We start from the raw sequence: 40,854 nt of genomic DNA on the forward strand, positions 1-40,854 counted from the left end.
GCAGGCCGCGCTTGCCAGCACCGAGGGGGATTCGTCGCTCGCCGACGAGCTTCTGGAGGCGTTGCTTGCCGGACTTCCGGCGGAGATCGAAGACCTGCGTGCCTGTGTCGCCGAGTCCGATTGGGCCGGACTCTCCGAGCACGCACACCAGATGCGCGGCGCCACCGGCTATTGCGGCGTGCCCGCGTTGGACGAAGCCATCCAGGCACTGGAACGCGCGGCCAGGGTCGGCGATGCAGAGCGGGTCGCCGAATGCGTCATCGGCGTCGAGCTGCAGGCCCACCGACTCGTCGATGCCGTCGCCTCAGGATCGATCGGTGCGAGCCGATAGACCCCTGATCACAAGGCTCGGCGCCTCGTCGCCGTCAGTCCGGATATCGGCCGGATCGGGCACAGGGCTGCAGCGCACGGCCATCCTGGCCGCGCCTTCGTTCAGACTCGGCATGAGCCCCCTGACAACGGATCCGGACCGCAGCCCTTGGCGGGTCATTGCTTGTCCACCGGTTCCAGGGCCTGGAGGGTCTTGGCCAACCCGGCCACTGCCCCGCCGATGTTGCTGAGCTCCGCCGGCAGAATGAGGGTGGTGCCGGACTGAGCGAGCCGGCCGAATTCGTTCACATACTGCTCGGCGATCCGCAGGCTGACCGCGTCCTTCCCTCCCGGTTTCTCGATCGCAGTGGCGATCCGCTCGATGCCGATCGCGGTCGCCTCCGCCAACATCTGGATCTCCCGCGCCTTACCCTCTGCCTCGTTGATCTGTTTCTCCTTCTGGGCCTGCGAGAGATTGATGATCTGGATCTTCTCGCCCTCCGAGATATTGATCTTCTCCTGACGCTCGCCCTCGGATCGGGCCACGACTGCACGGCGCTCACGCTCGGCGCGCATCTGCTGCTCCAAGGCATCGGTGATGGTGCCCGGCATCACGATGTCCGCAATCTCGTACCGCAGGACTTTGACCCCCCAAGGCTGAGCAGCTTCATCCAGTGCCCTCACCACCTCTTCATTGACGCGGCTGCGCTCCTCAAAGGTCTTGTCCAGATCGATCTGCCCGATAATCGAGCGCAGCGTCGTCTGGGCCAGACTCATCGAGGCAAAGCGATAGTCCGCGATTCCGTAGCTGGCAGATTGGGGATCGATGACCTGGAGATAGAGGACGCCGTCGACGCTGACCGAGATATTGTCCTTGGTGATGCACTGCTGTTTCGGCACGTCCAGCGCCTCTTCCTTGAGTGTATGGCGATAGGCAACCCGGTCGACGAACGGGATGAGGATGTGGAAACCCGCGTCCAGGGTGCGCGAATAGCGGCCAAGCCGCTCAACGATGTAGGCGGACCGCTGCGGCACGATCTGCGCCGTCTTCGCGAGGGCGACGACGATCACGGCCAAAGCCGCCAGAGAGATGATGGTGCTGATGCTCAGGTAGAGGTCGTCCATTGTTGCGCTCTCCTTTGGTGTCAGTCTCGGTCCATGGCCGGTGTCCAGTTGCCCCCGGCGCCGCCGGCAGGCGGCCGTCGCAATCTGGTCGGTGACTGGATCACGGGCGTCAGACCCCGGCCGCACGCGGCGGCGGCGTCGCGCTGACCTGCAGTACGAGTCCTTGGCGGCCGGTCAGCCAGACCGGATCGCCCGCGCGGATCGGATCCGTGGATTCGGCGTTCCAGCGGACCCCGTTGAGGGTGACGACACCGATGCCACGGGCGAAGTCGGTCTGCGCCACAGCCCGTGTGCCCACCGGCAGCACTTCGCTGCCGACGCCCCCTGTCTCGGTCCGACCCCGGAACCAGGGTCTGAGGCGGCGGCGTGCGAGCAACAGCAGGGCAACGCCCAAGATACCGAAGAGGAGAATCTGACCGGGAGGATCAAGAGGGATATTGAGAGACAGGAGCAATGCGACCAGGAGGGCCGCGAGACCGAAGAAGACGGCAATCACCCCGGGCAGCGCAAATTCCGACAGGATCAGCAAGACTCCGATCAGTGTCCAGAGCGAAGCGGCGGTGAAGGTCCAGTCGATCATGACGATGGCTCTCGACGGGCTCGATGCTCCGGTCATGGGCATCAACCGGAAGTGTACCATTCGATCGTGCTGAGGGAGATGCAGATTCATGGACATCCTGGCCGGCGTCAGCTCGCCGTGCGAGCGGCACCGATCGCGAAATGACACTCCCGCAGGCCGGGATTTCCGGTTAATCTGAAACGTCGCGCGTCCGGGTGGATCCGGCGTTCTGTTGGCTGTTCTTGACGCGGGCCCGCGCCCCCGCACCACGAGGAAATGACGCATGTTCGAAGCAACGAAGGTTGGACGGTCGGTCAGCAAGGACGACTTCAAAGAGCAACAGGAGCTGCTGCGCACCGAGTTGCTGTCGGCTCAACGCGAGCTGAACGACTCCAACATCCCGGTGATTGTCCTCGTCTCCGGCGTCGAGGCGGCGGGCAAGGGCGAGGTCGTGAATCGACTGAACGAATGGCTGGACACGCGCGGCGTCCAGACGTTCGCCTTCTGGGACGAGTCGGACGAGGAGCGGGCGCGACCCCGCTACTGGCGTTTCTGGCGCTCTATGCCCCCCCGCGGCGAGATCTCGATCCTCTTCGGCGGCTGGTACCAGACGCCCATCGAGCATCGCTTTCAGGGGGCCTGCAGTGACGCGGAGCTTGACGGTGAGCTCAACCGGATCGTGGATTTCGAGCGCATGCTCATCCAGGACGGGGCACTGATCCTTAAGTTCTGGTTCCACATGTCGGAGGCTGAGCAGAAGTCGCGTCTGAAGGAGCTCTCGAGGGACGACAAGAGTCGTTGGAAGATGCTTCCGGACAAGAGCAAGTTCTCGGAGCAGTACGCCGCGTTCGAGCTGGTCGCGGAACGGGTCATCCGGTACACAGATCGCGGCGTCTGCCCCTGGTACCTGGTTGAAGCCGAGGATCGTCGATACCGCGACCTGACGGTGGGAAAGACCCTGCTGCATGCGATCCGCGCGCGTCTGCGTGAAGCGCCACCCGACGAGAGCGGCAGCAGCGGCAGTGGCCCGGAGCTTCCGAGCGGCGCGAAGGCCCAGATCACCCTTCTCGATCAGCTCGACCTGACGCTCGCCCTGCCGCGCGATGTCTACAAGAGCGAGATGAAGCGTCTGCAGGCCGAGATCAACGAGCTGGCTTGGAGCGCCTACAAGAAGAAACGTTCGACCGTCCTGGTGTTCGAAGGGTTGGATGCCGGCGGCAAGGGAGGCGCGATCCGACGCATTACGGCCGCCGTCGACGCACGCCTCTACCGGGCGATCCCGGTTGCGGCCCCGAGCGATGAGGAAAAGGCGCATCATTATCTCTGGCGGTTCTGGCGGCACATCCCGCGCGCCGGCTATATCACGCTCTACGATCGTTCCTGGTATGGCCGCGTCCTGGTCGAGCGGGTCGAAGGCTTCGCCAGCGACGCGGAATGGCGCCGTGCCTATTCGGAGATCAACCGCTTCGAAGAACAACTGGTCGACAGCGGGGTCATCTTGCTCAAGTTCTGGCTGCAGATCAGCGACGAAGAGCAGCTCAGACGGTTCAAGGATCGAGAAAGCGTTCCCTACAAGCGCTATAAGATCACCGACGAGGATTGGCGCAACCGCGAGAAATGGCCGCGATACAAAGAGGCGGTCAATGAGATGGCAGTGCGTACGAGCACCAAGCATGCCGCTTGGACCCTGGTGGAAGGCGACGATAAGCCCTACGCGCGGGTCAAAGTGCTGAAGACCGTCTGCGACACGCTGCGCGAGGCGCTCAAACGGGAGCCGGAACCGACGTCTGGCTATCTTCCTTGCGGTGAGAAGCGACCCGAGGAAACCAAGAAGTCTCTGCCCACTGCGTAGACGGAGTCATGCCGGGTCATCGCCCGGACACCGCTTTCGCTGCGGTGCCCGTTCGGACCGGATTCGGATGGGCTCGCGGCCTGGCCGGCGATTCGGCGACCCCGAACAACCGAAAGTAGTTCTGACGGGTCACCGCGGCCACCTCCTCCGGATCCATCGCACGCAGCTCGGCGATGCAGCGCGCGACATGCGTGACCAGCCTGGGCTCATTGGGTTGGCCACGGTGCGGCACGGGGGCAAGATAGGGTGAATCGGTCTCGATCAAGAGGCGGTCCAGCGGGACCCGACGGGCGACATCTCTCAGATCCGTGGCGTTCTTGAAGGTGATGATGCCGGAGAAGGAGACGTAGAAGCCCAGATCCATTCCTTCCTTGGCCATTCCCCAGCTCTCCGTGAAGCAGTGCAGGACCCCGCCGACGGCCTGTGCACCCTCTTCCCGCAAGATACGGATGGTGTCGACATGGGCATCGCGTGTATGGATGATCAACGGCTTACCACAACTTCGCGCGGCGGCGATGTGGACGCGAAAGCGCTCTCGTTGCCACGCCAGATCGCCAGTGCTTCGGAAGTAATCGAGTCCCGTCTCGCCAATCGCGACATTGCGGGCATCCGCTGCAAGCGATATGAGCTGATCGGCGGTTGGCTCACTGCCGTCCTCGTGGTTTGGGTGGACCCCGACCGAGACGGCAACCTGTGGAAAGGGGTCCACCAGCCGTCGCATCCCAGGGTAATGCTCCAGGTCGATCGAGACGCAGAGCATGTGGCTGACACCCGCGTCCGCGGTCGCCTGCATGAGCCTGGAGAAATCAGCTCCATAGCGGCGGAGATCGACCCGGTCGAGATGGCAATGCGAATCGACGAGCATCCTTTGACCTACATGGTGTGAGTGGATCGGTCGGAGGCCAGGGCACCGACCAGATAGTCCTCGATCTTGCGGCGGGCGACACCTTTGTCCTGCTCGCTGAACTGGACACCGATCCCCACCGCTCGATTCCCCTCCGCGCCTGCCGGGGTCACCCAGACCACCTTTCCCGCCACCGGGATGCGATCGGTCTCGTCCATCAATTGAAGCAACAGGAAGATCTCGTCACCGATCTGGTAGCACTTTGTGGTCGGGATGAAGAGTCCTCCATTCTTGACGAACGGCATGAACGATGCGTAAAGCGTCCCTTTGTCCTTGATCGCGAAACTCAGAATACGCTGCTGTCCCGCCAGCGGCCCGGTGGAAGTGCCAGTTGTCGTCATGACTCATGATCTCCTAGAGGCATGCACCGCGTTGACGCGGCGCCATTCAATCGACAAGGATTCGAGCAGCAGCTGGGGATTTGCGCTGGTCTCGGCCAAGAGCCGGGACCGCAGGACCCGCTGCAAGAGTCGATGCGCGGCGGCAGGGTCAATCCGACCCGCCAACTCGCCCAGGGAATCGCGGTGATCCGGGCTGTCGAGCCGAGCCGGATCATCGGTTACAGCCAGCCGCAGCAGGTCGATGAGCCACGCCGCCAACCACTCCAGGAATCGTCTCGGCCCGATGCCGTTCCAGATTGCGGCCTCAGCGATCGGATCCTGCTCGCCGTGCGCGATCGCGATGAAACCCGCGAGTCGCTCCCGGCGCTGCCGAATCAACGCGTCGTCCAGCTCGATCAGGGCACGCAGGGGCGCGCCGTATGCGAGCTGCAAACGGAGCGCCGCCCTGGCGCCGGGAATCTTCCCGTCCAGCCATTCAAGCGCTTTCCCAGGGTGGGGAGTCGCGATACGAACGTGCTGGCAGCGGCTGCGTATCGTCGCCGGGAGTCGTCCCGGCTGCTCGGTGATCAAACAAATGAACGCAGTGCCTGGAGGCTCCTCGAGGGTCTTGAGTAGAGCGTTCGCGGACGCGGCGTTGAGTCGATCCGCCGGATCGATGAGGGCCACCTTCCAGGCGGCTCGGCTGGGCGTCAGCGCGCCGCGTTCCACCAGCGCCCGGACTGCCGCGATCGGGATCTCGTCGGACTTCGCTTCCGGGTCTGGTCCGACGCGCATCAGGTCCGGATGGCTCTCGCCCCGCAGCAGGCGACAATCCCCGCACTGTCCGCAGGCGATGCCGTTCGCTGCCGGGTCGTGGCAGAGGAGCGAACGCGCGAGCAGCTCCCCGAGGTGGCGCTTGCCGATGCCCGCCGAGCCGCTGATCAACAAGCCATGGGCGAGCCGCCCCGACCACCGGGCCAGTTGCAGGCCGGACCAGACATCCGCCAACCACGGCAATGGCGCATCCATGGCGAGCTCGGTCGCCTTGGTCACGTTCCCGTCTCCCCTTTGACCGATCGCCAATGCGAGTCGATGAAGGCCTCGGCAATCTTGCCCACCTGCTCTTTGACGACAGCGACCGGTGGCGTCGCATCGATCAGCCTATAGCGCTCCGGCCGCGCACGTGCCCGCTCAAGATAGACCGAGCGCGCGGCCGCGAAGAAACGCAGGGTCTCCGACTCGAATCGATCGGCGTCTCCACGTCCCCGCGCCCGGCTGAGACCCAGCTCCGGTGTGAGATCGAGCAAGAGCGTCAAATCGGGTCGCAGGTCCCCCTGGACGAGGGTCTCGAGGATGCCGATGCGATTTGCGTCCAGCCCACGTCCGCCGCCCTGGTAGGCATAGGTGGCATCGGTGAAGCGGTCGCAGACGACCCAGGTCCCGCCATCTAGAGCGGGTCGGATGGTCTTGGCCAGGTGCTCGGAGCGCGCTGCGAACATGAGGAGCAGCTCCGCGGTCGCGTCCATCCCCGCATTGCCGGGATCGAGCAGCAAGGCGCGAATCCGCTCGGCGATCGGCGCGCCACCCGGCTCGCGCGTCGTCACGAACGGGATACCGCGATCACGCAGCAGCGCTGCAAGCCCACTGACATGTGTGGACTTGCCCGCGCCCTCGATCCCTTCCAGTGTGATGAAACGACCGCGCTCAATCATGCCATCCCTCGTCCAAGGCCCGAAGCGTCACATCGAAGACCGCTGCTGCCATCCCTTCGCGTCCTGCAGATGCAGGATCATCGCTGGGCTCACTGCTCGCCGAGGATATACCGGCGGACGGCTCGATTATGCTCGTCGAGGGTAGCGGAAAAGAAATGGCTCCCGTCGCCGCGTGAGACGAAGTACAGGCTATCCCCGTCGCCCGGATGCAGCACGGCGTGGATCGCGGCGCGTCCGGGCAGCGCAATCGGTGTCGGCGGAAGCCCGTCGATGACATAGGTATTGTAAGGCGTCGCCTCGCGGAGATCGGCGCGCCGGATCCTCCCATCGTAACGCTCCCCCATCCCGTAAATCACCGTTGGATCAGTCTGCAGCCGCATCCCCTTTCGAAGCCGGCGCACGAAGACACCGGCGATCTCGGGACGCTCACTGGCCACGCCCGTCTCTTTCTCGACGATCGAGGCTAGAATCAGGGCCTCGTAGGGCGTACGGATCGGCAGATCATCGCTACGCCCGTCCCATTCGTCGGCGACGACCTGCTCCATCCGCTCGAAGGCCCGTTGTAAGACTGTCAAGCGCGTCGTGCCGCGCGGGAAGCGATAGGTGTCCGGAAACAGGCGCCCTTCCGGGTGCTCGCCGGGACGGCCGAGCTTCGCCATGAGCGTCGCGTCGGAGAGACGACCAAGCTCGCCGCTGAATCGATCATGGGCATCGATCGCCTCGACCGCCTGCCTGAATGTCCAGCCCTCGACCAGTGTCACGGGATACTGCACGACCTGCCCCGATGTGATCCGGTCCAGGACATCGGCCGGCGTCATTTCAGACGTCAGCTCGAACTCGCCGGCCTTGATGCGGGCCTGATCACCCCGCTGATAGGCCAGGGCCAGGAAGTAATAAGGGTGACGCAGGAGACCCTCATCGGTCATCTGACCTGCGAGCGCGCGCAACGAGGTTCCTCGAGGGATCTCGATGGTGGCTGTCGCCGCCGGCAATGGGAGGGACCTTTTCTGGAACGCCCGATAGTCGACCCAGAGTCCCCCTCCGGTTGCGACCGTGGCGAGCATCAGGACCAAGAGCACGCGTGCGATCATCTGGGGCGACCTGTTGCGGCTGGCAGCGCGCGGGAAGCGCGAGTCGATGATCGCGCCGTGTCTCCGGTTCGACTCTCGGGGATCAGGCCAACCCTGGTCGCCAACCTCTTGTTCGTTGGCGTCCCGCTCGCGGTCGCGGCTTTGGCTGCGGATGCCTGTCTCATCAGGCGCCCCACCCTGGACGCAGTGCCGCCTGCCGGACCGACGTAAGGAGATCGTAGGGCAGACAATCGAGGTCGAATACCCGGCCGTCCAGGCGGCGTACAGGCCAAACACCGATCCGGGCGTTGGTCAGAAACAGCCCGGTGGCGCGATCCATCTCCAAGGCCCTGACCGGTCGCTCGACGCAGGCCATCCCCAGGCGCGCAGCGTGCTCCAGCACGACCGCCCGCACTGTGCCGGCAATGCCGCTCTGGTTGACAGGCGGGGTCACGAGCTCGGTGCCATCCCAAACGAACAGGTTGGTCATGGTCCCTCCTACGATGGAGCCACCCGGTTCGCGCATCAGTCCTTCGGCGATCCGCGGATCGCTCCACTCAGCCCGCGCCAGGACGGCATCCAGACGGTTGAGATGTTTGATTCCGGCGAGATATGGATTCACTGACGCAGGGGTCTCACAGTACCGAGCGGAGATACCCGAGATCGCCGATACATCGTCGCCCTCGGTCAAGGCGTATGACATGAGGATCCTGCGGGGTTGCGGCGGGGCTGGCGGACGGTAGCCGCGTCCCCCGACCCCGCGGGTGATGATCAGCTTCAGAAGTCCGTCATCAAGACCTGCGATGGACCGGGTGGCCTCATCGCGGAGGGTCGCCGCAGACGGCAGCGGAAGGCCCAGTCGATCGGCGCCACGCCCTAACCGCTCGAGATGTTGCTCCCACAGACAGGGCATGCCATGACGGATGCGGATCGTCTCGAAGAGGCCGTCCCCGTAGCCCAGCCCGCGATCCTCGACCGGGAACGACCGCTGCGGGTGACCATCCACCAGGATCCGAACGGCGTCACCGCTCGCAGACCGCGCGGCTCCTCCCCGGTCGGGCGTCGGAGACGATGACGACCGATGCTCGGCCAACTCGTGCCGCCTCGATCCTACAGCCGTCGAAAAACCAGTGTCCCGTTGGTCCCGCCGAACCCGAACGAGTTGGTGAGCGCGATATCGATATGCATCTCGCGCGCGGTGTTGGGCACATAGTCCAGATCGCAATGCGGATCAGGCGTCTCGTAGTTGATGGTCGGCGGCGCGGTTTGATCCCGGATGGCGAGGATGGAGAAGATCGCCTCAGCACCGCCGGCCGCACCCAGCATATGCCCGGTCATGGACTTGGTCGAGCTGACGGGCACCTTGTAGGCGCGCTCACCAAAGGCGCGCTTGATCGCGAGGGTCTCGGCGATGTCCCCCGCCGGCGTCGACGTGCCGTGCGCGTTGATGTAATCCACCTGCTCCGAGTTGAACCCAGCGTCGGCCAAGGCCAGAAGCATACAGTCACAAGCCCCCTCGCCGTTCTCCGAGGGAGCCGTCATGTGATAGGCATCGGAGTTCATGCCAACCCCGGCCAACTCGGCATAGATCGGCGCGCCTCGGGCCCTAGCGCGCTCATACTCTTCCAGGACGACGACCCCTGCGCCGTCACTGAGCACAAAGCCATCGCGATCGCGGTCGAAGGGCCTGCTCGCGGCCTCGGGCTCGTCATTGCGGGTCGAGAGCGCGCGTGCAGCGGCGAACCCACCGAGACCGACCGGCGAGGTCGCCATCTCGGCTCCACCGGCGATCATGACATCGACATACCCATGTCGGATCATGATCGCGGCCTCGCCGATATTGTGGGTTGCCGTGCTGCAGGCCGAGACGATGGAGTAATTCGGGCCCTTTATCCCAAACTTGATGGAGAGGTTGCCGGCGACCATGTTGATGATGTTGGCGGGCACGAAGAAGGGCGAGATGCGTCTTGGCCCCTTGGATCGGTAGGCTTCATAGTTGTTTTCGATGCCGGTGATTCCGCCGATGCCCGAGCCGATTGCCACCCCCATACGCCGGCGGTTGGAATCGTCGATCTCGAGGCCCGCATCGGCGATTGCCTGACAGCCCGCCGCCATCCCATAGTGGATGAATTTGTCCATCTTCTTGGCCTCTTTCTCGGCGATGTAGTCGCCGATCTCGAAGCCGTAGATGGGGCCGCCAAAGCGGGTGCTGAACGGCTCAATGTCGAAATGGGTGATGGGCTTGATCCCACTCTTTCCGGCGAGGATGTTGTCCCACGCGGACTTGACGTCAAGACCGACCGGCGCGACGAGGCCCAAACCGGTGACCACTACCCTTCTGCCTGCCATTGCCTACCCCTTTCGTTCAGAACCCGACGTTCGACATAGGCCGTCGCGCCGGCATTCCATCACGGCCGACGGCACTCGCGCCTCGGGGCGCCCAGTCCCGGGCACCGACGTCAGGCCTGATGCTGGTTGATGTAATTGATGGCCTGCTGGACCGTCGTGATCTTCTCGGCGTCCTCATCCGGGATCTCGGTCTCGAACTCCTCTTCGAGCGCCATGACCAGTTCGACCGTATCCAGGGAGTCCGCGCCCAGATCGTCGACGAAGGAGGCCTCCGCGGTGACCTCCTCTTCTTTCACGCCAAGCTGCTCAACAACAATCTTGCGAACTCGATCTTCAACGCTGCTCATAGGTCTGATTCCTCCGGATGAGTCTTGGGCGGCCCTGGCAGGACCAGGCGGTATTTTAGTGACAATCGATGGCCGATAAAAGCCGCGACAATCACCACAAAATAAGATCTAAGAAATTGATTTACCGTGTTTTAATCGTCTTCTTTCCGACCAGAGTCACGCCATGTGCATTCCGCCATTGACATGCAGCGTCTCCCCGGTGATGTAGGCACCTTCGGGAGACGCCAAAAAGACAACAGCGCCGGCGATCTCTTCAGGCTGTCCCAGGCGACCGAGTGGAATGGCTCCGATCAGCGCCTCGCGCTGCGCATCGGGCAGGGCGCGCGTCATATCCGTGTCGATGAAGCCTGGCGCAACACAGTTGACTGTGATGGAGCGCGATCCGACCTCCCGGGCCAACGCCTTGGTGAAGCCCATCATCCCGGCCTTGGCCGCCGCATAGTTGGTCTGGCCGGCATTGCCCATGACGCCCACGACCGAGGCAATGTTGATGATGCGGCCCTTGCGCGCCTTCGTCATGGGGCGTAGACAAGCCCGGGAGACCCGGAACAAAGAGCTGAGGTTGGTTTCGATCACCGTCTGCCACTCCTCATCCTTCATCCGCATGAGAAGGTTGTCCCGCGTGATCCCGGCATTGTTAACCAGGATGCTGGGCGCTCCAAGACGCTTGGTGACCTCTTCGAGGGCGGCGTCCACCGATCCCTGATCGGAGACATCGAGGACCAGTCCGATCCCCTCGTGACCCGCATCCGCCAACGCCTGCTCAATGGATTGAGCACCGGCCGGCGTCGTCGCGGTACCCGCGACGGTGGCCCCCTGGTCGGCCAACGCCATCGCAATCGATCGGCCAATACCTCGCGATGCACCCGTTACGAGCGCGATTTCACCTCTGAGCATGGGCTGTTGCCTCCAGTGCCGCCTCCAGCGACCGCGGATCGAAGACCGGCAGCGTCGTGAGACTATCGTCGATGCGTTTGTTCAACCCGGTGAGCACCTTGCCTGGACCACACTCGATCGCGGTGCGGACACCCTCGCCCACCACCGCCTGAATGGTCTCGACCCAACGAACCGGTCTGTAGAGTTGTCGTATCAGCAGCTCGCGCAGGGTGTCGGGATCAGCGGCCCGGACTACGCTCACGTTGTGCAGAACGGGGACCTCGGGAAGCCTGATCTCGATAGCCGCCAGGCGCTCGGCCAAGCGCTCGGCAGCCGGACGCATCAGGGCACAATGCGACGGCACGCTCACCGGCAATGCGATGGCTCGCTTGGCACCGGCTGCCTTTGCCGCGTCCAATGCACGAGCGACTGCCGCAGAGCCCCCCGCAATCACCACCTGGCCGGGTGCGTTGAAATTCGCCGCCTCGAGAACCGCGTCCTCGGCTTGCTCGCGGCAAAGGGCGATCATCTCCTGGTCGCTCAGACCCAGCACGGCCGCCATCGCCCCCTCCCCGGCCGGCACAGCCTCTTGCATGAAGCGGGCGCGCTCGGCGGCCAGAAGCACCCCGTCGGCAAAGTCCATGGACCCAGCGGCAACCAATGCCGAGTACTCGCCCAAGCTGTGGCCGGCCATCACGACCGGCTTCACCCCGCCGACCGCCTGCCAGACGCGCCAGACTGCCACGCCGGCGGCCAGCATGGCGGGCTGGGTGTTCCGGGTGAGGTCGAGATCCGCCTTGGGCCCTTCGCTCGCCAAGCGCCAAAGGTCCACCCCCAAGGCATCCGACGCCTCCTGAAAGGTGGCCCGGACATCCGGGTGGACCTCGGCGAGCGCATGGAGCATCCCGACCGACTGCGAGCCCTGGCCCGGGAAGAAAGCGGCGATCATCTGTGGCATGTCGATCAGTGGCTGCTCAATAACGCATGAGGACGGAGCCCCAGGTGAAGCCGCCCCCGAACGCCTCCATGAGCAGCAGCTCGCCGCGGCGGATGCGTCCATCGCGGACTGCCTGGTCGAGCGCGAGGGGAATCGAGGCAGCCGAGGTATTGCCATGATCCGCAACCGTCACCACCACACGCTCCATCGGAAGGTCTAGCTTACGGGCAGTGGCCTGAATGATGCGGATGTTGGCCTGATGCGGGATCAACCAATCGATGTCCGATTTGGCCAGTCCGTTGGCCTCCAGGGTCTCGTCGACAATCCTGCCGAGGGTGGTCACTGCGACCCGAAAGACCTCGTTGCCCTTCATCTCCATGAAGCACGCCTCGGGATGCCCGTTGCCGATCCCGCCGGGAATCTGGAGCAGGTCCTTATAGGCACCATCCGCGTGCAGATGACTCGAGATGATACCCGGCTGATCAGCGGCCCCGAGGACCACCGCACCCGCTCCATCGCCGAACAGGACGCAGGTGCCCCGGTCTTTCCAATTGAGGACGCGCGAGAGGGTCTCGGCGCCGACCACCAGCGCTCGCTTGGCCGACCCGGTCCGGATGAACTTATCCGCGACACCGATGGCGTAGACGAAACCGGTGCAGACTGCTTGAAGGTCGAAGGCAGCGCAGCCGCGCACGCCAAGCCGCTGCTGAAGGAGACAGGCAGTGCTCGGAAAAAACTGATCGGGCGTCGTGGTGGCAACCAGGATCAGGTCGAGATCGGAAGGTTGGACATCCGCAGCCTGCAACGCCTTGCGGGCTGCCGCCTCGGCCAGATCGCAGCAGGTTTCATCATCCGAGACCAGATGGCGTTTCTCGATGCCTGTCCGCTCCTGGATCCAGGCTGCCGTCGTGTCGACGATCGCCTCCAGATCGGCATTCGTCACCGTCCGGGACGGTAGATGACTCCCGGTCCCAAGGATTCGCGAGTAGCTCATCAGGCGGTCGCCTTATATTGTTCGCCGCCAAGATGCCGGCCGACCTGATCGCCGATCCGCTTGGGGATGTTCGCTTGAATCTCTTTCCGGGCAATGCGGATCGCATTCTCGAAAGCGATCTCGTCAGCACCGCCGTGGCTCTTGATCACGATGCCGCGCAGTCCCAGGAGACTCGCGCCGTTGTAGCGGCGGGGATCGATGGTGCGGCGAAATTCATTCAGTACGGGCATCGCGGCGAGGCCGGCAAGGCGGCTGAGCCAGCTCCGCCTGAACTGGCTGCTCAGTGAATGGCGGATGAACTTGGCGACGCCTTCACTGCATTTGAGCGCGACATTGCCCACGAAGCCATCCGCGACGACGACGTCGATGTCGTCGAGAAAAATCCCGTCACCTTCGACATAGCCGACATAGTTGAGGTCGCCGCCTGCGAGCAGGTCGTGTGCCTGTTTCACCTGCTCGTTCCCCTTGATCTCCTCCTGCCCGATATTCAGCAGGGCGACGCGCGGCGCAGGCATCCCTTCCACAGCGGTCACCAGCTCACTGCCCATGACCGCGAACTGAAACAGATGCTCTGCCGTGCAATCCACATTCGCGCCAAGATCGAGCATGTGTGTACGGCCATGGAGCGAGGGCACGGCCGTGATGATCGCAGGACGATCGACGCTCGGGAGCATCTTGAGGACGAACCGCGCCGTCGCCATCAGGGCACCTGTGTTGCCTGCGCTCACGCAGGCATCCGCCGCGCCGCTGCGGACAAGATCGATCGCCACGCGCATCGAGGAGTCCTTCTTCCCTCGCAGCGCTTTGGAAGGTGATTCGTCCATCCCGACCTCTTGTGTCGCCGGGTGGATCCTCAGCCGGTCGTGACCGGCGGCTTTCCCGAGATGCGCCGCGATCCGAGCCTCGTTGCCAACCAGTATCAGATCGACCTGCTCCTCTCGCGCGAGGTACCGCAGTGCCGCTGCTACCACGACGCCCGGCCCATGGTCACCGCCCATGGCATCGAGTGCGATGGTCGAGACACGTCCCATCGTGAGCCCCGTCGGAAGGCGAAAGTGCGCTGGTTGCGGGATTGCGAAGCGACCCCGTGCGGTCACTCAGTGCGATCCAGGACCTTGCGACCCCGGTAAAAGCCGTCGGGGGTGATGTGATGGCGGCGATGAGTCTCCCCGCTTGTGGGATCGACCGACAAGGTGGGCTTGGTGAGCGCGTCATGGGAACGGCGCATGCCACGCTTCGACGGGGTCTTTCGGTTCTGCTGTACGGCCATCTTGCTCTCCGGATCGGGCACGTCCCCGCCTGGGCAGGGCCGCGATTGGTTTACCAAAACAAGCGACGAAGGTCGGTCAAATCCTGATCGGCCAGGGGCCGTCACGAACGGCCCATTCTGCTCAGGCCCCAGAGGAACTCCGCAATGTGCCCAGGATGGCAAACGGCCGGTATCCCTCACTCGACTCGGCGGATTTGCCCTCCACGATCGACGCTTCGCATGGGCAGACCTCATTAGTGTGACAGCATCCCGCCGAATGACGCGGGATCTGCGGTATCGCTAACAGCAGCTCGTCTTCGACCAGCTCCAGGGGACGGACCCGGTCATCGGCAATCAGCCAGGGATCTAGATGATCGGGCAGATCGCGCGCGTCTTCATCCCGCCTGACGAGGGCCAGCGCGATCGCGGCATCGACCGGGATCTCAAGCTCGCCCAGGCAGCGCTGGCAGCACACTCGCAGCCCCGTCTGGACGCAGCCCGAGACGATCGACCGACCTCGTCTATCCCGGTCGAACCGCAACCGGTAGTGCGCGCCGGCCGGCGAGTCGTCCGCTGGGTCAGTCTCGATCGAAGGCGCCTCGCCAAGGCCCAAAACCGCAGCAGCCAGGCGCGGCATCTCACTCAGTGTAACCCGGCCTTCGAGCAGAAGCCCGCGACGACACGCCCGCCAAGGGTCGATTTGGTCAGTAGGGGATCCCGACATAAGCGCGAAAAAATAACGTAACCTGTGCTATCGCGTCAACCCGAGGCCGCGGGCCGCCCCCTCAGGGCCTGACCAGCGCGAGCAAGACACCTGCCGCAACCGCGGAGCCGATGACACCGGCGACATTCGGTCCCATTGCATGCATCAGCAGGAAATTGTGATGATTCTCGGCCAATCCGACCTTGTTGACGACCCGCGCCGACATGGGTACCGCCGAAACCCCCGCCGCACCGATCAGCGGATTGACCTTCCCGCCAGTCATTCGGTGCATCAGCTTCCCCATCAAGACGCCGGCAGCGGTCCCGATGCCGAACGCAACGGCCCCGAGCACCAAGATGCCAAGCGTCTGCGGCGTCAGGAAAAGCTCGCCCGAGAGCTTGGATCCGATCGCCAGGCCAAGCAAAATGGTCACGACATTGATGATCTCGTTTTGAGCGGCCCGACTGAGGCGATCGACCACACCGCTCTCACGCAGCAGGTTTCCGAAGGTCAGCATCCCGATGAGTGGGGCCGCGGACGGCAGCAGCAGAGCGCACAGGATGAGCACGGCAAAGGGAAAGAAGAGCCGCTCCAGGCGCGAGACGGGTCGCAGCTGCTCCATCACAACCTGGCGCTCGGCCTTGTTCGTCAGGATCCGCATGATCGGTGGCTGGATGATGGGGACCAGCGCCATGTACGAATAGGCGGCCACTGCTATCGCGCCGAGCAGATCCGGCGCCAAGCGCGACGCCAGAAAGATCGCGGTCGGGCCGTCCGCCCCGCCGATGATGGCGACGGCGGCGGCATCCGACAGACTGAAGTCGAAGCCTGGGACGAGATTGAGCGCGAGCGCACCGATCAGGGTCGCGAAGATCCCAAACTGCGCCGCCGCTCCCAAGAGGAGTGTCGAGGGTCTGGCAATCAAGGCACCGAAGTCGGTCAAGGCCCCGACCCCAAGGAAGATGAGAAGCGGAAAGATGCCTGTCTCGACCCCGACATGATAGATCATGCCGATCATTCCGTCTGGTCCGCCCATACCGGCGACCGGGATGTTGGACAAGATCGCACCGAAACCGATGGGAAGGAGCAGCAGGGGTTCGAAGCGCTTTGCGATCGCCAGGTAGATCAGCCCCGCGCCGACCGCCAGCATGACTCCTTCCCGCCAGGTCAGATTGGCGACGCCCGTCGACTGCCAGAGCGTGAGCAAGGCCTCCATGGTCAAGCCAACGTCAGCAGCGTCTGGCCGACTTGGAGGGTATCACCTTCCCGGACCGAGAGCGCCAGCACGGTTCCGGCGGCCGGCGAGCGGACCTCGGTTTCCATCTTCATCGCCTCAAGCACGAGGATCACCTCGCCGGAGGCAATCACCTGGCCCGGCGTGACATGGATCCGGACCACCGTCCCGGCAAGCGGGGCAGGCACCGGGCGGCCCTCAGCGGGCACAGACGGGGCGGTCGGCGCGGGCGTGACCTCCGCGATGGCGCCCTCGGGCGAGACCGTGACCTGATAGCTGCGCCCGTCGACAGCGACACGATAGCGCTCTTCGGCAGGGCCGGCCTGCGGCGGTGTCGGTCGGGCGCGCGGCGCCGCCTCGGCGACGTTCGGCTGGCTCGGCTCTTCCCAAGGTCGCGGCTCGAAGGCGCCCGGGTTTCCGCGGTTCTCGAGGAACTTGAGACCGACCTGGGGAAACAGGGCGTAGGTCAGCACATCATCGACAAGCGCGTCGCCCAATTCCAGAGAACGTTCCTCGGCCAGCCGACGTAGCTCCGCAGTGAGCGAGTCCAATTCCGGGCTCAGCATGTCCGCGGGTCTGCAGGTGATCGGCGCCTCGCCCGCCTTCAACACCCGCAGTTGAAGCCCGGCGCTCACCGGCGCCGGTGTCGCGCCATACTCGCCTTTGAGTACACCGGCCGTCTCATTGGTGATGCTCTTGTAGCGCTCGCCCATAAGCACATTCAGGACCGCTTGGCTTCCGACAATCTGGGAGGTCGGTGTCACCAATGGAATGAATCCAAGCTCCTCGCGCACCCTCGGGATCTCGTCGAGCACCTCGTCGAGGCGATCCGTTGCCCCCTGCTCGCGCAGCTGGTTCTCCATGTTGGTCAACATGCCGCCGGGCACCTGGGCGACGAGGATGCGCGAGTCGACACCTTTGAGTGCTCCTTCGAACTTGGCGTATTTCTTCCGAACCTCGCGGAAGTAGCCCGCGATCTCTTCCAACAGGGGCAGATCCAGACCGGTCGAACGATCCGTGTCATCCAGGATGGCCACCACCGACTCGGTCGGCGAATGACCGTAGGTCATGCTCATCGAGGAGATAGCGGTGTCGACCATGTCGATCCCTGCCTCAACGGCCTTGAGGATGCTGCTCGTGCTCATGCCGGTCGTGGCATGGCTCTGCATGGCAATCGGAATGCGGCAGGCCTCCTTCAGACGGCCTACCAATGCCTCGGCCACGTAAGGCTTGAGAAGACCGGCCATGTCCTTGATGCAGATCGAGTGGCAGCCCATGTCTTCGAGTCGCCGACCCATGTCGATCCAATAGCCGAGGTCATGGACGGGGCTGACCGTGTAGGACATGGCGCCTTGGGCGTGCTTGCCGGTCGCCAGCGCGGCCTTGACCGCGGTTTCGAGGTTGCGCACGTCGTTCATCGCATCGAAGATACGGAAGACATCGACCCCATTGGTGGCAGCGCGCTCGACGAAGGATTCGACCAGATCATCGGCATAGTGCCGATACCCAAGCAGATTTTGACCCCGCAGCAGCATCTGCTGCGGGGTCTTGGGCATCGCCGCCTTGATCCGGCGCAGCCGTTCCCAGGGATCTTCCCCTAGATAGCGAATGCAGGCATCGAACGTAGCGCCCCCCCAACTCTCGACTGACCAGTAGCCGACCTCATCCAGCCTGGCGGCGATCGGGAGCATGTCCTCGATGCGCAGTCGCGTCGCGAGCAGCGACTGGTGAGCGTCGCGCAAGACGACCTCGGTGATCGCAAGTCGATTGGTGTGATTCATGCCGGTGTCGGATCTCAGGTTTGAATTGATGTTCACTCGACACTCGCCAGGGGATCGGCGACTGTCCCCGCCTGTTCACCGAGCATCGGGGCCTCCAGGGTCGGTCGCATGATCAGAGGCAAGACGAGTTAAGAAGGGGCGTGGGACCGCCTCGAAAGACCGGCCCCTTAACGACGATGCCGTTTGCGATGTTCATGAACGCCTGCTGCAATCGCCGCAATCAGCCGCTCGTCGCCCAGAGAGGGGGCGAGATCCGTTGAAGCGGCTGGGTACGCCGGCTGTGCATCCTGAGGAGCCCATCGCGTCAGGGCTTTGGACATCAAGGTCAGCAGGCCAACCAGGATCAGCAAGAAGGCGAACACGATGGCAAGACCGATTCCAGTCAGCCAGAGACCCTCGACCAAGAGATCAACCAAGGCAGTGTTCATGGCGTCATCGCGGCGTCACGAGTCGGTCGAGAGCCCGAGGCTTCTCTGGGTGATCGCACAGCGCCTATCAATCGCGTCATGCCGCGCGCGCCAGCTCCGGAATCACGCGCAGGCATCGATGGAAGGACCCAGAGCCTGGACACCCCGACACCGGCCTCAGACATCGAAGGGGTGGCGACGGATCAATGTCTCGATTCGATCTGGGCCCGTTGAAACGAGGTCGATCGGTCGTTCGCTCAACCGCTCGATGGTATCCAGGTAGGCACGGGCGCTTACCGGCAACGCATCCAGCGAGGTTACACCCACGGTCGATTCCGACCAACCCGGCAGCTCCAGATAGACAGGTTGGCAGCGGGCCAATGCATCCGCCCCGACGGGAGGCGTCGAACGCTCCTCGCCATCGACGAGGTAGCCGGTGCAGATCTTGATGGAGTCCAGGCCGTCAAGCACATCAAGCTTGGTGATGCAGATGCCGGTGACACTGTTGACGGCGAGCGATCGCTTCAGCGAGACCATGTCAAGCCAGCCGCAGCGACGCTTTCGCCCAGTCGTAGCGCCGAATTCATTGCCGCGGCGACCGAGATGGTCTCCGGAGGCGTCGAAGAGCTCGGTTGGAAAGGGCCCGGCACCGACCCGGGTCGTGTAGGCCTTGACGATCCCCAGCACGTAATCGAAATCGCGCGGCCCCACCCCGCTGCCGCTCGCCGCGCCACCCGCCGTCGTGGTGGACGAGGTGACATAGGGATAGGTGCCATGATCGATGTCGAGCAGCGAGCCCTGAGCGCCTTCGAACAGCATATCCCTGCCCTCGGCGCGGCAGGCATGCAGATAGCCGGGCACGTCCATGACCAGCGGGCGCAAGGCTTCGGCATAACCGAGATACTCATCGAGTACGGCCGCATACTCGATCCGGTCGACCTTGTAATACTGCTCCAGCATAAAGTTGTGGTAATCCATGACCTCACGCAACCGTTCCCCGAACTGCTCGGTATCGAGCAGCTCACCGAGGCGGATGCCTCGACGCGACGTCTTGTCCTCGTACGCCGGGCCGATGCCGCGCCCCGTCGTCCCGATCGCCTTGGCCCCGCGTGCGAGCTCGCGGGCGTGATCGAGCGCAACGTGGTACGGCAGAATCACCGGGCAAGCGGCACTGATGCCGAGACGCTCCCGCGCCGGCACCCCGGAATCTTCAAGCATCTGCAGCTCCTGGAGGAGCGCGGGCGGCGAGAGGACCACGCCATTGCCGATCAGGCAGCGCACCCCCTCGCGCAAGACCCCTGAGGGGACCAGGTGCAGGACGGTCTTCGCGCCGTCGATGACCAGGGTGTGCCCGGCATTGTGCCCCCCTTGAAAGCGCACCACGACCGACGCCCGGTCGGTCAAGAGGTCGACCACCTTGCCTTTGCCTTCATCACCCCATTGGGTGCCAATCACGACGACGTTGTTGCCCATCTGTAGCTTTTTACTCCGCGAGAATATCGTCTAGCTCCCAGCGCCCATTGCGCTCGACCAGCACTTGCCGGCAGCCGAGCTCGATCGGCGCTTGATCGAGCCCCGGAAGTGCGTGGATGACGCGACGTCCGGACGCACGCAAGCGATCGACCGCCTCCTGCAATGTCGGCTCGGAGGACCAGGGCGCGTAAATCGCCCCGGGCGTTTGCTCATTTGCCCCGGTCCTCGGGCCATGGCGCAACAGCTCCTTCAGGTCGGTACTGAAGCCGACGGCCGGTCGCGCTCGGCCGAACACGCGGCCGATGTCGTCGTAGCGCCCACCGCGTGCGATCTCGAGACCCCAGCCTGGAACAAAGGCGGCGAACACGGCCCCGGTCTTATACCGGTAGCCTCGTAGCTCCGCCAGATCGTAATGAATGCAGACCTCGGGGAGCCAGCGACCCAGCTCGTCGGCCAGGCGCCCCAGGTACTCGACGGCCTCGTGAACCGGACGATCGGCGTCCCGCAGCAGGATCGCGGCGCGCGCGAGTGCATCACTGCCGTTGAGCTCGGACAGCGCCGTCAACATCCGAGCGTGTGCGCCCGCGACACCCTGGTCCGCGATGAGTGCCTCGATCTCGGACACGGCCTTCCGCTGCAGTGCGTCGAAGAGGGCGTGCTCCTGCATCGGCGACAGGCCGGCCTGGCGGGCCAGACCACGATAGATGCCGACATGCCCCAGGTCCAGGTAGACCTCCCGGATTCCCGCCGCATGGAGCGTCAGCATGATCAGCCGAAGGATCTCGGCATCGCTCTCGATCCCCGAGTGACCGTAGATCTCAGCGCCGATCTGCAATGGGCTGCGGGTCCCTGCAAAACCATCGCTGCGAGTATGCAGTACGGTCCCGAGGTAACAAAGACGGGTGGGCGTGTCGCGCCTGAGGTGGTGAGCATCGATCCGGGCAACCTGAGGGGTCATATCGGCGCGCACGCCGAGCAGGCGCCCGCTGAGCTGGTCCGTCAGTTTGAACGTCTGCAGGTCGAGGTCTTGACCGGTGCCGGTCAGGAGCGACTCCAAGTAGTCGATGAAGGGTGGGATGACCAGCTCATAACCCCAGCTCGCGTAGAGATCCAGCAACTCGCGGCGCAGTGTCTCCATAACCCGCGCCTGCGGAGGCAGAATCTCCTCGATCCCAGCCGGTAATAGCCAGCGTTCCTCGTTCATTCGTTCAGCAGCCCCAGTTCCACAGTCCCGGCTCAGACGCGCAGGCTGAACAACCTCAATTGACGAGATAGAGCAGGCCGACGCCCAGGAACATACTGAAGAGGCCGGCCACGCGAAGCGACCTCTTGTCCTCGCCGGCGACCAACAACAGGGCGCGCCGAAATCCTTCCGGACTCAAGAAAGGCCAGATGCCTTCGATGACCAGTACAAGTGCGATCGCAACCAAGACGTCATGCACGAACGAGCGCCCCCGAGACCTCGAGCTTCACCTGGATCGCGCCTGCAGGGGGCGCCGGCCAAGGGGTCGCATCTTTTCAAAGCTGGATGTGTTTGTCCAACGGTTGTGGCTTGGCCGACGCCTGCTCCGGCCGGTTCGGGCCGACAGAGGCTAGATGGCACGACGGTCAACGACGTGGTGCAGGTGGGCCTGGATCGGGACAGCTGAACCGATCACGACATCCCCCCCTCAACCAGAGCAGTCGGACATGCGAGGATGCCGAATCAGGCGACCGCGACGTGGCGCTACTGCCCGGCGGGGTCCCCGAAGAAACGGAAGAACTCGGAGTCGGGCTGGAGCACCATGACGTCATGGTCCTGCCCCAGCGCCGAGCGATACGAGCTCAGGCTTCGGAAAAAGGCGTAAAACTCACGGTCCTGATCGAAGGCACTCGCATAGATCTGCGAGGCCTTGGCATCACCCTCACCGCGAGTTTGTTCCGACTCGCGATAGGCCTCGGCCACGATCACCGTGCGCTGGCGATCCGCATCGGCCCGGATGCGTTCGGCGGCCTCGCCGCCCTGGGCCCGCAGGTCCCTGGCCACCCGCTCACGCTCGGCCCGCATCCGTTGGTAGACAGACTCGCTCACCTCAGGTGGAAGGTCGATCTTTTTGACCCGAACGTCCACGACCTCGATTCCGAGGTCACCAGCGTTCTCGTTGACCTCTTTGGTCAGCAACGCCATGAGCGCAAGCCGATCGTCGGAGACGACCTCTTGAATGGTCCGTTTGCCGAACTCGTCACGCAGGCTCGTGTTGACCCGCTCCGACAGGAGCCGCGAGGTCCGCGCGACATTGCCGCTGGTCGACCGGAAAAACTGTGCCGCGTTGGAGATGCGCCACTTGGTGAATGAATCGACGATGACGTCTTTCTTCTCGATGGTCAAGAAGCGCTCGGGCTGTGAATCGAGCGTCTGTATCCGCCGATCGAAAACCTTGATGTTGTTCAGGACCGGTACCTTGAAATGCAATCCGGGCCGGTAGTCGTCCCCGACAATCTGGCCGAGCCGCAGCTTGATCGCCACCTCGTACTCCTGCACGACGAAGGTGAAGGCGTAGAGCAACACGGCGAGGGCTGCAAGAGCGGCCGGCAGAAAGTTCTTGTACTTGCCCATTCAGCGTACCCTCCGCTCGCGGTCGACCGATCGTTGCGGGCGGTCGCTGGCCTCTGCCGCAACCGCCGGCGCCACGGGCTCGGGTCGCGACGGCGCAGTCTCGGTCTGGCGTTGCTTCATCAGCTGGTCAATCGGCAGGTAGAGGAGGCTGTTCCCTTCCTCCCCGGCTTCGAGGATCACCTTGCTGCTTCGGCCCAAGACCTGCTCCATCGTCTCCAGGTACAGGCGCTGACGCGTGACCTCGGGGGCCTGCAGATACTCGGTGAGGATGGCCGTGAACCGGGCAGTCTCACCCTCGGACCGGGCGACCACCTGATCCCGGTAGGCCCGTGCGTCGGCCACGATCCGGGCCGCCTCTCCACGTGCCTGAGGCAGCACCTCGTTCGCGTAAGCTTCCGCCTGGTTTTCCAGCCGCTCCTTGTCCTCACGGGCCTTGATGGCGTCATCGAAGGCGGCCTTGACCTGCTCCGGCGGCTTCGCGGGCTGCATGTTGACAGCGGTCACGAGGAGTCCCGTCCGGTACTGGTCCATCAGGGCCTGAATGCGTTCGCGGATCGTGACCGCCGTTGCGCCCCGACCCTCCGTCATGACGAAGTCGAGCTTGCTCCCGCCGACCGTGACACGCACCACCGTGACAGTCGCGTCCCGCAGCGTCTTGTCCGGATCCGCGACCTGGAAGAGGAAGTCAGCCGCGTCCTGAATCCGCGACTGCACGGTCAGCTCGACATCCACGATGTTTTCATCTTGCGTCAGCATCGACGCCGAGTGGCTGAAGGTCGAGATCTCGTCGACATTCACCTTGACCACCGCCTCAACGGGCCAGGGGACATGCCAGTGCGGGCCTGGGTCGGTCGTATCGACATACTTGCCGAACCGGGTCACGACGCCCCGTTCGGCTGGCTCGACGATATAGATTCCGGTCGCAAGCCAGACGACGAGGAGGATGCCGACCATGACGCCGATGGCACGAGAGCTGAAGCCACCGGTCGGCATATTGAATCCGCCGCCTCCCGAGCCGCCCCCCCCCGCCGGTCTGTTGCCCCCGAACAAGCCGCCCAGCTTCTCTTGGAGCTTCCGCACGACTTCGTCAAGATCGGGTGGACCCTGATCGCCGCCCCCTTTGCCGCTCCAGGGGTCTTTGTTGCCCCCACCTGGCTCGTTCCAGGCCATAGCTTCTCCGTCTGTCGAGTTCGACTGTTGAGTGATCGGTATCAACGCAGGCCCGCCAGCGCGGGAGCGGTACGGGAGCGCCAATCTGGAGCACGTCGCTCCCCTTGCAAAGACGTCAGAGTGCCGACGAAGCGTGTCGATATCAAGCACTGAGGCGATCGCGCCCGTTCCGCCCGAGGCTGATTCTATGTGACCAGCGCGGCGCTGGGCAAACAGCAGCGCGTGATGCCCGCGCATGGCACCCGCGCCGCACCGCCGGCGGAGCTCCCGGGGAAGCCGCTGATGATTGGGCTTCCCCGGTCAAAATCAGCATGCGCTCCAAGCGGAAGACCGCCTTCCCCAGCTCAAGCAGATGCCGCGCTGCGGCGGTGTGAGAGCTGGCCGCCCTGGGACGCCAGCCGCTCCCAGTCCGGGCGCCTGATCAGAAACTCCATTGACCAGCCGCCCGTCGGTGTGGGTTCGTCTGACAGGACCTCGGCATGCCGAAAGAGCCACGCACGCAACCGCCCGTCAGTCGGGGCGAGATCCACCGAACGCCGCAGCCGCTCTCCTCCCACCAATTCAGCGATCGCCTGCAAAAGGAGTCCGGCGCCCTCGCCCGTATGCGCTGAAAGCCAGACGCGTCTGGGCACACCGCACCGGTCACGCTCAATCCGCGGTTGCTCACCGGGCAGCAGGTCGAGCTTGTTGTAGACCTCGAGTCGCGGGATCGTGTCGCTTCCGATCTCGGACAGCACCAGCTCCACATCCGTGCAGAGGCGGACCCGGTGCGCAGCCGACGCCTCGATCACGTGGAGAAGCAGCGATGCATTCCGGGTTTCCTCAAGGGTCGAGCGGAATGCAGCCACGAGCTCGTGAGGAAGCCGGCTGACAAAGCCAACGGTATCAGCCAGCAAGACCCGACCGCCGTCCGGCAAGGCCAGCCGGCGCAAGGTCGGATCCAACGTCGCGAACAATTGGTCGGCTTGGAGCACCCCCGCCTCGGTCAACAGATTGAACAGCGTCGACTTCCCGGCATTGGTGTAACCGACCAGAGAGACCACCGGCAGCTCGGCCTTCGCCCGCGCCTTACGTCCCTGCGCCCGCTGGATCTGGATACGATCCAGGCGGCGATTCAGCAGGGTCATGCGCCTGCCAAGGAGTCGCCGGTCGGTCTCGAGCTGGGTCTCACCCGGTCCGCGCAAGCCGATCCCGCCTTTCTGGCGTTCCAAGTGCGTCCATCCCCGCACCAGGCGGGTCGACATATGTGTCAGCTGGGCAAGCTCGACCTGGAGCTTGCCCTCGAACGAACGCGCTCGCTGCGCAAAGATGTCGAGGATCAGACCGGAGCGATCCACCACCCGGCACCGCAGCAGGCGTTCCAGATTGCGCTCTTGGGCGGGCGAGAGCGCATGATTGAAGATCACCAACTCGGCTTGGGTGGCCGTGACCAGCTCGATCAGCTCGTCACACTTGCCGGTACCGATGAACAGCCGCGGGTCGGGGGCTGCGCGTGTGCCTCCCATCACACCGGCGATTTCAGCGCCGGCCGCCGCGCCAAGGCGCCGAAACTCCTCGTGCTCGTCCGACTCAACGGACGAGCCGATGCCGAGGTGCACCAAGACGGCACGCTCTCCTGCACTTGGCCGCTCAAACATGGTCACGCCGAACGCGCCTTCAGGTCGTCTGGCGTCGCTGAGGTCTGATCAGGCGTTTCCGGGCTCCGGCGGGGTGACTTCAGCCTGAGGCAACTTGACATTCCGCGCCGGGACGACTGTCGATATCGCATGTTTGTAGATCATCTGACTGACGTTGTTCTTCAACAACACGACGAACTGGTCGAACGACTCTATTTGGCCCTGCAACTTGATCCCGTTGACGAGGAAGATCGACACAGGAACCCGTTCCTTCCTCAGGGCGTTCAAGAAAGGGTCTTGGAGGCTTTGGCCCTTGGACATCGGTTGACTCCTTGTTGATTTTAGTCGTTGCGCCTGAATGCCCGGCAAAAACGCGAGGGCTTTGATCGCTGCCAATCAAGCCGGGTCCGAAGCCGACGGGACTGCAGCCGGGACAGGCATACCCGTCGAAAAGATTTCCCCGCATAGTGTCGTCGAAACGAAGCGCTCACACCATCTCGGCCTTTGACGTGAGCGATCGACAGGTCCAGGACTCGGACCAGCGACCAGATCGCCGCAATCACTGAACCCGCCCCTTCTTCCTTCGGCAAATAGCACGCCATCGCCGTCCACCCAAAGCCACGTCATCGCCTGACAGCGCCCCGCATCGCCGCAAGACCATCTTACGACATCGCGCGATCGACCGAAGTTTCGACGCAACGCGCCGACAACGACCGCGAAGGAGACACTGACTGATTGCCCATCCTGGCCAACAATCAGCACACAGTCGAAAACGCGGCTTCCGACTTCCGGTATTTCCCGTCGCTCAGGCGACCGAAAATGGCGGAGCTTCGCGCTCCTAAGTGGGGCACATCATCCTGGTGATCCGGTCAACCGCATCGCCCACGGCATGCGGCTCGTCGGCAAGCCAGTGACCGTCCGACTCGGCTCGCAGCCACGTGAGTTGGCGCCTCGCAAGCTGCCTGGACGCAGCGATCCCGGTATAGCGCATCTCGTCCCAGCTCGCGTCGCCGGTAATGTACCGCAGCACCTGCCTGTACCCGACCGAGCGCATGGAGGGCAGATCCGCCGTCAGGTCGCCCCGAGCCCAGAGTTGCGCGACCTCATCGACCAAGCCGCGAGCGAGCATGGAGCGGAAACGCTGCTCGATCCGTTCATGCAGCAGACCTCGCTCCGAGGGCGCACGAACCAGTTTGAGCAAGCGATATGGGAGGTCAGCCGTGTCACCGGCCTCACGGATCAGCTCGCTCATCGGCCGACCGGTGATGGCATGCACCTCGAGAGCGCGTTGGATCCGGTGCGGGTCGTTCGGGTGGATGCGGCGCGCGGAGGTCGGGTCGAGCCTCGCCAAATGTTCATGCATCGCCGGCCAACCGATTGCGCTCGCCTCATCCACGATGGCTCCGCGCAATGTCGGATCGGCGCTCGGCAAGCGGGCCAGACCCTGTTGCAGCGCGCGCAAGTAAAGCATGGTGCCGCCGACCAGCAGCGGAATACGGCCACGTCCGGCGATCTCAGACATGGCCGCCAAGGCATCCGCGCGAAAACGCGCGGTCGAGTAGACCTGATTCGGCTGCAGGATGTCGATCAGCCGATGTGGCGCCTGAGCGAGGACATCCGGTGTCGGCTTGGACGTGCCGATATCCATGCCAATATACACCATCGCCGAATCCACGCTGACAATCTCGCACGGGAGATGCCGGACCAGCTCGACGGCGAGGTCGGTCTTCCCGGATCCGGTCGGCCCCGTCAAGATGACGGCAAGGGGACGCTCCTCGAGATTCCCAGGCGATGCGTCGACTTCAGAGCGGCGGGATAGGTAGGGCAAGACGAGGGCCGGCGTGATCAGCGAAATGCCCGAGAGGACGTTGAGATCACTTTAGCGCCCTCGCGCGAACCAGCGATCGAGCTCGTCGTAACCCACGCGGATCCAGGTCGGACGACCGTGATTGCACTGGTCGATCCGCTCCGCGCGCTCCATTTCACGGAGCAGTCCGTTCATCTCGTCCAGGGTCAAACGGCGATTCGCCCGGACCGCGCCATGGCAGGCCATGGTGGCGAGCACCGCGTTGATCGCCTCGTCGAGCCGGCTGCTGCGGCCAGATGCGGCCAGGTCCGAAAGCAGGTCACGCACCAGCCCCTCTTGATCCGCATGCCTGAGCAGGGCCGGCACCTCGCGGACGGCCAGGGTACCGGCATCGATCCGGTCGATCACCAGGCCCAGCGACGCCAGGGCCTCTGTGTGCGACTGAATCAAGTCCGCCTCGCGGTCCGTGACCGCGACGGTCACCGGGATGAGCAGAGGCTGTCGGGTGACCGCGCCGGAGCGCCAGCCCGCTTTCAGCCGCTCATAACCGAGACGCTCATGGGCCGCATGGATGTCGACGATGATCAATCCATCGCGCGCCTGCGCCAGCAGATAGGCGCCGTTGATCTGCCCCAGTGCAAAGCCGAGCGGCAACGCCGGATCGCCTCGCGCCGCCTCGTCTTCCTCCGGATTGCGCGTGCCGGACGGCGCCGGCGGTCGTTGGAAGGCAAGGTCAGCCCGGAAGCGATCGGCATAGCCATTTCGCCCCTCGGCAACACCCAGCGGCAGATGCCGGGCGCGAACCGCTGCGCCCCCGGGACCGCGGGTGTCCTCGCCGATGCCGGGCTGGCCGACCCAGGCTGCCGCGGGGGATCCGTCGGGCGTCGGCGGTGCGCCCAGGGCACCTGACGACAGGCGTCGGTGGAGTGACCGGAAGACGAAATCATGGATCTGGCGTCCCTCGCGGAAGCGCACCTCGTGCTTGGAGGGATGAACGTTGCAGTCGACCATCCGGGCGGGAAGCTCCAAGAAGAGCAGATAGGCGGGATGTCGAGCATGATGCAGCAGGTCACTGAATGCCTGGCGCACCGCATGGCCTACCAGCTTGTCCCGCACCATCCGGCCGTTGACATAGAAGAGCTGCTGATCGGGCTGACTACGCGAAAAGGCCGGGCGGACCACCCAGCCCCACAGGCGGAAATCCACCGTCTCTTCCTCGAGCAGGAGCGACTGCTCTGAGAAGGAGGCGCCGAGCAAGCTCTCAAGACGCGCGCGCCGCCCCGATTCGTCGGTTGCCGCAGGCAGGTCGTAGAGCGTCCGGCCGTTGTGCCGCAGCTGGAAGGCGATGTCGGGCCGAGCCAAGGCGATGCGTCGGACGACTTGCTCCAAATGGCCGAGCTCGGTCTTCTCGGTCCGCAGGAACTTGCGACGAGCAGGCGTGTTGAAGAAAAGGTCCTGGACATCGACACTCGTCCCCGGCGGATGTGCCGCTGGCCGGGGTTCTTCAAGCGCTCCGTCGCTTCCGACCGTCACCTCCCAGGCGCCCGGATGATCCGGGGTGCGCGAGATCAGCCGAAGCCGACTCACCGACGCGATGCTGGGCAAGGCCTCACCACGGAACCCAAGGGTCGCCACGGCCTCGAGATCCGCGAGGTCGGCGACCTTGCTCGTGGCATGCCGCGAGAGTGCCAGCGCCAACTGATCCGGAGGGATCCCGCAACCGTCATCACGCACGCGAAGCCGCTTGACACCTCCGCGGTCGACGTCGATCTCGACGCGCCGGCAGCCCGCGTCGAGACTGTTTTCGATCAACTCCTTGGCGACCGAGGCCGGGCGCTCAACGACCTCGCCGGCCGCGATCTGATTCACGAGATGACTGGACAGGATGCGGATCGGCCGGGACATGACGCCGATGGAAACAAAACGACGGCGCCGAGGCAAGCCGTCGACCGGTCCTCAGGATCCCTCGGGGATCGCGAGCACCTGACCGACCCGGATCAAATCGTCGGTCAATCCATTCTGAGTCCGCAGGGCAGAGAGGCTGACGCTGAATCGCGTGGCGATCTCAGACAGTGTGTCGCCTGGGTGGATCACATATTCCCGTGCCCCACCGCTAAGGCGCGGGGATGTGTCGACCAACATTCCCGGCGGCGGGTGCCGACGGAAGTAAGCCCTGATGCCGGCGAGCATCGCCTCGGCGAGCTTCCGCTGGTGGGCACGGTTCCTGAGACGCTTCTCCTCCTCTGGATTGCTGATAAAGGCCGTCTCAACCAGGATCGAGGGGACATCCGGGGCCTTGAGCACGGCAAATCCCGCCCGCTGGACATCGCTCCGATGGACGGTGCCCAGGCGGCCTAGATTCGCGAGGACCAGCGCGGCAGCTTCGGTGCTGTGCTCGATCGTGGCATTCTGGGTCATGTCCATCAGAACCGTCGCGAGCAGATCGTCGTTGACCGCGAGATCGACCCCGCCGATGAGATCGGCGCTGTTCTCACGATTCGCCAACCACCTCGCCGCCTCGCTGCTCGCCCCGCCATGCGAAAGCGTATAAACGGACGAGCCCCGTACGTCCGAGCTCGTGAAGGCATCGGCATGGATCGATACGAAGAGGTCCGCCTGATGCTCACGAGCCTTGCTGATACGGTCACGAAGCCCGACGTAATAGTCGGCGTCCCGGATCATGAGCGGCTGAAGGCCTGGCTCGCGCTCGACCAACTTGACCAGCTCGCGGGCGATCGACAGGGTCACTTCTTTTTCTCGGGTGCCGCCTGTCCCGACCGCCCCCGGGTCTTCGCCCCCGTGGCCCGCATCGATCGCGACGATGACAGGCCGTGCAAACCCGCTGCGCGCCGCATCTGCACGCGCAGCGGGTAAGGTCCTGGAATCGGGGAAGGAGGGCAGGACAACCCGCCGCACGCTCACGCCGTCCTTGGGCACGAGGTCGATCACGAGCCGGTGGCCGTAGCGTTCGTTCGGCCCCAATGCGAAACTCTTGGCTCGGACGGGCTGCTTGAGATCCAAGACAATGCGCAGATGCGAGCGGTCTCGCGGCCCACCCCGCAAGCCGACCAGGTTCGCGTCGCTCATCTCGACCTTGGGCAGCTTGGCATCGAAACGTGTGTCTTCCAGGTCCACGACCAGGCGATCGGGTTCATCGAGGGGGAAGATCTGATAGGCGACGGCAGCGGAGGTTTCGAGTACGAGCCGGGTCTTCTCCGGATCGGTCCAAACCCGCGCGCCCTGCAGAATCGACTGCGCCGCGCACAGGGATTGCGACAGCACCGCAAGTAAGAGGAGGGCGATTGGCGCGATGACTCTCTTCAATGCGCAGCCTTCTGAGGATATCCATTCGAGCACTGGTGTGGAAAAGATAGCATGTCGCGGCAAACCTTTCCAAGCGACATCATTTGATTACGTTAACTTACTCACACAATTCACAATTTCTGGCACCATTCGGACGCTCAACCGCGAGGGTGTCGAGGACGGCCTGCCCCGAGGGTGTCTCGGCCGAAAGACGCAGACGCCGACCGTTTGCGGCATATTCCATGGTGATCCGGAGGTCGGCGTGTGGAAGCACCCCAGAACCGCGCTCGGGCCATTCCACGACCCAAATCGCGTCCTCTCCAAGCAGATCGCGCAGACCAAGATAGTCGAGCTCGCGCGGATCGGCGAGTCGGTAGAGATCGAGGTGATAGAGGCGCGCACCTGCCAATTCATAGGGCTCGAGCAGGGTGTAGGTCGGGCTCCGTACGGCGCCCCGATACCCGAGTCCGGCGAGGAGACCACGAGCCAAGGTGGTCTTTCCGGTCCCGAGGTCGCCTTCGAGATAGAGGACCAGACGCGATGGCAAGTGCTTCGCGAGGGATGCACCAAAAACGAGCTGAGCCTCGGGATCGGGCACCCGGCACTCGATCACGGCGATTCCTCCGACCGGCTTGTCCGATTGATCAAGACGCGCAGGCTCGCGATGATGTCGCTCGCGATCATGCCCCGCTCCCCCTGGCACGCGGCGAGATCACCCGCCGCCGCATGGAGACAGACCCCGGCGCAGGCGGCCTCGTCCGCGTCGAGACGCTGGGCGCGCAGCGCGCCCACGACGCCTGTCAGCACGTCGCCCGATCCCGCCGTGGCCATGCCGGGGTTGCCGTCACTGCAGACGGCCGGGAGGCGCCCGGGGCTGCCTTGGATGAGGGTGCCAGCCCCTTTGAGGACGACGACCCCGCCGAAGCGTCCCTGCAGATCGCGGGCGCTCCGCGGACGGTCCTGCTCGATCGACGCCACGCTGGTCCCCAGCAGTCGCGCCGCCTCACCCGGATGGGGCGTCAAAACCCAATCTGCCCCGCTCGCAGGGGCTTCGGCCAGCAGGTTCAGGGCGTCGGCATCCACCACCAGCGGCATGCGCAGAGCACACACACTTGCCCAGAGATCGCGGGCCCACGGGTCGCGTCCCAGACCTGGCCCGATCGCGACGACGTCCGATCGCTCGATGAATGGCGCCAAGTCAGCGGAGGTCTCGACGGCGACCACCATCAACTCAGGGCGCCACAGGTTCAGCCAGGCGGCATGCGCGGGGTGAGTGGCGACGGTCACCAGCCCAGCACCGGTCCGCAGCGCCGCCTCCCCGGCGAGACGCACGGCGCCGGATAAACCGGGGGCGCCGCCGACCAACAGGAGGTGTCCGAAGGTACCCTTGTGGGCGGTGCGTTGACGCGGTCCGATACGTTCGCCTTGCTGGGCCCAATCGATCCGTCGCGCTGCAGCGATCTGGGAGGAATACACTGCAGCAGGGATCGAAAGGGCACTGAAATGGATCGCACCCGAGTGGTCGGGTCCAGCCCCGATGAATAGTCCCTGCTTGAGCCCGACGAAGGTGATAGTCGCTGAGGCGTGGACGGCCACCCCCATCACTTGCCCGGTATCGGCATGCAAACCGGAGGGGATGTCGATTGCGAGGACCGGGGAGACTTGGGTGTTGAGCGCGCGGATCGCCTCTGCCCAGACCCCTTCGACAGGGCGCTTCAGTCCGGTGCCAAGCAGGGCGTCAACCAGGACCTCGGAGCGCCGCGGCAGCCCCTGATAAGGCTCGAGCGCTCCGCCTGCGGTCCGCCAGCTCTCCAAGCTGGCGGCCGCGTCTCCGTGCACCCGCTCGGGGTCGCCGACCTGAAGCACCCGCACATCCAGCCCGTCGGCTCGCGCCAGCCGCGCGATCACATAGCCGTCCCCGCCGTTATTGCCGACACCGGCGAGCACCGCCACACGGCGCGCCCCCGGCCAGCGCTCACGTAGCACCCGGTAGGCAGCCGCCCCGGCGCGGTCCATCAGGGTGATCCCGGGGACACCGTAGTCCCGGATCGCGCACCGGTCGAGGTGACGCACCTGGTCGGCGCGGTAGAGCGCGTGGGGCAACCGATCCCCCTCCGGCATGCAGCGAATCATGTTTGCGTTACCCTGTCTGTCGCGGACCTGCCCCTTCATGAAGGGATCATGGAATCGGCATCGTATCGGGCGGCTCGGTCAACTCAGGCATCATCCGACGAACCTATGGATCCTATCCCCAGTCCCAACCCGCACCCGGCGACCCCGGATCTTGCAACCCGAATCAAGGCCTGGGGTGAGGCGCTCGGCTTTCAGCAGGTCGGGATCGCCGACACCGCTCTGGGCCAGGCCGAGGCGCGGCTCATGGCGTGGCTCGGGAATGACCGTCACGGGACCATGGACTATATGGCACGCCACGGTCGCCGACGATCACGCCCGGCAGAACTGATTCCCGGAACGCTGCGCGTGATATCCGTGCGCATGGACTATCTGCCCGAACCGCATGATGCCATTCACGCCGCCCTCGATGACCCCGGGAAGGCCTTCATCTCGCGCTATGCCCTCGGTCGCGACTATCACAAGGTCCTGCGGCGGCGGCTGCAGAAACTGGTTGATCGCATCCTCGCCGAATGCGGACCTTTCGGCCATCGGGTATTCGTCGACTCGGCACCGGTCTTGGAGAAACCGCTCGCCGAGAAGGCCGGTCTCGGTTGGATCGGCAAACACACCAACCTCATTCATCCAAGAGCCGGCTCCTGGTTCTTTCTCGGCGAGATCTATACGGATCTCGCGCTCCCGGTCGACGCCCCGATCGCCAATCACTGCGGGCGCTGCGAGGCCTGCATCGAGGTCTGCCCCACAGGCGCGATCCTCGCACCTTACGAGCTGGATGCGCGCCTTTGCATCTCCTATTTGACGATCGAGCTCACCGGCACCATCCCGGTCGAGCTGCGGCCAAGCATCGGGAATCGCGTCTATGGATGTGATGACTGCCAGCTGGTCTGCCCCTGGAACCGCTTCGCCAGGCTCGCCACAGGGCCCGAATTCCGACCCCGCCACGGACTGGATGGTGCGTCCTTGATCGAGCTATTCGCCTGGGACGAGACCACCTTCCTTGAACGAACACAAGGCGCGCCCATCCGCCGTATCGGCCATCTCCGCTGGCTGCGAAACCTTGCCATCGCACTCGGCAATGCCCCACCCTCACCCGCGGCGGTCCGCGCCCTGCGCGAACGTTCCGACCATCCTAGTGGGCTGGTTCGCGAGCATGTCCAGTGGGCGTTGCAGCGTCAGGGTCTCCGAGCTGCGGGGAACGAAGTTTGACGGACTCGGGATGCAATCTGGCCCCGCACGGCGAGATGAGCCGCAACCGGAACGGGTGTCCTCCTCAATGCGTCCGGCGCGCCCTGGCGTCTCGAACGACGGACTAAAAGTCGCGCAACAGATGCGTGCGATAATGCTGCAGCTCGGCAATGGATTCGCGGATGTCATCCAAGGCCAGGTGTCGAGAGTCTTTCTTGAATTCGCTCGCCACATCCGGCGCCCAACGCTGGGCGAGGATCTTCAGCGTGCTCACGTCCAGGTTGCGATAGTGGCAATAGGCCTCCAGCTTCGGCATCCATCGGGCGAGAAACCGACGATCCTGGCAGATGCTGTTTCCGCACAGGGGAGAGGCGCCGGCCGGGACATGGTCGGCGAGGAACCGCAGCGTCATCGACTCGGCGTCGGACTCGCTCAGCGCGCTGGTGCGCACGCGATCCAAGAGTCCCGAGCCGCCATGATGGTCGCGATTCCAGGCATCCATGCCAGCAAGGACATGCTCCGGCTGATGGATCGCAACGACCGGGCCCTCGGCGAGTATGCGAAGATCGCTGTCCGTGATCAGGGTCGCAATCTCAAGGATACGGTCCTGGAAGGGCTCGAGGCCCGTCATCTCGAGATCCAGCCAGATCAGGTTGTTCTCGTTCTTGGTCAAGTCGGTGTCCTCCTGCCTGTCGCGCGCCCGAACGGTTCAGCCATCTGGCTTGTCCCATTGCTCGGCAACATCATCGTGGAAGCAGTGGTGGAAAGTCACGTCGGGTGCGACAGCAACGCATCGGGGAGCACGGCACGGCGTGCAGGACGCTTGGCAACGTCGGGGATGCCGGGACCGTGCCATCCAGTTTGTCAACGACTCATCGGAGGATGATCCATGAAGATCACACGGAGACTTGTCGGAACTGCGTTGACGGCCCTTCTCGCAGTCGCGACGGCGACCGCACGCGCGGAAGCCGGTGAAGGCGCCGAATCACTCTACGAAGCGAATTGCCTCAGTTGTCACGGGAGCGAAATCTACACCCGTGAGGGACGGCTCATCAGCTCGATGGATGGACTCGAGCGCCAGGTTCAGCGCTGCGAGACCGCGCTTGGGCTGCGCTGGTTCGACGACGACATCAAAGATGTTGCCAACTATCTGAATGACCGTTTCTATCACTTCGGGCGCTGAGTCGATGTCGAAGCGGCGGCTCTCCGGACGCCAGATCGAGCGCATCCGCACGATCCAGGACCGCCGCCGCCAGCGACTGGCATCACGCGTCGAGAACGCCCTCTCGGAGCTTGAGGCCGAGTCCCGGCCCGAGGAAGGGCGGGTGGTCGTGCGTCACGGCAGCAACCTCGCGGTCGAAGACGCCGCCGGCGGCATGATCCTTTGCGCCTCGCGCCGAAACATCGGCCACGCGGTCTGCGGGGATCGCGTGGTATGGCAACGCACCACCGAGCACCAGGGGATCGTGACGGCCATTCTACCGCGGCGCACCGTCCTCAGCCGACCCGACAGCGGCGGCCGTGACAAACCCTTGGCGGCCAACTTGACGCGACTGGTCATCCTCGTGGCGCGGGAACCGGAGCCAAGTGAGTATCTGATGGACCAGTACTTGGTGGCGGCGGAAACCATGGGTGTCGAGGCGATCATCGTCGTCAACAAGATCGACCTGCTCGAGACGCGGGAACAAACGGTCTTTCAGCGGCGCTTCGACCACTATCAGGCGATCGGCTACCCGGTTTTCCGGACCAGTCTCCGCGATCCGGCCACGCTGACTGAGTTGACCGGTGCCTTGTGCGACCAGACCAGCATACTCGTGGGGCAATCCGGGGTCGGCAAATCGTCGCTGGTCAGGCTGCTCCTGCCGGATCGCGGGATTCAGACCGGTCGTCTGTCCAAAGCCACCGGGCTCGGACGCCACACCACCTCGGCGACAACGGCCTATCGGCTTCCCGGAGGAGGCGTCTTGATCGACTCGCCGGGTGTGCGGAGCTTCCGGATCGGTGCAATCGATCGCGATGCCTTGCAGCGGGGCTTTCGCGAGTTTCGCCCCCACCTCCGGCGCTGCCGGTTTGCCGATTGCCGACACGATCAAGAGCCGGGCTGCGCGATCCTCGCCGCAGTCCGCGACGGCCAGATCGCCGCACAGCGGCTCGCCAATTTCAGGCATCTGTTGGCCGAATCGCAGCAGATGCGCCCCTGAGATCCATCGCGCCAGACACAAGCAGGATACACGAGCATGAATTACTGGCTGATGAAATCCGAGCCGGATGCCTTTAGCCTTGACGACCTTGCCGCGCGGCCCGATCAGACCGAGCCCTGGGATGGGGTCCGTAACTACCAGGCCCGGAATATGATGCGTGATCAGATGCGCCTGGGAGATCAAATCCTGTTCTACCACTCCAATTGCGCCGTGCCGGGAGTCGTCGGCATCGCCGAGGTGGCGAGCGCGCCCTACCCCGACGCCACGGCCTTCGATCCAGCGGCGAAGTATTTCGACCCCAAGAGCGACCCCGATCGTCCGCGCTGGTATCTGGTCGAGGTCCGTTACGTCCGCCATATGACTCGCATTGTCTCGCTCGCGGAGCTCAAGACCCACGCGGACGGCCCGCTCGGGGGGCTCCCATTGGTCCGAAAGGGCAACCGGCTCTCCGTCATGCCGGTCACGCCGGAGCAGTGGCAGTTCATCCTCGGCCTTGAGCGGACACCGATCGATGCCGCTCAAGCTCCAATGGGGGCAGAGACCAAAGACTGATGTGAGGCCCCTCCACGACCCGAAATCGACCGCCGAGGTGAGCCGACGAAGAGCAAATCCTAGCCTCCCCCACTTGGGCTGCTCGCAAGCGAGTGAAGGTCTTGCCCTACCGCAGACACGCCCAGCAGGACGTGCGAGACAGCCCTGGAGGGCATGCAGCGCCCTGCGCCTCTCCGCGACGGGCACCTTACATGAGGCGCGTGATCGGCGTCTGCTGCAGCCCCAAGGCCTGCTGGCCGAGTTTGAGGGCCTGGTCGGCAAAGGTGTCTAGATCCCCCCAGCGGTCGTGGACATCGACGACCTCGGAGATCAGCTCGCCCAACACCTGCAGCCCATAGGCGCCCTCCGCGTGCTCCTCGGCCGGCCGCTGCTCGGCACAGACGTAGAAGACGGGTTCACGCCGTCCCGCTGGGACGAAGGCGAGTATATAGCGGTAAGCGCGGCCATCTCCGCTCTCGATCTCACCAAGGAGGGAGGCTTCAAGGCTGCCGATCTGGTAACGGCGTTTCGGTATGGCGGTCTTGATGATGGGTCGTTGCTGCATGGCGCTCCTCCAGACTGATTTGCAGCCCATGTGGGGACGAACCGTCGGTAACCGACCCCGACGCCCGCGCCAGCTCGCTCTCCGTCGCACCCTGTGCCCCGACCGGCGAGTCCGCTGGGTTCTCCGCCACCTTCCCGCCCCACAGTGTGCATCTCAGCCATACGGAGCCGCATCGATCCGGACCTATCCCGCAGCCGACTCCGCGATCACCTCGGAGACCGACGCGCACAAGGCTTGGAGCTCACCGTCGCTGATCACGTAGGGCGGCATCAGGTAGACCAGCCGGCCGAATGGACGGACCCAGACACCGCGCTCCACGAAGCGCCGTTGGACGTCGCGCATCCTCCCGGCATGCCGTACCTCGACGACGCCGATCGCGCCCAGGACACGGACCTCCACGACATCCGCAAGACCGCGGCAGCCGGCCAATCCGGCAGAAAGGATCCGCTCGATCCGGGCGACATTGGACCGCCACTCGGACGCCAGCAAGAGGTCGATGCTGGCATTCGCAATCGCACAGGCCAGCGGGTTGCCCATGAACGTCGGACCGTGCATGAAGGCACTCGGATCACCCGCGGAGATGGTATGGGCGACCCGGCCAGTCGCCAGGGTCGCGGCGAGCGTGAGATACCCGCCGGTCAGTGCCTTGCCGAGGGTCATGATGTCGGGCGCGATCCCGGCGTGCTCGCACGCAAAAAGCGCACCGGTGCGCCCGAACCCGGTCGCGATCTCGTCCGCGATCAGAAGGACGTCGAAACGGTCGCACAGCCGGCGCACCTCAGCCAGATAGTCTGCGCTGTAGAAGCGCATGCCCCCTGCCCCCTGCACGATAGGCTCCAGGATCACCGCGGCCAGCTCGTCGCGATGACGCTCGATCAGCGCCGCGAACCCGGCGATCTGCTCGGGTCGGCACGGCTCGCCGAAGCGACACTCGGGCGCGGGGGCGAAGAGCTGTCGGGGCAGCAGGCGCCGGAAGAGATGATGCATGCCGGTCACCGGATCACAGACCGACATGGCCCCCAGGGTGTCCCCATGGTAGCCCGAGCGAATCGTCATGAGACGCTGCTTTTCCGGCCGCCCGGCCGCCTGCCAGAACTGGACGGCCATCTTGATCGCCACCTCCACGGACACCGATCCGGAGTCGCACAGGAAGACATGCTGCAACGGCTCGGGCGTCAGCTCCACCAGGGTTCGGACCAAGCGCACCGCCGGCTCGTGGGTCAGACCGCCAAACATGACGTGCGACATGCGATCCAGCTGATCTCGGGCCGCTTGGTTGAGCAGCGGATGGTTATAGCCATGAATCGCGCACCACCAGGAGGACATCCCGTCGATCAACTCGCGACCGTCCATGAGTGTGATCCGGCAGCCCCGAGCGGAGCGCACCGGATACACCGGATCAGGGTCGATCGTGGAGGTGTAGGGGTGCCAGGCGTGAGCCTGGTCAATGGCGATCAGCTCCGACGCGTTCACAGATCCGAGCGGCTGTCGATCTCGCTCACCGCAAGCCCGTGAAGGATATCCCGGATAATGATGCGACACGCCTCCTCGCCGTCGGACTTACCTTTCTTCGCGGCGTTGAAGAAGCGGGCCAGATCACGTTGCTGCTGAGCGGACAGCTCCTCGGCGAAACCGCCCCGGCGGATCTCCTTGTCAGGCACCCGATCCGGTGCACTCTCCTCTGCCGCCTGCCGGCCGTGCGACCAGTTCATGGCCCGCGCGCTGTAGAGCACGATCCGGTCCAAGAGGACGAACGGGAAGCGCGGGTTACTGACAGGGCCAGCGGTGAAGCGCTGGGTGCCGGGGGCACGCTCGATGTCGAGCTTCGCCAGTGCCTTACTGCCGACGAACCCCAGCACGCCGCCCGTGGCGGCGCCAATCAGGGCACCCGCCCCGAGTGAATGGCCGGCCGTCGAGAGGTCGATGGTCGCACCGGAGGCGGCCCCAGCGGCCAACCCGACGAGGGCGAGCTGGCGTCTGGAGAGACCGAGCGCCTGGCTGACCTCATCGGAAAGCAGATCCTTGCCGAGGATGGAGTCCGGTGGCATGTGCCAGACATGGTGCCGGAAATGACCCCGAATCTGCTCCTGCGCCTTCACCTCAAGCTGGCGCAGGCCGTCCTCAAAGGCCGCCATCACATCCGCCCTGACGCGATCGCGGCCGCTCTTGAAGGCGAGCTTGCTCTCCTTCACGTTCCTCGAGACCTTGAAGGTCAACGCATCCTTGAGCAGATCGAGGATCGTCGTGACGGCGTGATCCGTCCGCCGAGTCCAGTCGTGCTCGAACGCATCGATGGCCTCCTGGACCAGCGGCTCCCACCGCTGGTCGATGCTCTTGAGCGCTTCGAGGAGTTTGATGCGCTCCCCGTAGGTCGCTCGATGCGCGTTGAATTCGCGTACCGAGTTGAATGCCTTACTGAGTGCATCGCGCCATTGGTTCATGTAGCGCGTCTGATTGGTGAGATTGTTGAGGATGGCCATCCGCGGCCGCGCGGTCAGACGCAGAAGCTCGATCTCGACGCGGTCCTTCTCCTTGATCCGCTTGGAGCCGTCAACCACCAGGATGATCGCGGCCCCCTCCGCCACCGGCTCCAGGAGGGCGCAGTCATGAGCAAACAGCGGGTCCGCCCGGTGCGCGGCTACGAACGCCCGTGCCAGCTCCCTTTTTTCGCCCTGAGCCTGGAACCACTCCAGGATCGCATTGGGGTTCTGGAATCCAGGCGTGTCAATGAACTCGATCACAGGGCGGCCATCAATGATGACCGGATAGACGCTGGACTCCGTCGTGGTGCCGGCCCGCTTGTCGATCGCGATCAGGTCGTTCTCGGTGAGGGTCGCGACCACGGAGGACTTGCCGGCGTTGGGATGTCCCATGATCGCCAGTCTTGGAATCTTCCCGGACATTAGACGTCTCCATCCTCGTCAGAGGGCGTCAGCATCTCCAAACGCAGATAGGGGTCGGCCATCTGGTCGATCTTGCGCTGCCAATCGGTATAGTCGAAGGATCGCACCGGCGGCAGGCGGTCATCGTCGGTCGGGTCGCCCACCAGTGCCAGTATGATCTGGGCCCGCGTCCCCGCGGCCGCGCGCAGCTCGCGCAGGAAGCGCAGACTCTCGGTGATCGGTGGCTGAGAGCCGTCCTCGATCACGGCGACCCGGGCCGGCGGTGCCTGCCAATCCCCGGTTTCAAGGATCCTGACCGCTTGCTCGGTCATCGCCGTACCGGCCCCAAATGCCGCAGTTGCTGCGATCCGCCAGCCGGTATGCTCCATGACCATCTGCTCGAGCCGAGGACGGTCCTCCTCCTCAAGGACGTCGTCGATGTCGACATGCAGCAGCGCCAAACAGGCATCCGGCGCGAACCGAATCCCGAGCATCTGCCCAGTCACGGGCGGCTCTGGAGAAGGGGCCGCAGCGACGGGCGCCGGACGCTCCGGCTCGGGTTCCGGCTCGGGTTCCGGCTCGGGTTCCGGCTCGGGTTCCGGCTCGGGTTCCGGCTCGGGTTCCGGCTCGGGTTCCGGCTCGGGTTCCGGCTCGGGTTCCGGCTCGG

General features: G+C 64.5%; 42 protein-coding genes. 6 read left to right on the plus strand and 36 right to left on the minus strand.

Translation table 11 applies throughout. The annotated features are described in order from the left end of the window. A partial coding sequence (locus LJE61_RS04475) for an Hpt domain-containing protein (protein ID WP_296917570.1) occupies positions 1–331 on the plus strand: 331 nt, incomplete at its 5' end. A 155-nt stretch (positions 332–486) separates the two neighbouring features. On the opposite strand, the gene LJE61_RS04480 is transcribed toward LJE61_RS04475, so the two are convergent. Together LJE61_RS04480 and LJE61_RS04485 are read right to left on the minus strand one after the other, a co-directional pair. Continuing rightward, the gene (locus LJE61_RS04480) at positions 487–1,434 is read right to left on the minus strand and encodes a stomatin-like protein (RefSeq protein WP_296911827.1); all 948 of its coding nucleotides are present in this window, start codon (positions 1,432–1,434) and stop codon (positions 487–489) included. A 109-nt stretch (positions 1,435–1,543) separates the two neighbouring features. After that, positions 1,544–2,014, minus strand: coding sequence for an NfeD family protein (locus tag LJE61_RS04485; protein ID WP_296917572.1), 471 nt, complete (start codon positions 2,012–2,014; stop codon positions 1,544–1,546). Positions 2,015–2,276: 262 nt separating this feature from the next. Between LJE61_RS04485 and pap the strand changes: the two genes are divergently transcribed. Beyond that, a complete protein-coding gene (gene pap / locus LJE61_RS04490) occupies positions 2,277–3,845 on the plus strand; it encodes a polyphosphate:AMP phosphotransferase (protein ID WP_296910202.1) in 1,569 nt (522 codons plus the stop codon). Between the two features lie 16 nt (positions 3,846–3,861). On the opposite strand, the gene LJE61_RS04495 is transcribed toward pap, so the two are convergent. From LJE61_RS04495 to LJE61_RS04635, 29 genes are all read right to left on the minus strand, one after another. Further along, on the minus strand, positions 3,862–4,710 hold the full coding sequence (locus tag LJE61_RS04495; protein WP_296910203.1) for a TatD family hydrolase: 849 nt from the start codon (positions 4,708–4,710) through the stop codon (positions 3,862–3,864). Between the two features lie 8 nt (positions 4,711–4,718). Continuing rightward, positions 4,719–5,090: a PilZ domain-containing protein gene (locus LJE61_RS04500; RefSeq protein WP_296910204.1), complete on the minus strand. Its 372-nt coding sequence runs from the start codon at positions 5,088–5,090 to the stop codon at positions 4,719–4,721. Between the two features lie 3 nt (positions 5,091–5,093). Next, positions 5,094–6,122, minus strand: a complete 1,029-nt coding sequence (gene holB / locus LJE61_RS04505) for a DNA polymerase III subunit delta' (RefSeq protein WP_296917574.1) — start codon at positions 6,120–6,122, stop codon at positions 5,094–5,096. Continuing rightward, complete coding sequence (gene tmk, locus LJE61_RS04510; RefSeq protein ID WP_296917577.1) at positions 6,119–6,781, minus strand: dTMP kinase; 663 nt, start codon at positions 6,779–6,781, stop codon at positions 6,119–6,121. The genes holB and tmk overlap by 4 nt, the downstream gene beginning before the upstream one ends. A gap of 89 nt (positions 6,782–6,870) precedes the next feature. Next, on the minus strand, positions 6,871–7,872 hold the full coding sequence (gene mltG / locus LJE61_RS04515; RefSeq protein WP_296917578.1) for an endolytic transglycosylase MltG: 1,002 nt from the start codon (positions 7,870–7,872) through the stop codon (positions 6,871–6,873). 163 nt (positions 7,873–8,035) lie between these two features. Next, positions 8,036–8,857 carry an aminodeoxychorismate lyase gene (gene pabC / locus LJE61_RS04520; protein WP_296917580.1) on the minus strand — a complete coding sequence of 274 codons (822 nt, stop codon included), beginning with the start codon at positions 8,855–8,857 and terminating at the stop codon, positions 8,036–8,038. A 104-nt stretch (positions 8,858–8,961) separates the two neighbouring features. Then, the gene (fabF, locus tag LJE61_RS04525; RefSeq protein ID WP_296911918.1) at positions 8,962–10,200 is read right to left on the minus strand and encodes a beta-ketoacyl-ACP synthase II; all 1,239 of its coding nucleotides are present in this window, start codon (positions 10,198–10,200) and stop codon (positions 8,962–8,964) included. 110 nt (positions 10,201–10,310) lie between these two features. Then, positions 10,311–10,547 carry an acyl carrier protein gene (gene acpP / locus LJE61_RS04530; protein ID WP_296911916.1) on the minus strand — a complete coding sequence of 79 codons (237 nt, stop codon included), beginning with the start codon at positions 10,545–10,547 and terminating at the stop codon, positions 10,311–10,313. A 156-nt stretch (positions 10,548–10,703) separates the two neighbouring features. Beyond that, positions 10,704–11,444, minus strand: a complete 741-nt coding sequence (gene fabG, locus LJE61_RS04535; protein ID WP_296911913.1) for a 3-oxoacyl-ACP reductase FabG — start codon at positions 11,442–11,444, stop codon at positions 10,704–10,706. Then, the gene (fabD, locus tag LJE61_RS04540; protein WP_296911910.1) at positions 11,431–12,381 is read right to left on the minus strand and encodes an ACP S-malonyltransferase; all 951 of its coding nucleotides are present in this window, start codon (positions 12,379–12,381) and stop codon (positions 11,431–11,433) included. Before fabD ends, fabG begins: the two co-directional genes overlap by 14 nt. 16 nt (positions 12,382–12,397) lie before the next feature. Then, positions 12,398–13,354 carry a beta-ketoacyl-ACP synthase III gene (locus LJE61_RS04545; protein WP_296911908.1) on the minus strand — a complete coding sequence of 319 codons (957 nt, stop codon included), beginning with the start codon at positions 13,352–13,354 and terminating at the stop codon, positions 12,398–12,400. Next, positions 13,354–14,385, minus strand: coding sequence for a phosphate acyltransferase PlsX (gene plsX / locus LJE61_RS04550; RefSeq protein WP_296912581.1), 1,032 nt, complete (start codon positions 14,383–14,385; stop codon positions 13,354–13,356). The genes LJE61_RS04545 and plsX overlap by 1 nt, the downstream gene beginning before the upstream one ends. 62 nt (positions 14,386–14,447) lie before the next feature. Continuing rightward, complete coding sequence (gene rpmF / locus LJE61_RS04555; protein ID WP_296912578.1) at positions 14,448–14,624, minus strand: 50S ribosomal protein L32; 177 nt, start codon at positions 14,622–14,624, stop codon at positions 14,448–14,450. A gap of 121 nt (positions 14,625–14,745) precedes the next feature. Continuing rightward, positions 14,746–15,327 (minus strand): YceD family protein, encoded by a 582-nt coding sequence (locus LJE61_RS04560; RefSeq protein ID WP_367114906.1) that lies wholly within the window; start codon positions 15,325–15,327, stop codon positions 14,746–14,748. A gap of 61 nt (positions 15,328–15,388) precedes the next feature. Continuing rightward, the gene (locus LJE61_RS04565; protein ID WP_296912572.1) at positions 15,389–16,522 is read right to left on the minus strand and encodes a sodium ion-translocating decarboxylase subunit beta; all 1,134 of its coding nucleotides are present in this window, start codon (positions 16,520–16,522) and stop codon (positions 15,389–15,391) included. A 2-nt stretch (positions 16,523–16,524) separates the two neighbouring features. Further along, entirely contained in the window at positions 16,525–18,321 is a 1,797-nt protein-coding gene (gene oadA, locus LJE61_RS04570; protein ID WP_296912570.1) for a sodium-extruding oxaloacetate decarboxylase subunit alpha, read from the minus strand. A 167-nt stretch (positions 18,322–18,488) separates the two neighbouring features. Beyond that, positions 18,489–18,725, minus strand: coding sequence for an OadG family protein (locus tag LJE61_RS04575; protein WP_296912567.1), 237 nt, complete (start codon positions 18,723–18,725; stop codon positions 18,489–18,491). A gap of 180 nt (positions 18,726–18,905) precedes the next feature. Further along, positions 18,906–20,201 (minus strand): adenylosuccinate synthase, encoded by a 1,296-nt coding sequence (locus tag LJE61_RS04580; protein ID WP_296917582.1) that lies wholly within the window; start codon positions 20,199–20,201, stop codon positions 18,906–18,908. A 10-nt stretch (positions 20,202–20,211) separates the two neighbouring features. Further along, positions 20,212–21,405 carry an ATP phosphoribosyltransferase regulatory subunit gene (locus LJE61_RS04585; RefSeq protein WP_296912561.1) on the minus strand — a complete coding sequence of 398 codons (1,194 nt, stop codon included), beginning with the start codon at positions 21,403–21,405 and terminating at the stop codon, positions 20,212–20,214. Between the two features lie 55 nt (positions 21,406–21,460). Further along, positions 21,461–21,643, minus strand: coding sequence for a DUF2065 domain-containing protein (locus LJE61_RS04590; RefSeq protein WP_296912559.1), 183 nt, complete (start codon positions 21,641–21,643; stop codon positions 21,461–21,463). A gap of 284 nt (positions 21,644–21,927) precedes the next feature. Beyond that, a complete protein-coding gene (hflC, locus tag LJE61_RS04595) occupies positions 21,928–22,797 on the minus strand; it encodes a protease modulator HflC (RefSeq protein ID WP_296912557.1) in 870 nt (289 codons plus the stop codon). After that, entirely contained in the window at positions 22,798–23,967 is a 1,170-nt protein-coding gene (hflK, locus tag LJE61_RS04600; RefSeq protein ID WP_296912554.1) for an FtsH protease activity modulator HflK, read from the minus strand. 344 nt (positions 23,968–24,311) lie between these two features. Next, positions 24,312–25,604: a ribosome rescue GTPase HflX gene (gene hflX / locus LJE61_RS04605; protein ID WP_296912552.1), complete on the minus strand. Its 1,293-nt coding sequence runs from the start codon at positions 25,602–25,604 to the stop codon at positions 24,312–24,314. A gap of 48 nt (positions 25,605–25,652) precedes the next feature. After that, positions 25,653–25,904: an RNA chaperone Hfq gene (gene hfq, locus LJE61_RS04610; protein WP_296912592.1), complete on the minus strand. Its 252-nt coding sequence runs from the start codon at positions 25,902–25,904 to the stop codon at positions 25,653–25,655. A gap of 517 nt (positions 25,905–26,421) precedes the next feature. After that, positions 26,422–27,339: a tRNA (adenosine(37)-N6)-dimethylallyltransferase MiaA gene (miaA, locus tag LJE61_RS04615; protein ID WP_296917587.1), complete on the minus strand. Its 918-nt coding sequence runs from the start codon at positions 27,337–27,339 to the stop codon at positions 26,422–26,424. A 123-nt stretch (positions 27,340–27,462) separates the two neighbouring features. Beyond that, positions 27,463–29,295, minus strand: a complete 1,833-nt coding sequence (gene mutL, locus LJE61_RS04620) for a DNA mismatch repair endonuclease MutL (RefSeq protein ID WP_296912549.1) — start codon at positions 29,293–29,295, stop codon at positions 27,463–27,465. A gap of 51 nt (positions 29,296–29,346) precedes the next feature. Continuing rightward, the gene (locus LJE61_RS04625; RefSeq protein ID WP_296912546.1) at positions 29,347–30,714 is read right to left on the minus strand and encodes an N-acetylmuramoyl-L-alanine amidase; all 1,368 of its coding nucleotides are present in this window, start codon (positions 30,712–30,714) and stop codon (positions 29,347–29,349) included. 97 nt (positions 30,715–30,811) lie between these two features. Continuing rightward, positions 30,812–31,303, minus strand: a complete 492-nt coding sequence (gene tsaE / locus LJE61_RS04630; RefSeq protein WP_296912587.1) for a tRNA (adenosine(37)-N6)-threonylcarbamoyltransferase complex ATPase subunit type 1 TsaE — start codon at positions 31,301–31,303, stop codon at positions 30,812–30,814. Next, positions 31,303–32,865 carry an NAD(P)H-hydrate dehydratase gene (locus LJE61_RS04635; protein WP_519972658.1) on the minus strand — a complete coding sequence of 521 codons (1,563 nt, stop codon included), beginning with the start codon at positions 32,863–32,865 and terminating at the stop codon, positions 31,303–31,305. The genes tsaE and LJE61_RS04635 overlap by 1 nt, the downstream gene beginning before the upstream one ends. Positions 32,866–32,931: 66 nt before the next feature. Here LJE61_RS04635 and queG point away from each other — a divergent pair, with 66 nt between their 5' ends. After that, a complete protein-coding gene (gene queG / locus LJE61_RS04640; protein ID WP_296912544.1) occupies positions 32,932–34,029 on the plus strand; it encodes a tRNA epoxyqueuosine(34) reductase QueG in 1,098 nt (365 codons plus the stop codon). 103 nt (positions 34,030–34,132) lie between these two features. Here queG and orn read toward each other — a convergent pair whose 3' ends face one another. Continuing rightward, complete coding sequence (gene orn, locus LJE61_RS04645) at positions 34,133–34,681, minus strand: oligoribonuclease (protein WP_296912542.1); 549 nt, start codon at positions 34,679–34,681, stop codon at positions 34,133–34,135. A 216-nt stretch (positions 34,682–34,897) separates the two neighbouring features. Here orn and LJE61_RS04650 point away from each other — a divergent pair, with 216 nt between their 5' ends. The 3 genes from LJE61_RS04650 to LJE61_RS04660 are packed head-to-tail and all read left to right on the plus strand — an operon-like array spanning position 34,898 to position 36,761. Further along, a complete protein-coding gene (locus LJE61_RS04650; RefSeq protein ID WP_296912540.1) occupies positions 34,898–35,191 on the plus strand; it encodes a cytochrome c family protein in 294 nt (97 codons plus the stop codon). A gap of 4 nt (positions 35,192–35,195) precedes the next feature. Then, entirely contained in the window at positions 35,196–36,209 is a 1,014-nt protein-coding gene (gene rsgA, locus LJE61_RS04655; RefSeq protein WP_296912538.1) for a ribosome small subunit-dependent GTPase A, read from the plus strand. Positions 36,210–36,245: 36 nt separating this feature from the next. Further along, positions 36,246–36,761 carry an EVE domain-containing protein gene (locus tag LJE61_RS04660; RefSeq protein WP_296912535.1) on the plus strand — a complete coding sequence of 172 codons (516 nt, stop codon included), beginning with the start codon at positions 36,246–36,248 and terminating at the stop codon, positions 36,759–36,761. A gap of 187 nt (positions 36,762–36,948) precedes the next feature. Here the strand turns inward: LJE61_RS04660 and LJE61_RS04665 are convergent, their stop codons facing one another. The 4 genes from LJE61_RS04665 to LJE61_RS04680 all read right to left on the minus strand — a co-directional run. Next, on the minus strand, positions 36,949–37,305 hold the full coding sequence (locus LJE61_RS04665) for a hypothetical protein (protein ID WP_296912533.1): 357 nt from the start codon (positions 37,303–37,305) through the stop codon (positions 36,949–36,951). A gap of 183 nt (positions 37,306–37,488) precedes the next feature. Beyond that, positions 37,489–38,778 (minus strand): adenosylmethionine--8-amino-7-oxononanoate transaminase, encoded by a 1,290-nt coding sequence (gene bioA / locus LJE61_RS04670; protein ID WP_296912530.1) that lies wholly within the window; start codon positions 38,776–38,778, stop codon positions 37,489–37,491. Beyond that, positions 38,775–40,208, minus strand: coding sequence for a GTPase/DUF3482 domain-containing protein (locus LJE61_RS04675; RefSeq protein ID WP_296912529.1), 1,434 nt, complete (start codon positions 40,206–40,208; stop codon positions 38,775–38,777). The genes bioA and LJE61_RS04675 overlap by 4 nt, the downstream gene beginning before the upstream one ends. Continuing rightward, positions 40,208–40,854 (minus strand): DUF2868 domain-containing protein (locus LJE61_RS04680; protein WP_296917585.1); only part of this gene is annotated, 647 nt, incomplete at its 5' end. The genes LJE61_RS04680 and LJE61_RS04675, both read right to left, overlap by 1 nt.

The sequence above is a fragment of the Thiocapsa sp. genome, from assembly GCF_022340925.1.
Classification (GTDB): domain Bacteria; phylum Pseudomonadota; class Gammaproteobacteria; order Chromatiales; family Chromatiaceae; genus Thiocapsa.

What these genes read in the sequence shown, in the direction of transcription:
- LJE61_RS04480 (WP_296911827.1), bottom strand. Translation starts at nt 1,434, where the DNA reads ATGGACGACCTCTACCTGAGCATCAGCACCATCATCTCTCTGGCGGCT.
- LJE61_RS04485 (WP_296917572.1), bottom strand. Translation starts at nt 2,014, where the DNA reads ATGATCGACTGGACCTTCACCGCCGCTTCGCTCTGGACACTGATCGGA.
- pap (WP_296910202.1), top strand. Translation starts at nt 2,277, where the DNA reads ATGTTCGAAGCAACGAAGGTTGGACGGTCGGTCAGCAAGGACGACTTC.
- LJE61_RS04495 (WP_296910203.1), bottom strand. Translation starts at nt 4,710, where the DNA reads ATGCTCGTCGATTCGCATTGCCATCTCGACCGGGTCGATCTCCGCCGC.
- LJE61_RS04500 (WP_296910204.1), bottom strand. Translation starts at nt 5,090, where the DNA reads ATGACGACAACTGGCACTTCCACCGGGCCGCTGGCGGGACAGCAGCGT.
- tmk (WP_296917577.1), bottom strand. Translation starts at nt 6,781, where the DNA reads ATGATTGAGCGCGGTCGTTTCATCACACTGGAAGGGATCGAGGGCGCG.
- mltG (WP_296917578.1), bottom strand. Translation starts at nt 7,872, where the DNA reads ATGATCGCACGCGTGCTCTTGGTCCTGATGCTCGCCACGGTCGCAACC.
- fabF (WP_296911918.1), bottom strand. Translation starts at nt 10,200, where the DNA reads ATGGCAGGCAGAAGGGTAGTGGTCACCGGTTTGGGCCTCGTCGCGCCG.
- acpP (WP_296911916.1), bottom strand. Translation starts at nt 10,547, where the DNA reads ATGAGCAGCGTTGAAGATCGAGTTCGCAAGATTGTTGTTGAGCAGCTT.
- fabG (WP_296911913.1), bottom strand. Translation starts at nt 11,444, where the DNA reads ATGCTCAGAGGTGAAATCGCGCTCGTAACGGGTGCATCGCGAGGTATT.
- fabD (WP_296911910.1), bottom strand. Translation starts at nt 12,381, where the DNA reads ATGCCACAGATGATCGCCGCTTTCTTCCCGGGCCAGGGCTCGCAGTCG.
- LJE61_RS04545 (WP_296911908.1), bottom strand. Translation starts at nt 13,354, where the DNA reads ATGAGCTACTCGCGAATCCTTGGGACCGGGAGTCATCTACCGTCCCGG.
- plsX (WP_296912581.1), bottom strand. Translation starts at nt 14,385, where the DNA reads ATGGGACGTGTCTCGACCATCGCACTCGATGCCATGGGCGGTGACCAT.
- rpmF (WP_296912578.1), bottom strand. Translation starts at nt 14,624, where the DNA reads ATGGCCGTACAGCAGAACCGAAAGACCCCGTCGAAGCGTGGCATGCGC.
- LJE61_RS04560 (WP_367114906.1), bottom strand. Translation starts at nt 15,327, where the DNA reads ATGTCGGGATCCCCTACTGACCAAATCGACCCTTGGCGGGCGTGTCGT.
- LJE61_RS04565 (WP_296912572.1), bottom strand. Translation starts at nt 16,522, where the DNA reads ATGGAGGCCTTGCTCACGCTCTGGCAGTCGACGGGCGTCGCCAATCTG.
- oadA (WP_296912570.1), bottom strand. Translation starts at nt 18,321, where the DNA reads ATGAATCACACCAATCGACTTGCGATCACCGAGGTCGTCTTGCGCGAC.
- LJE61_RS04580 (WP_296917582.1), bottom strand. Translation starts at nt 20,201, where the DNA reads ATGGGCAACAACGTCGTCGTGATTGGCACCCAATGGGGTGATGAAGGC.
- LJE61_RS04585 (WP_296912561.1), bottom strand. Translation starts at nt 21,405, where the DNA reads ATGAACGAGGAACGCTGGCTATTACCGGCTGGGATCGAGGAGATTCTG.
- hflC (WP_296912557.1), bottom strand. Translation starts at nt 22,797, where the DNA reads ATGGGCAAGTACAAGAACTTTCTGCCGGCCGCTCTTGCAGCCCTCGCC.
- hflK (WP_296912554.1), bottom strand. Translation starts at nt 23,967, where the DNA reads ATGGCCTGGAACGAGCCAGGTGGGGGCAACAAAGACCCCTGGAGCGGC.
- hflX (WP_296912552.1), bottom strand. Translation starts at nt 25,604, where the DNA reads ATGTTTGAGCGGCCAAGTGCAGGAGAGCGTGCCGTCTTGGTGCACCTC.
- hfq (WP_296912592.1), bottom strand. Translation starts at nt 25,904, where the DNA reads ATGTCCAAGGGCCAAAGCCTCCAAGACCCTTTCTTGAACGCCCTGAGG.
- mutL (WP_296912549.1), bottom strand. Translation starts at nt 29,295, where the DNA reads ATGTCCCGGCCGATCCGCATCCTGTCCAGTCATCTCGTGAATCAGATC.
- LJE61_RS04635 (WP_519972658.1), bottom strand. Translation starts at nt 32,865, where the DNA reads ATGAAGGGGCAGGTCCGCGACAGACAGGGTAACGCAAACATGATTCGC.
- queG (WP_296912544.1), top strand. Translation starts at nt 32,932, where the DNA reads ATGGATCCTATCCCCAGTCCCAACCCGCACCCGGCGACCCCGGATCTT.
- LJE61_RS04650 (WP_296912540.1), top strand. Translation starts at nt 34,898, where the DNA reads ATGAAGATCACACGGAGACTTGTCGGAACTGCGTTGACGGCCCTTCTC.
- rsgA (WP_296912538.1), top strand. Translation starts at nt 35,196, where the DNA reads ATGTCGAAGCGGCGGCTCTCCGGACGCCAGATCGAGCGCATCCGCACG.
- LJE61_RS04660 (WP_296912535.1), top strand. Translation starts at nt 36,246, where the DNA reads ATGAATTACTGGCTGATGAAATCCGAGCCGGATGCCTTTAGCCTTGAC.
- LJE61_RS04665 (WP_296912533.1), bottom strand. Translation starts at nt 37,305, where the DNA reads ATGCAGCAACGACCCATCATCAAGACCGCCATACCGAAACGCCGTTAC.
- LJE61_RS04675 (WP_296912529.1), bottom strand. Translation starts at nt 40,208, where the DNA reads ATGTCCGGGAAGATTCCAAGACTGGCGATCATGGGACATCCCAACGCC.